The sequence below is a fragment of the Streptomyces sp. NPDC044033 genome, assembly GCF_056434425.1.
Window position 1 is genome coordinate 186,792 of sequence record NZ_JBWKFF010000009.1, and the last position, 55,647, is coordinate 242,438.

Annotated in this window: 54 protein-coding genes (2 of these 54 running past the window's edge); 26 read left to right on the forward strand and 28 right to left on the reverse strand. The window is 71.8% G+C overall.

All coding sequences use genetic code 11. The features are described from left to right. The 6 genes from iolC to AC07AB_RS18385 all read left to right on the forward strand — a co-directional run. On the forward strand, positions 1–108 hold the 3' end of the coding sequence (iolC, locus tag AC07AB_RS18360; RefSeq protein WP_478567567.1) for a 5-dehydro-2-deoxygluconokinase. It extends 894 nt beyond the left edge of the window; 108 of the gene's 1,002 nt are visible here — the last part of the coding sequence; its start codon lies beyond the left edge, outside the window; the stop codon is at positions 106–108. Positions 109–308: 200 nt separating this feature from the next. Continuing rightward, on the forward strand, positions 309–1,196 hold the full coding sequence (locus tag AC07AB_RS18365; protein ID WP_478567570.1) for a Cgl0159 family (beta/alpha)8-fold protein: 888 nt from the start codon (positions 309–311) through the stop codon (positions 1,194–1,196). A 112-nt stretch (positions 1,197–1,308) separates the two neighbouring features. Then, on the forward strand, positions 1,309–2,280 hold the full coding sequence (gene iolB, locus AC07AB_RS18370; protein WP_478567573.1) for a 5-deoxy-glucuronate isomerase: 972 nt from the start codon (positions 1,309–1,311) through the stop codon (positions 2,278–2,280). Beyond that, positions 2,277–4,160, forward strand: a complete 1,884-nt coding sequence (gene iolD, locus AC07AB_RS18375) for a 3D-(3,5/4)-trihydroxycyclohexane-1,2-dione acylhydrolase (decyclizing) (RefSeq protein ID WP_478567576.1) — start codon at positions 2,277–2,279, stop codon at positions 4,158–4,160. Before iolB ends, iolD begins: the two co-directional genes overlap by 4 nt. A gap of 28 nt (positions 4,161–4,188) precedes the next feature. Continuing rightward, positions 4,189–5,682: a CoA-acylating methylmalonate-semialdehyde dehydrogenase gene (locus AC07AB_RS18380; protein WP_478567579.1), complete on the forward strand. Its 1,494-nt coding sequence runs from the start codon at positions 4,189–4,191 to the stop codon at positions 5,680–5,682. Positions 5,683–5,813: 131 nt separating this feature from the next. Continuing rightward, positions 5,814–7,076: a GNAT family N-acetyltransferase gene (locus AC07AB_RS18385; RefSeq protein WP_478567582.1), complete on the forward strand. Its 1,263-nt coding sequence runs from the start codon at positions 5,814–5,816 to the stop codon at positions 7,074–7,076. 43 nt (positions 7,077–7,119) lie between these two features. On the opposite strand, the gene AC07AB_RS18390 is transcribed toward AC07AB_RS18385, so the two are convergent. Next, the gene (locus tag AC07AB_RS18390; RefSeq protein WP_478567584.1) at positions 7,120–8,124 is read right to left on the reverse strand and encodes a hypothetical protein; all 1,005 of its coding nucleotides are present in this window, start codon (positions 8,122–8,124) and stop codon (positions 7,120–7,122) included. A 25-nt stretch (positions 8,125–8,149) separates the two neighbouring features. After that, entirely contained in the window at positions 8,150–8,632 is a 483-nt protein-coding gene (locus AC07AB_RS18395; protein WP_478567587.1) for a MarR family winged helix-turn-helix transcriptional regulator, read from the reverse strand. A gap of 105 nt (positions 8,633–8,737) precedes the next feature. Between AC07AB_RS18395 and AC07AB_RS18400 the strand changes: the two genes are divergently transcribed. Together AC07AB_RS18400 and AC07AB_RS18405 are read left to right on the forward strand one after the other, a co-directional pair. Further along, positions 8,738–9,094 (forward strand): antibiotic biosynthesis monooxygenase family protein, encoded by a 357-nt coding sequence (locus AC07AB_RS18400; RefSeq protein ID WP_478567590.1) that lies wholly within the window; start codon positions 8,738–8,740, stop codon positions 9,092–9,094. 129 nt (positions 9,095–9,223) lie between these two features. After that, positions 9,224–10,207 (forward strand): hypothetical protein, encoded by a 984-nt coding sequence (locus AC07AB_RS18405; RefSeq protein WP_478567593.1) that lies wholly within the window; start codon positions 9,224–9,226, stop codon positions 10,205–10,207. Positions 10,208–10,280: 73 nt separating this feature from the next. Here AC07AB_RS18405 and AC07AB_RS18410 read toward each other — a convergent pair whose 3' ends face one another. Continuing rightward, positions 10,281–10,685 carry an ATP-binding protein gene (locus AC07AB_RS18410; RefSeq protein WP_478567596.1) on the reverse strand — a complete coding sequence of 135 codons (405 nt, stop codon included), beginning with the start codon at positions 10,683–10,685 and terminating at the stop codon, positions 10,281–10,283. Positions 10,686–10,837: 152 nt separating this feature from the next. Between AC07AB_RS18410 and AC07AB_RS18415 the strand changes: the two genes are divergently transcribed. Both AC07AB_RS18415 and AC07AB_RS18420 read left to right on the forward strand, forming a co-directional pair. Further along, positions 10,838–11,380, forward strand: coding sequence for a GntR family transcriptional regulator (locus AC07AB_RS18415; protein ID WP_478567599.1), 543 nt, complete (start codon positions 10,838–10,840; stop codon positions 11,378–11,380). After that, on the forward strand, positions 11,377–12,156 hold the full coding sequence (locus AC07AB_RS18420; RefSeq protein WP_478567602.1) for a GntR family transcriptional regulator: 780 nt from the start codon (positions 11,377–11,379) through the stop codon (positions 12,154–12,156). Before AC07AB_RS18415 ends, AC07AB_RS18420 begins: the two co-directional genes overlap by 4 nt. Positions 12,157–12,262: 106 nt before the next feature. On the opposite strand, the gene AC07AB_RS18425 is transcribed toward AC07AB_RS18420, so the two are convergent. Continuing rightward, a complete protein-coding gene (locus AC07AB_RS18425; RefSeq protein WP_478567879.1) occupies positions 12,263–13,435 on the reverse strand; it encodes a S53 family peptidase in 1,173 nt (390 codons plus the stop codon). Positions 13,436–13,769: 334 nt separating this feature from the next. Between AC07AB_RS18425 and AC07AB_RS18430 the strand changes: the two genes are divergently transcribed. The 3 genes from AC07AB_RS18430 (at position 13,770) to AC07AB_RS18440 (ending at position 17,466) form a co-directional block, all read left to right on the forward strand. After that, positions 13,770–14,618 carry a TrmB family transcriptional regulator gene (locus AC07AB_RS18430; protein WP_478567605.1) on the forward strand — a complete coding sequence of 283 codons (849 nt, stop codon included), beginning with the start codon at positions 13,770–13,772 and terminating at the stop codon, positions 14,616–14,618. A gap of 389 nt (positions 14,619–15,007) precedes the next feature. After that, complete coding sequence (locus AC07AB_RS18435; RefSeq protein ID WP_478567608.1) at positions 15,008–17,107, forward strand: FUSC family protein; 2,100 nt, start codon at positions 15,008–15,010, stop codon at positions 17,105–17,107. A 38-nt stretch (positions 17,108–17,145) separates the two neighbouring features. Then, the gene (locus AC07AB_RS18440) at positions 17,146–17,466 is read left to right on the forward strand and encodes a DUF4288 domain-containing protein (RefSeq protein ID WP_478567611.1); all 321 of its coding nucleotides are present in this window, start codon (positions 17,146–17,148) and stop codon (positions 17,464–17,466) included. Here the strand turns inward: AC07AB_RS18440 and AC07AB_RS18445 are convergent. Continuing rightward, positions 17,424–18,059, reverse strand: coding sequence for a TetR/AcrR family transcriptional regulator (locus tag AC07AB_RS18445; protein WP_478567614.1), 636 nt, complete (start codon positions 18,057–18,059; stop codon positions 17,424–17,426). The two genes, AC07AB_RS18440 and AC07AB_RS18445, sit on opposite strands and share 43 nt — an antisense overlap. Before the next feature lie 102 nt (positions 18,060–18,161). Between AC07AB_RS18445 and AC07AB_RS18450 the strand changes: the two genes are divergently transcribed. Together AC07AB_RS18450 and AC07AB_RS18455 are read left to right on the forward strand one after the other, a co-directional pair. Beyond that, entirely contained in the window at positions 18,162–18,698 is a 537-nt protein-coding gene (locus tag AC07AB_RS18450) for a PH domain-containing protein (protein ID WP_478567617.1), read from the forward strand. Then, positions 18,695–20,236 carry a PH domain-containing protein gene (locus tag AC07AB_RS18455; RefSeq protein ID WP_478567620.1) on the forward strand — a complete coding sequence of 514 codons (1,542 nt, stop codon included), beginning with the start codon at positions 18,695–18,697 and terminating at the stop codon, positions 20,234–20,236. The genes AC07AB_RS18450 and AC07AB_RS18455 overlap by 4 nt, the downstream gene beginning before the upstream one ends. A 188-nt stretch (positions 20,237–20,424) precedes the next feature. Here AC07AB_RS18455 and AC07AB_RS18460 read toward each other — a convergent pair whose 3' ends face one another. Genes AC07AB_RS18460 through AC07AB_RS18470 form a run of 3 tightly spaced genes read right to left on the reverse strand, consistent with a single transcriptional unit; the run spans position 20,425 to position 23,949 of the window. Next, positions 20,425–21,168, reverse strand: a complete 744-nt coding sequence (locus AC07AB_RS18460) for a succinate dehydrogenase/fumarate reductase iron-sulfur subunit (protein WP_478567623.1) — start codon at positions 21,166–21,168, stop codon at positions 20,425–20,427. Next, complete coding sequence (locus tag AC07AB_RS18465; protein WP_478567626.1) at positions 21,165–23,186, reverse strand: fumarate reductase/succinate dehydrogenase flavoprotein subunit; 2,022 nt, start codon at positions 23,184–23,186, stop codon at positions 21,165–21,167. Before AC07AB_RS18465 ends, AC07AB_RS18460 begins: the two co-directional genes overlap by 4 nt. 1 nt (position 23,187) lies before the next feature. Then, the gene (locus AC07AB_RS18470) at positions 23,188–23,949 is read right to left on the reverse strand and encodes a succinate dehydrogenase cytochrome b subunit (RefSeq protein WP_478567629.1); all 762 of its coding nucleotides are present in this window, start codon (positions 23,947–23,949) and stop codon (positions 23,188–23,190) included. A gap of 94 nt (positions 23,950–24,043) precedes the next feature. Between AC07AB_RS18470 and AC07AB_RS18475 the strand changes: the two genes are divergently transcribed. Beyond that, on the forward strand, positions 24,044–24,931 hold the full coding sequence (locus AC07AB_RS18475; protein ID WP_478567632.1) for a LysR family transcriptional regulator: 888 nt from the start codon (positions 24,044–24,046) through the stop codon (positions 24,929–24,931). A gap of 38 nt (positions 24,932–24,969) precedes the next feature. Here AC07AB_RS18475 and AC07AB_RS18480 read toward each other — a convergent pair whose 3' ends face one another. The 5 genes from AC07AB_RS18480 to AC07AB_RS18500 form a co-directional block, all read right to left on the reverse strand. Next, the gene (locus tag AC07AB_RS18480; protein ID WP_478567635.1) at positions 24,970–25,482 is read right to left on the reverse strand and encodes a PH domain-containing protein; all 513 of its coding nucleotides are present in this window, start codon (positions 25,480–25,482) and stop codon (positions 24,970–24,972) included. Between the two features lie 110 nt (positions 25,483–25,592). Continuing rightward, positions 25,593–27,422: an asparagine synthase (glutamine-hydrolyzing) gene (asnB, locus tag AC07AB_RS18485; RefSeq protein ID WP_478567638.1), complete on the reverse strand. Its 1,830-nt coding sequence runs from the start codon at positions 27,420–27,422 to the stop codon at positions 25,593–25,595. A gap of 219 nt (positions 27,423–27,641) precedes the next feature. Beyond that, entirely contained in the window at positions 27,642–28,016 is a 375-nt protein-coding gene (crcB, locus tag AC07AB_RS18490; RefSeq protein WP_478567641.1) for a fluoride efflux transporter CrcB, read from the reverse strand. 52 nt (positions 28,017–28,068) lie between these two features. Then, complete coding sequence (crcB, locus tag AC07AB_RS18495) at positions 28,069–28,554, reverse strand: fluoride efflux transporter CrcB (RefSeq protein ID WP_478567644.1); 486 nt, start codon at positions 28,552–28,554, stop codon at positions 28,069–28,071. A gap of 193 nt (positions 28,555–28,747) precedes the next feature. Continuing rightward, entirely contained in the window at positions 28,748–29,986 is a 1,239-nt protein-coding gene (locus AC07AB_RS18500) for a styrene monooxygenase/indole monooxygenase family protein (RefSeq protein ID WP_478567647.1), read from the reverse strand. A 245-nt stretch (positions 29,987–30,231) separates the two neighbouring features. Between AC07AB_RS18500 and AC07AB_RS18505 the strand changes: the two genes are divergently transcribed. Beyond that, complete coding sequence (locus tag AC07AB_RS18505) at positions 30,232–31,053, forward strand: metallophosphoesterase family protein (RefSeq protein WP_478567882.1); 822 nt, start codon at positions 30,232–30,234, stop codon at positions 31,051–31,053. A gap of 108 nt (positions 31,054–31,161) precedes the next feature. Here AC07AB_RS18505 and AC07AB_RS18510 read toward each other — a convergent pair whose 3' ends face one another. The 3 genes from AC07AB_RS18510 to AC07AB_RS18520 all read right to left on the reverse strand — a co-directional run bounded on the left by AC07AB_RS18510 (position 31,162) and on the right by AC07AB_RS18520 (position 35,274). Beyond that, the gene (locus AC07AB_RS18510; RefSeq protein WP_478567650.1) at positions 31,162–31,566 is read right to left on the reverse strand and encodes a hypothetical protein; all 405 of its coding nucleotides are present in this window, start codon (positions 31,564–31,566) and stop codon (positions 31,162–31,164) included. A gap of 230 nt (positions 31,567–31,796) precedes the next feature. After that, complete coding sequence (locus AC07AB_RS18515) at positions 31,797–34,154, reverse strand: MFS transporter (protein WP_478567653.1); 2,358 nt, start codon at positions 34,152–34,154, stop codon at positions 31,797–31,799. 211 nt (positions 34,155–34,365) lie between these two features. Beyond that, the gene (locus tag AC07AB_RS18520; protein ID WP_478567656.1) at positions 34,366–35,274 is read right to left on the reverse strand and encodes an AraC family transcriptional regulator; all 909 of its coding nucleotides are present in this window, start codon (positions 35,272–35,274) and stop codon (positions 34,366–34,368) included. Positions 35,275–35,600: 326 nt separating this feature from the next. Between AC07AB_RS18520 and AC07AB_RS18525 the strand changes: the two genes are divergently transcribed. Continuing rightward, positions 35,601–36,869 (forward strand): MFS transporter, encoded by a 1,269-nt coding sequence (locus AC07AB_RS18525; RefSeq protein ID WP_478567659.1) that lies wholly within the window; start codon positions 35,601–35,603, stop codon positions 36,867–36,869. A 17-nt stretch (positions 36,870–36,886) separates the two neighbouring features. Then, positions 36,887–37,222 (forward strand): hypothetical protein, encoded by a 336-nt coding sequence (locus AC07AB_RS18530; protein ID WP_478567662.1) that lies wholly within the window; start codon positions 36,887–36,889, stop codon positions 37,220–37,222. 503 nt (positions 37,223–37,725) lie between these two features. Here the strand turns inward: AC07AB_RS18530 and AC07AB_RS18535 are convergent. The 3 genes from AC07AB_RS18535 to AC07AB_RS18545 all read right to left on the reverse strand — a co-directional run bounded on the left by AC07AB_RS18535 (position 37,726) and on the right by AC07AB_RS18545 (position 40,683). Further along, positions 37,726–38,142 carry an SseB family protein gene (locus AC07AB_RS18535; RefSeq protein WP_478567885.1) on the reverse strand — a complete coding sequence of 139 codons (417 nt, stop codon included), beginning with the start codon at positions 38,140–38,142 and terminating at the stop codon, positions 37,726–37,728. Positions 38,143–38,496: 354 nt separating this feature from the next. Continuing rightward, entirely contained in the window at positions 38,497–39,117 is a 621-nt protein-coding gene (locus AC07AB_RS18540; protein ID WP_478567665.1) for an HhH-GDP family DNA glycosylase, read from the reverse strand. Positions 39,118–39,309: 192 nt separating this feature from the next. Further along, complete coding sequence (locus AC07AB_RS18545; protein ID WP_478567668.1) at positions 39,310–40,683, reverse strand: ankyrin repeat domain-containing protein; 1,374 nt, start codon at positions 40,681–40,683, stop codon at positions 39,310–39,312. A gap of 500 nt (positions 40,684–41,183) precedes the next feature. Here AC07AB_RS18545 and AC07AB_RS18550 point away from each other — a divergent pair, with 500 nt between their 5' ends. The 6 genes from AC07AB_RS18550 to AC07AB_RS18575 all read left to right on the forward strand — a co-directional run bounded on the left by AC07AB_RS18550 (position 41,184) and on the right by AC07AB_RS18575 (position 47,964). After that, positions 41,184–41,882, forward strand: a complete 699-nt coding sequence (locus AC07AB_RS18550) for a class I SAM-dependent methyltransferase (protein WP_478567671.1) — start codon at positions 41,184–41,186, stop codon at positions 41,880–41,882. Then, complete coding sequence (locus AC07AB_RS18555) at positions 41,882–42,160, forward strand: DUF6087 family protein (RefSeq protein ID WP_478567674.1); 279 nt, start codon at positions 41,882–41,884, stop codon at positions 42,158–42,160. The genes AC07AB_RS18550 and AC07AB_RS18555 overlap by 1 nt, the downstream gene beginning before the upstream one ends. 1,800 nt (positions 42,161–43,960) lie before the next feature. After that, positions 43,961–45,787 carry a hypothetical protein gene (locus tag AC07AB_RS18560; RefSeq protein WP_478567677.1) on the forward strand — a complete coding sequence of 609 codons (1,827 nt, stop codon included), beginning with the start codon at positions 43,961–43,963 and terminating at the stop codon, positions 45,785–45,787. Continuing rightward, positions 45,787–46,182, forward strand: a complete 396-nt coding sequence (locus AC07AB_RS18565; RefSeq protein WP_478567680.1) for a hypothetical protein — start codon at positions 45,787–45,789, stop codon at positions 46,180–46,182. Before AC07AB_RS18560 ends, AC07AB_RS18565 begins: the two co-directional genes overlap by 1 nt. Before the next feature lie 131 nt (positions 46,183–46,313). Further along, a complete protein-coding gene (locus AC07AB_RS18570) occupies positions 46,314–46,478 on the forward strand; it encodes a hypothetical protein (protein WP_478567683.1) in 165 nt (54 codons plus the stop codon). 181 nt (positions 46,479–46,659) lie between these two features. After that, positions 46,660–47,964 (forward strand): MFS transporter, encoded by a 1,305-nt coding sequence (locus AC07AB_RS18575; protein ID WP_478567686.1) that lies wholly within the window; start codon positions 46,660–46,662, stop codon positions 47,962–47,964. Here AC07AB_RS18575 and AC07AB_RS18580 read toward each other — a convergent pair. The 9 genes from AC07AB_RS18580 to AC07AB_RS18620 all read right to left on the reverse strand — a co-directional run bounded on the left by AC07AB_RS18580 (position 47,883) and on the right by AC07AB_RS18620 (position 55,043). Then, on the reverse strand, positions 47,883–49,250 hold the full coding sequence (locus AC07AB_RS18580) for a TfuA-like protein (RefSeq protein ID WP_478567689.1): 1,368 nt from the start codon (positions 49,248–49,250) through the stop codon (positions 47,883–47,885). The two genes, AC07AB_RS18575 and AC07AB_RS18580, sit on opposite strands and share 82 nt — an antisense overlap. Then, positions 49,247–50,188 (reverse strand): YcaO-like family protein, encoded by a 942-nt coding sequence (locus AC07AB_RS18585; RefSeq protein ID WP_478567692.1) that lies wholly within the window; start codon positions 50,186–50,188, stop codon positions 49,247–49,249. Before AC07AB_RS18585 ends, AC07AB_RS18580 begins: the two co-directional genes overlap by 4 nt. Further along, complete coding sequence (locus AC07AB_RS18590; protein WP_478567695.1) at positions 50,095–50,415, reverse strand: hypothetical protein; 321 nt, start codon at positions 50,413–50,415, stop codon at positions 50,095–50,097. Before AC07AB_RS18590 ends, AC07AB_RS18585 begins: the two co-directional genes overlap by 94 nt. Positions 50,416–50,496: 81 nt before the next feature. Then, a complete protein-coding gene (locus AC07AB_RS18595) occupies positions 50,497–50,661 on the reverse strand; it encodes a hypothetical protein (protein WP_478567698.1) in 165 nt (54 codons plus the stop codon). A 26-nt stretch (positions 50,662–50,687) separates the two neighbouring features. Continuing rightward, on the reverse strand, positions 50,688–51,299 hold the full coding sequence (locus AC07AB_RS18600) for a hypothetical protein (protein WP_478567701.1): 612 nt from the start codon (positions 51,297–51,299) through the stop codon (positions 50,688–50,690). 6 nt (positions 51,300–51,305) lie between these two features. Beyond that, complete coding sequence (locus tag AC07AB_RS18605; RefSeq protein WP_478567704.1) at positions 51,306–51,944, reverse strand: hypothetical protein; 639 nt, start codon at positions 51,942–51,944, stop codon at positions 51,306–51,308. A 212-nt stretch (positions 51,945–52,156) separates the two neighbouring features. Further along, on the reverse strand, positions 52,157–52,786 hold the full coding sequence (locus tag AC07AB_RS18610; protein WP_478567707.1) for an HAD family hydrolase: 630 nt from the start codon (positions 52,784–52,786) through the stop codon (positions 52,157–52,159). Next, entirely contained in the window at positions 52,759–54,066 is a 1,308-nt protein-coding gene (locus tag AC07AB_RS18615) for a helix-turn-helix domain-containing protein (RefSeq protein ID WP_478567710.1), read from the reverse strand. The genes AC07AB_RS18610 and AC07AB_RS18615 overlap by 28 nt, the downstream gene beginning before the upstream one ends. Before the next feature lie 632 nt (positions 54,067–54,698). Further along, the gene (locus AC07AB_RS18620; protein ID WP_478567713.1) at positions 54,699–55,043 is read right to left on the reverse strand and encodes a helix-turn-helix domain-containing protein; all 345 of its coding nucleotides are present in this window, start codon (positions 55,041–55,043) and stop codon (positions 54,699–54,701) included. 238 nt (positions 55,044–55,281) lie between these two features. Here AC07AB_RS18620 and AC07AB_RS18625 point away from each other — a divergent pair, with 238 nt between their 5' ends. Then, positions 55,282–55,647: the 5' portion of a type 1 periplasmic-binding domain-containing protein gene (locus tag AC07AB_RS18625; protein WP_478567715.1), read on the forward strand. 2,367 nt of this gene lie beyond the right edge of the window; 366 of the gene's 2,733 nt are visible here — the first part of the coding sequence; the start codon lies at positions 55,282–55,284; its stop codon lies beyond the right edge, outside the window.

Sequence of the window (55,647 nt, forward strand, 5' to 3'; positions counted from 1 at the left end):
ATGCGTTACGCCAACGCCGCCGGCGCCATCGTCGCCTCCCGGCTGGCCTGCTCCTCCGCCATGCCGACCGCTGCCGAGGTCGACGACTTCCTCGCCGGGCGGCGCTGACCGGCCCCGCCGCCCGTGACCGCGCCGCGTGACCGCGCCCCGCCCCGCCCCAGCCGACGGACCGCCTCACACTCGCGGCCCCACCCCCTCTCCGCCCGCGGGATACGGCCCCCAAGCCCGTACACCGGGGTCCCCAGCCCGTACGCCGAGACCCGCCCCCAAGCCCGTACGCGCCCCCGCACAAGGAAGTGAGAACCCCCTTGACCACTCGCATCTCCGACATCGTGGCGACGCGGGCGCGCCATCCCGAGGCCATCGCCGAGGCCGCCGCCGAGCGCCCCCGCCGCCCCCTCGTCGGCGGCAGCGGCCGGCTGATGATCATCGCCGCCGACCACCCCGCCCGCGGCGCACTCGCCGTCGGCGACCGCAGACTCGCCATGGCCAACCGCGTCGACCTGCTGGAACGCATGTGCCTGGCGCTGGCCCGGCCCGGCGTCGACGGGGTCCTCGCCACCGCCGACATCCTGGAGGACCTGCTCCTCCTCGGAGCGCTCGACGGCAAGGTCGCCATGGGCTCCATGAACCGCGGCGGACTCGCCGGCGCCGCCTTCGAGATGGACGACCGGTTCACCGGCCACCGCCCCGAGGACCTCGCCCGGCTCCGCTTCGACGCCGGCAAACTCCTGCTGCGCATCGACTACGACGACCCCGGCTCGCTCTCCACCATGGAGGCCGCCGCCCGCGTCATCGACGCCATGGCCGCCCGCCGACTGCCCGTCTTCGTCGAGCCGTTCATCTCCCGCCGCGTCGACGGCAAGGCCAGGAACGACCTCGGCGCCGAGGCCGTCACCACGTCCGTGGCCATCGCCGCCGGGCTCGGCGGCACCTCCGCGTACACCTGGCTCAAACTCCCCGTCACCCGCGACCCCGACGACATGGCCCAGGTCTGCGAGACCTCCACACTGCCCGTCGTGCTGCTCGGCGGCGAGGTCGGCGCCTCGCCCGAGAGCCAGGCCGGGGCGTACGAGAAGTGGCGCAAGGCGCTGCGCCTGCCCACCGTCCAGGGGCTGGTCGTCGGCCGCTCCCTGCTCTACCCCGCGGACGGGGACGTGGCGGCGGCCGTGGACACCGCCGTCGGACTCCTGTGAGACCGCCCGCCGCGCCCCGACGCCCGCCGCGCCCCGACGCCCGCCGCGCCCCGCGCCCGCCGTGCCCCGACGCCCGCTGTATCCCGCCGCCCCCTCGCAGGAGACTGAGCGCATGACCGCCACCCGCACCTTCCACCTCCCGGCGGGAACCGCCGCCGACGGCCCGTACACCCTCGACATCGACCCGAAGCGGGCCGGCTGGACCCACGCCGGCCTCCGCGTCCTCGACCTCCCGCCCGGCGGCTCGCACACCCTCGCCGCCGGCGACAGCGAATGGATCGTGCTGCCGCTGGCCGGGGCCTGCGCCGTCACCGCCGAGACCCTGACCTTCGAACTGCACGGCCGCGACAGCGTGTTCAGCGGTATCAGCGACTTCGCCTACGTGCCGCGCGACGCCGAGGCGCGGATCACCAGCGCCCGCGGCGGCCGCTTCGCCCTGACCGGCGCGCGCTGCGAGCGGCGGCTGCCGTTCCGCTATGGCCCCGCCTCCGGCGTCCCCATCGAGCTGCGCGGGGCCGGGAACTGCTCGCGCCAGGTCAACAACTTCGGCGCGGCGGACGTCTTCGACTGCGACCGGCTCATCGCCGTCGAGGTGTTCACGCCCGGCGGCAACTGGTCCTCCTACCCGCCGCACAAGCACGACGAGCACCGCCCCGGCGAGGAGTCCGAACTGGAGGAGATCTACTACTTCGAGATCGCCGAGGCGCACGGCGCCCAAGGCGTCGGCTACCAGCGCGTGACCCCCTCGGGCCCCGGCCGCACCACCGACGTGCTCGCCGAGGTCCGGAGCGGCGACGCCGTCGTCATCCCCGACGGCTGGCACGGCCCGTCCATCGCGGCCCCGGGCCACACGATGTACTACCTCAACGTCATGGCGGGCCCCGGCGACGAGCGCGCCTGGCTGATCCGCGACCACCCCGACCACGCGTGGCTCCGCGCCACCTGGCCCGAACAGCCCATGGACCCCCGGCTGCCGCTGTACGCCGCTCCGTCCGGAGCCGATTCGCCCGAGGCCGCGCCGCCCGGAACCGATCCCTCCGGAACTGACCTCTCCGGAACCGACCCCTCCGGAGCCGCCCGATGACCGGGCCCACGACACGGCGGCTCACCGTAGCCCAGGCCCTGGTGGAGTTCCTCGCCCACCAGTACACCGAGCGGGACGGCCGGCGCCACCGCCTCGTCAACGCCTGCTGGGGCATCTTCGGCCACGGCAACGTCGCGGGCCTCGGCCAGGCGCTCCTGGAGTCCGAGGGCGCCCTGCCCTACCTCCAGGGCCGCAACGAACAGGCCATGGTGCACGCCGCCGTCGGCTACGCCCGGCAGTGCGACCGGCTCTCCGCGCACGCCGTCACCACCTCCATCGGCCCCGGCGCCACCAACCTCGTCACCGGCGCGGCGCTCGCCACCGTCAACCGCCTCCCGGTGCTCCTGCTCCCCGGCGACGCCTTCGCCACCCGCCCCGCCGACCCCGTGCTCCAGCAGCTCGAAGTCCCCGGCGCCGGGGACGTATCGGTCAACGACGCGCTGCGGCCCGTCTCCCGCTACTTCGACCGCGTGCACCGCCCCGAGGCGCTGATCCCCGCCGCCCTCCAGGCCATGCGGGTGCTCGCCGACCCCGTCGAGACCGGCGCGGTCACCCTCGCCCTGCCGCAGGACGTACAGGCCGAGGCGTACGAGTGGCCCGAGGAGTTCTTCGCCGACCGGACCTGGTACGTGCCGCGCCCCGCCCCGGACGCCGGGGCGCTCGCCGAGGCCGCGCGCCTCGTACGGGCCTGCGAACGCCCCCTGATCGTCGCGGGCGGCGGCGTCCACCACAGCGAGGCCGAGGACGCGCTGCGCGCGCTCGCCGACGCCACCGGCATCCCCGTCGCCTCCACCCAGGCGGGCAAGGGCTCGCTTCGCCACGACCATCCCGCCGACATCGGCGGCATCGGCCACACCGGCACGGCCGTCGCCGACGAACTGGCCCGCACCGCCGACCTGGTGATCGGCGTCGGCACCCGCTACACCGACTTCACCACCGCCTCCGCGACGCTCTTCGCCGCCCCCGGCGTCCGCTTCGCCAACCTCAACATCGCCTCCTTCGACGCCCACAAGCTCGCCGCCCACTCGGTGGTCGCCGACGCCCGGACCGGCCTGGAAGCGCTCACGGCGGCGCTGGCGGGACACCGGGTGGCCGGCGCGTACGAGGCCGAGTACGCGGCGGGCAAGGCGCGGTGGGAGGGGCTGGTCGACCGCGCCTACGCCGCCCCCGACCCGGCGGCCCGACCCTCCCAGAGCCAGGTCATCGGCGCGCTCGACGCCGTCGTCGGCGACGAGGACATCGTGATCAACGCTGCGGGCTCGCTCCCCGGCGACCTCCACAAGCTGTGGCGCGCCCGCTCCCGCCGCCAGTACCACCTCGAATACGGCTACTCCTGCATGGGCTACGAGATCCCGGCCGCCATCGGCGTCCGCCTCGCCGCGCCCGACCGGCCCGTGTGGGCGCTGGTCGGCGACGGCACGTACCTGATGATGCCCACCGAGATCGTCACGGCCGTGCAGGAGAGCATCGCCATCAAGGTGGTGCTGATCCAGAACCACGGCTACGCCTCCATCGGCGGCCTCTCCGAGAGCGTCGGCGGCGAACGCTTCGGCACCGCCTACCGCTTCCGGGCCGCCGACGGTACGTACACCGGGGCGCCGCTGCCCGTCGACCTCGCCGCCAACGCGGCCTCGCTGGGCATGGACGTCATCCGCGTGAGCACCGTCGGCGAACTGCGCGAGGCCCTTACCGTCGCGCGCGCGGCGAAACACCCCACTTGTGTCTATGTGGAGACCGAAACGGCCGACACTGTGCCGGGCGCGCCCGGGGCACAGGCATGGTGGGATGTGCCCGTTGCCGAGACCGCGACCCGCCCGGCGGCCGTACAGGCCCGCGAGGTCTACGACCGGCAGGCCGCCGCCCGCCGTCGTCAGCTGTGATCCACCTCCGTAGGAAAGGTTCCGCCCCATGAAGACCGTCAACCACTGGATCGGCGGCAAGCCCGCCGAGGGCGTGTCAGGCAACTACGGCCCGGTCTACAACCCCGCGACCGGCGCACAGGGCACCCGGGTCGCGCTCGCCTCCGCCGACGAGGTCGACGCCGCCGTCGCGGCCGCCAAGGAGGCGTACCGGACCTGGGGCACCAGCTCGCTCGCCACGCGCACCGCGATCCTCTTCACGTTCCGCGAGCTGGTCGCCGCCCACCGCGACGAGATCGCCGAGCTGATCACCGCCGAGCACGGCAAGGTGCACGCGGACGCGCTCGGCGAGGTCGCCCGCGGCCTGGAGGTCATCGAGCTGGCCTGCGCCCTGCCGCTCCAGCTCAAGGGCGAGCTGTCCACGCAGGTCTCCACCCGCGTGGACGTCGCGGCCATCCGCCAGTCGCTGGGCGTCGTGGCGGGCATCACGCCGTTCAACTTCCCGTCCATGGTGCCGATGTGGATGTTCCCCATCGCCATCGCCTGCGGCAACACCTTCGTGCTCAAGCCGAGCGAGAAGGTGCCCTCCTCGGCGTACAAGCTCGCCGAGCTGGCCGCCGAGGCCGGGCTCCCGGACGGCGTGCTGAACATCGTCAACGGCGACAAGGTGGCCGTCGACCGGCTGCTGGAGCACCCCGACATCGCCGCCGTCAGCTTCGTGGGCTCCACCCCCATCGCCCGCCACATCCACACCACCGGAACCGCCAACGGCAAGCGCGTCCAGGCGCTCGGCGGCGCCAAGAACCACATGCTGGTGCTCCCCGACGCCGACCTCGAACTGGCCGCGGACGCCGCGATCAACGCCGCCTACGGCTCGGCCGGCGAGCGCTGCATGGCCGTCTCCGTGGTCGTCGCCGTCGGCGGCACCGGAGACCCGCTGATCGAGAAGATCACCGCGCGCGCCGCCGGCCTGACCATCGGCCCCGGCGACGACCCCGCCTCCGAGATGGGCCCGCTGATCACCAAGGCCCACCGCGACAAGGTCGCCTCCTACGTCACGGGCGCCGCCGCCCAGGGCGCGGAGGTCGTCCTCGACGGCACCGGCTTCACCGTCGAGGGCTACGAGGACGGCCACTGGATCGGGGTCTCCCTGCTCGACAAGGTCACCGCGGAGATGGACGCCTACCGCGACGAGATCTTCGGCCCGGTGCTGTGCGTGGTCCGCACGGACACGTACGAGGAGGCCATCGAGCTGATCAACTCCTCCCGCTGGGGCAACGGAACGGCCATCTTCACCCGCGACGGCGGCGCGGCCCGGCGCTTCCAGCTGGAGGTCGAGGCGGGCATGGTCGGCGTCAACGTGCCGATCCCGGTGCCGGTGGGCTACCACTCCTTCGGCGGCTGGAAGGAGTCGCTCTTCGGCGACCACCACATCTACGGCAACGACGGCGTGCACTTCTACACCCGCGGCAAGGTCGTCACCACCCGCTGGCCGGACCCCGCCGACGGCGGCATCAACCTGGGCTTCCCCAGCAACCACTGACCCGGGCGACCACCCGCGCCCGGCACGAGGCCCCCGTCGGTCGTCGCCGACGGGGGCCTCGCCCCCTCCGTACGCTCGTGCGCCGACAAAATGCCTTGCCACCCCGGTCGCGGCCGAGCACGATCGGTCATGTGCGCCCTGTTTACGCCAGTCCGCCCGTCGCCCCCACCGCCCTGCGGTACGGCGAGATCCCCGAAGCCCACCTCGACCGGGCACTCGACCACGTCGCCCTGGTCTTCCACGAAACCTACGACGAGGACGAGCGCGCCCGCCACCGCACCTTCCTGGCGCGCTGCGAGCGCGTCGGCGCGTACGACGGCGACCAGCTCGTGGGGCTGCTCGCCGCCCACCCCCTCCAGCTCTCCATACCCGGTGGTCAACTCCCGTGCGCGGGGCTGACGTTCGTCTCCGTCGCGCCGACCCACCGTCGGCGCGGCGTGCTCACCGGCCTGATCGAGGAGGTGTGGCGGCGGTGCGCCGCGGCCGGTTGGCCGCTCGCCTCGCTGTGGGCCTCCGAGGCCGCGATCTACGGCCGCTTCGGCTTCGGCCCCGGCACGCAGCTCCAGACGGTCGAGATCGACTCGGCCCGCCCGCTCGACCTCCGCGTCGCCCCCGACCCGCGCCCGCTGCGGATCGTCCCCACCGCCGACGCGCCCGCCCTCATCGGCCCCCTCTACGAGGCCAACCGCGCCGAGCGCGCGGGCCGCCTCGCCCGCGACGCGTACTGGTGGCGCGAGATCGTCCTCGTCGAGGAGGACGAGGACGACGAGGCGATCGGCCCGCCGCGGGTCGTCGTACTCGGCGAGGGCCGCCCCGCCGGCTACGCCGTCTACCGCGTCCGCGACAGCGGCGGCGGCGCGCCCGACGTCGTCCAGCTCGCCGAACTGGAGGCGGAGACGGCCGCCGTGGCGGCCGCGCTGTGGAAGTACCTCGCCGACATCGACCTGACCTGCAAGGTACGGGCCGGGGGCCGCCCCGCCGACGACCTGCTGCCGCTGATCTCCGGCGACCGCGACCAGGTCCGCGTCGTCGGGGAGTCCCCAGGGTTCTGGATCCGGCTCGTGGACGTACGGGCCGCCCTGACCGCCCGCTCCTGGGCCGCCCCCGCCGACCTCGTACTCGACGTGCGCGACGCGGCGCTCCCCGCCAACGAGGGCCGCTTCCGGCTGACGACGGACGCCAAGACCTGCACGTACGAGCCGGTCACCGATCCCGCCGTGCGGGCCGACCTCTCCCTGGACGTCCGGGAACTCTCCGCCTGTTACCTGGGCGGCGCCCAGCTCGTCCATCTGCTGCGCGCCGGCCTGGTTACGGAGCACACACCGGGCGCGGCGCGCGTGCTGGACGACGCGTTGCGGACGGAGTATCTGCCGTTCACCACTGATGGGTTCTGAGCCCGTGAACGACGCAACCGCACCGAGCCGTTCTTGAGTCTCTTCAGCCGGAGAAATCGAACGCGGTGCCCAGCCCCCGCTCGTCCGCCCACGCGCGTATCCACGCCAGGATCGGAACGTCCCACTGGTAGGGCGAGGCGAGTTCGAACACGATGGTCTCCGTGTCGGAGCCGCGGGCGGGGGCTTCGCCGGTGATCACGTCCGCCAGTTCCAGCGCGCCGGCGGGGGCCGGCGGGGGCGGGTCGCTGATGAACCCGCTGGCGAAGCCGAAGCCGACCAGTTCGGGGCGGTGCGCCGTGGGCACGGCGAGGCGGGCGCCGCGTTCGAGCAGGTTGCCGCCGGCGCCGGTCATGCTGACCAGCAGCGCGCCCGGCCGCACGGACTCGGGGTCCGGCACCGCGGCCTCGCCGTAGGAGTAGCGGCCCGCCGCCGCGATGACATCGGCTCCGGCCACCGCCTCGTCGATGTCGGCCGACACCGACACGCGGACGTCGCCGCCGAGCCGGGCGCGCAGGTCCGCGCCGAACGCCGCCCGGCTCTCGGGCGTCGGGCTCCATACCCTGAGGTGCCGCAGGCCCGGCAGCACGCGGCGGATGGTGCGTACGTGGCTTCGGGCCTGTGCCCCGCTGCCGAGCACCGTCAGTGTGGTGGCGTCGGCGGGAGCGAGGTGGCGTACGCCGACAGCGGCGGGGACCGAGGTGCGCAACACGTTGAAGTCGTCCAGCGCGATCATGCTGTCGACGGCGCCGGTGGTGCCGTCCACCTGGATTCCGAGCCATGCGTTGGGGCGCTCCCCCTTCACTCTGTTGGGGAAGAGCCGCAGGGTCGCGGGGCCGCTCGCCAGCGAGACGAACTGCGCGGCCAGTTCGTCGCCGTTGGCCAGGTCCAGGCCCGTGAAGATGGTCTGGGCACGGCCCTCGGAAGCGGATTGGGCGGTCGTTTCCTCGACGGCGGCGATAGCGCCGTCGAGCGCGTCATCGTCGGCGGTGAGCGGGCTCAGGTCTGAACGGCTCAGCAGCAGCGGCATGGTGGTGCCTTTCTCGGCCATATGGATATGCGGAGGTGCGGTGTGCTCACCGTCGAGGCTCCGGGGCCGGTGCGGCCCCCGGCTGGGACGCGGTGGGGGTCCCCGTCAGCAGGTCGGTGCAGGTGCGCAGCCATGCGCCGATGGCGGGTGCGTCCGCTCCCGCCGCGTCGCGCAGGAGGCTCTCGAACTCCTCCACCGTCGCCGCCGCCCGGTCGAGCCGGCTGCGGCCGCTGTCGGTCAGCGTCGTGCCGCGGGTCCGCGACTGCGGGGTGCGGTCCGCGCGCTCGATGTAACCGGCCCTGGCGAGCGTGTCGAGGATCTTGAGCATGGTGGGCGCGGCGACGGCCGAGCGGCGGGCGAGTTCGGAGTTGGAGACGCCGGGGTGACTCTCCAGGAGGCCGAGCACCAGGTACTGCGGCGTCGTCAGGCCGGTCTGGGCGAGGGCCGCGTCCATCCGGGATCGGATGGTCTGCTGCAACGTCTTGAGGGCGAAGCCCAGGGATTCTTCCGGGTCTACGTGGGAGGCCATGGTGATTAGTGTACTAACTTTGATTCGCTTACTAAGTCAGGTTAGTGTGCTAACTAAGTGCGGGCCCCCCGCGTCCAGCACCAAGAACTCAGGAGAGCGAACCTCATGACCAGCCCCGCAACGACCATCTCTGTCACCACCGGTACGCCCCAGATCACCCTGGTGAACGTGTTCACCGTCGCTCCCGAAAGCCAGGAGGCCGTGGCGGAGGCGCTCGGCGAGGCCACGCGAGCGATCTTCTCGACGGTCCCCGGCTTCGTCTCGGCCAACCTGCACGTCAGCCTGGACGGCACCCGCGTCGTCAACTACGCCCAGTGGGCCGACGAAGCGAGCTACGCGGCGGCTCTCCAGCGCCCGGACGTCCGCGAGCACGTGCAGCACGCGGCGGGTCTCGCGCTGGGGTTCGACCAGACCGTGGCGAAGGTCCGGTCCGTGCATCACGCCGGTACGGCCGGTTCCTGAACGACGCCGTCGACCACGTCGGGCGGCCGCCCGCGAAGTCACCCGTCCCCGACGGACCCCGATGGAACCTGACGGAACTCGGTGGACCCCGATGGAACTCGCTGGAACCCGATGGAACAAGGACACCTCATGGGCACCGTTACCGAAAACATCGCGGTCGTCTGCTCCGACGGCCCCTCCCGCACGGTCGAGCGCGACGAACACCTGCTCCTCTCGCCGCCGCACCCCAGCCCCTTGCCGATGAAGCTCTGGCGGGACCACGCGCCCCTCAGCGTGGTCCACTTCCCGGTGGAGTACGAGGAGATGCCGTTCGCCCCGCCGCGAGGCATCTACGAGAGCGAACAGATCCGCGTCGAGTGGCAGACGATGGACAACCGGCAGCCCTTCTACCACCGCAACTGCGATGTCGACGAGCTCTCCTACCAGATCGCGGGCGAACGCACCCTGATGACCGAACTGGGCGTCGTCGAGCACCGGGCGGGGGAGTTCTCCCGGCTGCCGCGCGGCGTCGCCCACGACAACTACGGGCGCCGGGAGAGCCACTTGCTCTTCTACGTGCCCGCTCCCGTCCAGGAGGCACGCCCCGCCGACCGGCTGTCCGAAGCCGTCTTCCCGCCCTTCCCCGGCTGGCGGGCGGGAAAGGTCAACGAGGCGGTCACCCAGTGCATGGGCGCCCCCGGCCATGACATCGCCGTCGCACCCGTGGACGAACTACTGCTGCTGCGACAGGTGCACAGGAGCGAAGAACGCCTCCAAGTCCTCACCGGCACCCCCGAGCCCGGCCCGACCTGGCTCTACCGCTCCGCCGGTTTCCGCCTGGGTACCGTACGGACGCGGCCCGGGCGCACGCGGACGTACCAGCGCACGCTCGACGCCGACGAGATCCAGTACCAGATCAGCGGCCGCCGAACCCTGATCAGCCAGCGAGGCATCATCGAACTCGGCCCGGGCGACTGCGTCCGCATCCCGCTCGGCATCGCCCACGCCAGTGTCTGCGACGAGGAGAGCCGGCACATCACCCTCTTCTCCGACCGCGAACTCCCACAAATTGCCGAGACAACCCGCACGGCCGATCCGTACACCCCGGAGCGCCTGGCCGCGCTCGAAGCTTGAGGTGATCGACGGGCGCGAAGCGCGGCGAACCTGCCGAAGCGGGCGTCGCGCTGCGCGCGTTCGAAGGCCCCATTCAATGAGCCTCACTTTCGGTGGGGCCGATCTTGAAGACCAGCCAAACGGACTTGCCAGGTGCGTGCGGCGTGACGCCGAATCCGTCGCTCAGGGCCTGCATCAGACGAATCCCCCTGCCTCCGCACTCATCGGCTCCACCGCGCCTCATCTCCACACGTCCGCCCCCGCTGTCACGCACCTCGATGCGCAGCAGTGAATCGTCGATGACAAGTTGCAGACTGAACTCGCGCCCGGGCGGAACGCCATGCAGCAGGGCGTTGGTGGCGAGTTCGGAGACGCAGAGCCGCACTTCCTCCCGCCGGTCGGAGATGCCCCACTCGGTGAGTGTTTCGAGGGCGAAGTCGCGTGCGGCACCTACCGAGACGCGTGATCGAGGGAAACGTCGTTGCCGTGACAGGGGCACGGTGAACCACCGCCTTGATCCTGGGCTGTACGATCCCCGGCAACGTATCGCTATTCGCGAAAAGCGGCAAGGTTTGGTCAGGGCGGTCACTGTAAGCGAGTCGCTTATCGTGTAAAGCAGCAAGGCCGAAGCCAACCCCGCAGGAGGACGCCGTGAGCGACAGCGTGTGGGTCAGCACCTCGATGCCGTACGTGACGCCACGGCGGCAGGGGCAGCCCGACGCCTGGGGCGAGGAGGCCGCCGCCCGAGGAGGCAAGGGCGGCCAGCGCATCACGCACGCCGGTGAAGTGCCGGCGTCGGAGGAAGTGGCCGACCTCCTCGGCGTGGCTGCCGGAGAGGCGGTTGTCGAACGCCGCCGCGTCATTCAAATCGACGGAGCGCCCTGTGAGCTGACGGACACCTACTATCCGGCGGGCGTCGCTCGCGGTACGCGGCTCGCCGAGAAAGGGAAGATCCCCGGCGGGGCCGTGACCCTTCTCGCCGAGCTCGGGCACACCGGTGTACGAGTCCGCGAGGATGTCACCGCGCGCATGCCCACCTCGGCGGAGCGCGAAGCCCTGCGTCTGGGTCCGGACGAGCCGGTGCTCCGGCTGAGCAGGGTCACGCTGGACAGCGACGACCGGCCGATCCAGGCCGACTTGATGGTGATGCCGGCTCACCGGCAACGGCTGCGCTACGAGATGGGGATCGGATGACCATGCCCACCGACACCGGCTTTCCCGACCGGCGCTCGCTGCACGAGCGGATCGCTTCCGATCTCCGGGACGAGATCATGTGCGGCGACCTGCCTCCTGGAGCGAAGCTGCCCTCCACGACCCAGCTCAAGGCGAGGTTCGACGCGTCCAACGCCACCATCCAGAAGGCGTTGCAGCTTCTGAAGGACGAGCAGCTCGTCATCGGGCGCGCCGGAGCGGCCGTCACCGTCCGCGAACACCGGCAACGGACCATGCGTCCCGCCTCCTATATGGCTCCAGCGGGTGCGGGGGAGGCATACCGCTGGCTCACCGAGGCCGCGAAACACGGTGCGCGGGCGGCGCGCAGCACGCTGCTGGATGTGACGGAGATCCAGCCTCCCGCCGATGTCGCGGACGTCCTGAATCTCGCCGATGGCGAGACAGCTCTGCTGCGGCACCAGCTCCTCTCCATCGACGACGAACCGGTCGAACTGGTCAACTGCTACTACCCGTTGGGCTTGGCCCGGGGCACGGCCATCATGGAGAAGCGCCGGATCAAGGGTGGCACGCCGGTACTGCTCGCCGGGCTCGGTTTCCCGCCGCGTCTGAGCGTGGACCGGGTCTCCGCGAGGATTCCCACCCAAGAGCAGTACCGGGCCCTCAAACTTCCGGGCGGGCTGCCTGTGCTCCGTACCCTGCGTGTCGTCTACAGCGACGAGGATCGGCCCATCGAAGCCACGGTCATGGTGAAAGCCGGCCACCTCTACGAGCTGCAATACGAGTTCACGGCGGATTGACCGCCCGTACGCGCCCGTAGGGCGTCGGCATACGGAGACGGGCCCGGACCGATCGGCATCGGTCCGGGCCCGTCGGCGTGCTCAGGAGGCTATTTCCTGAAGAAGGTCACTTCTTGAAGGCCGCCGTGCCGTTCGGGGTGCCGAGGCCGGTCGGGCCGTCGTAGCCGGCGCCCGCCTTGCACAGGTAGGCGGGCTTGCAGCTGCCGTTGGCGCCGCTGGTCACGTCGTTGAGCGACTTGGCGTGGGCGTAGGCGTACGAGGCCGGGGTGTCGCCCGAGCCCGGGGCGCCCGCGAGGGCGTAGACCGAGGCGATGATCGGGGCGGAGGCGCTGGTGCCGCCGAAGACGTTCCAGCCGCTGGCCTGGTAGCTGTTGTAGACGGCGACGCCGGTGGCCGGGTCGGCGACCGCGGAGACGTCGGCGACGGCCCGCTTGGCGCAGCCGTCGTCCTTCTGCCACGACGGCTTCGTGTCGTACTTCGAGCAGCCGGAGCCCGCGCCCTGACCGCCGGCCGAGGAGCCCCAGGCGGACTCGGACCAGCCGCGCGAGCCGCCGCCGCTGTGCTTGAGCGAGGTGCCGCCGACGGCGGTCACGTACTGCGAGGACGCCGGGTACTCGACGCCGTAGCCGCTGTCACCGGAGCTGACGGTGATGGCGACGCCGGGGTGCTTGAAGTACTTGGTGTCGGAGGCCGGGTCGGTCGAGTCCTCGCCGCCGCCGTAGCTGTTGGAGACGTACTTGGCGCCCATCTTGACCGCCTGGTTCACCGCCGTGCCCAGGTCGTCCATGCTCGCGCTCTTGGCCTCGACCAGCAGGATGTGGCAGGAGGGGCAGGTGGCGCTGACCATGTCGACGTCGAGGGATATCTCGCCGGCCCAGCCGGCGTCGGGGGCCGGGTACTTCTTGCCGCCGTCCTGGTCGACCTTCTTGAAGCAGCCGTTGGCGGTGGTGCAGGCGGGCAGCCCGTACTGCTTGCGGTACGTGGCCAGGTCGGACTCGGCCCTGGGGTCGTCCTGGGCGTCGATGATCGCCACCGTCGCGCCGGAACCGCCCGACTTGGGCAGGTTGTACGCGCCGCGCAGGTCGCTCGGTCCGAAGCCGGACGGGGCGGCGTGCTTGCCGAGGGCGCGGGGCTCCTTGACGTCGGTGCGGGCGACGGCGTTGCACGCCATGTCGCCGGGGTGCGCGGGCTCCGCGCAGAGCCGGTGCGTGTGCACGGTGGAGGCCGCGTCCTGCGGCGCGCTCGCGGGCGCGGCGGTGGACGGGGTGGCGGCGACCATGCCGCCGGTGATCAGGGCCGCTGCCGACAGCAGGGCCGGCGCACCGCGGCGCACCAGTGCTCTCACGCGGTTGTCTCGCTTCGCTTGCAATGAACTGCCCTCCGTGGGGGTGGGGGTGTCCGATGGGCAGCCATGGCGCGGAATGTCAAGAGCATGACAACCCGAAATCCTTCGCCGCCCTGCGGATCCTTGGTTGGCGCACGTTCACTGGGGGTGCCACCCCGGTCAGTGGTGGCTCCCGTCGAAAATAGTGAAAACTTGTCCCAAGGGGCTACCGGACTATGGCAAAGCCTTTCCCTCCCGAGGCAACGTTCGGCATATACCTTTTCCTCTCATGGAGTTGGACGAGGGATCGGTCGGCGACCTGGTCGCGCTCGGGCTGGCACGGTACGAGGCGCGGGTCTACCTCGCCCTGGTCGCGCGCGAGTCGTACACCGCGGCGGAGGTCGCCCGCGAGGCGGACGTACCGCGCCAGCGGGTCTACGACGTGCTGGACGCGCTGGTCCGGCGGCGGCTCGCCAGTACGCGTCCGGGGCGGGTGGCGACGTTCTCGGCCGTCACGCCGGAGCTGGCCCTGACCCGGCTGATGGCGGTTCAGCGCGAGTCCCTGGACCGGCTGGAGCGGGTCTCGGAGGGGCTGGCCGCGGCGCTGCAGCCGATCTGGTCGGACGGGCGCACCCGCACCGACCCGCTCGACTACATCGAGGTGCTCCGCGACCCGAAGGCCATAGCCGAACGGTTCGCGGACATCCAGCGCCAGGCCCGCCGCGAACTCCTCAGCTTCTGCCGCCCGCCGCTCCTCGCCTCCGCCGAGAACGCCGAGGGCGTCAAGGCGGTCCGGCGGCTGCGCCGGGCGGGCGGCACCGTGCGCGCCGTCTACACCACCGGCGCCCTGGCCGACGCCGCCGTGCTGGCGAACGTCCGGAGCTTCGCCGAGGCCGGGGAGGAGGCGCGGTTCGCCGCCGAGCTGCCGCTGAAGCTGATCGTCGCCGACGGCTCGCTGGTGCTCTGCGACATGCCCGACCCGGTGGCTGGTGCCGCCTCCTCCACCACGCTCTACATCGAGCACCCGGCGCTGGCGGGGTGTCTGCGCCTCGCCTTCCAGGCGGTGTGGGAGTCGGCCGCGACGGCGAGCGACGCCGGTGTCCGGGAAGGCGGCCCGGCCGGCTCGGCCTCTGTGTGACGGAGACGCAGGTGACGAGGGCACAGGTGACGGGGGCCCAGATGACGGGACCCAGGCGGCGGTGGCACAGGTGGCGGGACCCAGATGCCGGGGGCCCAGGCTCCGGGACCCAGATGCCGGAGACGCAGGCGCCGGAGACGCGGGGGGCGATGCGCGTAACCGGGACGCGAAGCCACGCGCGTACGCGTAGTCGATACGCGAAGCGACGCGCGCAATTTGGACGTGAGGCGGCCTGTCGCAATCGACGCACGAAGCGGCGCGCGTAACCGAGATGCGAAGTGACGCACGCGACCGAGACGCGAAGTGCCCCGCATAAGTGAGACGTGAGCGACCCGTGAGACGGACGTGATAATTCCGTTTGCCCTGGACCGGGGCCGTATTCTCGGATCATGACCTGGTCCAGCGCACTGAAGGAGACGGCCCGCAGCGGGCTCACCATCGAACGGACCAGGCTGGAGCCCCTCGTCGCCATCCGCGGCGCCTGCGGCGTCGCGATCGTCATCGGGGGCGCCCTGTGGTTCGCCTCCCCGACGCTCGCCGTCTCCTCCGCCTTCGGCGCGTTCTCGGCCGGCATCGCCACCTTCCAGCGCAGTTGGCGACCGCGCCCCGTGCTGGCCCTCGCGGTCGCGGCCGGGCTCGCGATCAGCACCTTCCTCGGCTATCTGGTCGCCGCGCACCCCGTGGCGTTCGCCGTGCTGCTCGCCGTGTGGACGCTGCTGGCCGGCATGGCGTGGGCGGTCGGCCCGGTGTCCGGGCTGGTCGCCTCCCAGATGGTCGCGGTCATGTTGGTCACCGTCACGCTGCCGACCTCGCTGCTCGGCGCACTCCAGCACGCGGCCGTGATCGCCTGCGGCGGCCTGGTCCAGGCGGCGCTCATCGTGCTGTTCCCGATAAGACCCTGGGGCATCCAGCGCGACGCGCTCGCCGACGCGCTGGCCGCCGAGGCCGACTACGCGCGTCGGCTCCGCCACGACCCGATCGCCCCCTTCGACCCGCAGCCGCTGATGGACGCGCGCAGCGCCGCGGCCGTGACACCGCGTCAGGCCAAGCGGCGACCCCATCAGTTGAGCGGCTACCGCGGGCTGGCCGAGCGCGTCCGGCCGGTGCTGGCCTCGCTCGCCGACCCGGTGGTGGGCGCGCCCTCCGAGGGGCCCGAACGCGACCGGGCCCGCGATCTGCTGGGCGCCGCCGGGACCGTACTGGACGCGGTCGCGCACGCGATCCGCTGGGGCAAGCCGCTGCGGCTGCCGGCCGAGGCGATGGCCGTCCTGGAGGTGCCCGAGTCCGGGCCGGTGCTGCACGGCGCGGCCCGCCGCAGCGCGCTGCGGCTCATCGCCCTCCTCGGCGACGTGGTGGACTCCACCGACGGCCCGGTCGAGGTCGCCGCCCCCGCGGGCGCGGAAGGCGGGCGGCGGCATCTGCGGCGCACGACGATGACCGGGTTCGTGCCGGTCGCGCTGCGGGCGCTGCGCCGCGAGGCCCGCTGGACCTCGCCCGTCGCCCGGCACGCGGTACGGGTCTCGGCCGTCGCCTCCGTCGGCTATGTCGTGGGCCACAGCCTGCCCCTGGGGCACGGCTACTGGGCGCCGATGGCCTCCGTCATGGTGATGCGACCCGACTTCGCCCAGACCTACTCGCGGGGCGTCTCGCGCTTCATGGGCACGCTGGTGGGCGTGCTGCTCGGCGGCGCGGTGATGGCGCTCGTCCACCCCGGCATGTACGTGTGCGCGGTGTTCGCCGTGCTCTGCGTGACCCTCCAGTACCTGCTGCTGCGCACCGGCTACATCGTGCTGTCGGCGTGCATCAGCGCCTACGTCGTCTTCCTGCTCGGCATCGCGGGCACCGAGTGGTCGCAGACCGTCCTCTCGCGCGTGGCGCTGACCCTGCTCGGGGGCGTGCTCGCGCTGATCGCGTACGCGCTCTTCCCGGCCTGGGAGACGCCGAAGCTGCGCGACCGGCTCGCCGAGTGGCTGGAGTCGAGCGGCCGTTACAGCGTCGCCGTGCTCAGCCTCTTCGCCGAGCCCGCCGCCCGCCCGCCGCGCCGCGTGCGGGAGGCGCTGCTCGACACCCGGGCGGCGCGCTCCGCCTGGGAGCAGGCCGCGGGCCGGGCCCAGAAGGAGCCCGTACGGCACCGGGGGCTCTCGCGCTCCGCCGAGCGCTCGGCGGAGACCGCGCTGACCACCATGGGCCGGGTGACGATGCTGATGGAGGCGCACCTCCCGGACAAGGACGCCGAACCGAACGAGGACGCGGCGGAGTTCGTCGAGGCGCTGCACGGCGCGCTGCCGGACGCCGTCGCGGCCGTACGGGAGCGCCGGGAACTGGACTGGTCGCAGCCGCACGACGTGCTCGCCAAGTGGCGGGCGCGGGTGGGCGACGAGGGCGTCGCCGTGCGCGGCGCCGAGCTTTTGATGGACGCGCTGGACGAACTGGCGCGGGCCCTGACCCGCGGTCCGGGCGGCCGTAATCGTGCGGCGCGCAGAACGTGAGGGGTGCTCGCGCGCCGCGTGCGTGAGACGCTCACGCCATGTACGTGGCGATCATATTGATGGAGTCGGCCGCCGAAAGCCCCGGTCGCCGGCCGCTGTACCGGGAGGACGTCGTGCTCATCCACGCCCCGGACGAGGCGACGGCGCGGCGGCGCGCCGAGGAGCGCGGGCGCGGCGCCGAGGCCGCCTTCCTCAACGAGCGCGGCGAGATGATCTGCTGGCGGCTGCGGGCGGTCGTCGATGTCAGCGCGGTGCTGGACGAGGACCTGAGCCACGACGCCGATCTGTACGCCCGGCACTTCCGGGACATCGACGCCTACGAACGCTTCGAACCGCTGCTGCGCGGCGAGGAGTTGTAGGAGAAGAGGCCCGCCAGGTGCCGGTCGACCAGCCGCAGCGCCTCGGCGGGGGAGTACACGTCCAGCAGGGCGAAGCTCGTGAGGCCGTCGGTCAGCGCGATCAGCAGCATGGCCTCGTCCTCCGGGTCGCGTTCGGGGGAGACCTCGCCGCGCTCGACGGCCTGGCGCACCTGGGCGGCGAAGAAGGCCCGTAGGGCGGGGACGCCCTCCTGGGCGTGGCGGCGCATCCGCTCGTCGTGCACGGCCCGCGCGAAGTAGGCGACCTGTACGAGGTTGCCGGCGCGGCTCTCGTCGTCCAGGGGCAGCATCTCCAGCAGGCAGTGGCGCAGGATGTCGCGCGGCGCGGGGGCGCCGGGCAGTGCCTGGACGCGCTCGCGGATGCGCTGCTCGCCGAGGCCGCTGATGTAGTCGAGTGCGAAGACGAACATCTCGTCCTTGCTGGTGAAGTAGTGCTGGAGCCGGCCCAGTGAGATGCCGGCCTCGGCGGCGATGTCGCGCAGGCTCGCGCCGTCGAGCCCGCGTGTGGCGGCGATCCGCCACAGGGCCTCGGAGATCTGCCGCCGCCGTTCGTCGTGGTCCACCCGCTTGGGCATGCGCCTGCCGTCCTCTCGCCGCACTTCACTTTCGCAAGTCGATCGTATTGCTATAGCTTGGCGGCAACACAATACGATCGACTTGAAAAGATTACGGGGACGATGATGGCAGCGACGACACCACCACACCGCCCACAGGCCGTACTCCGGTCGCCCCGCCACCGCGTCGACCCGCGCGCCCGCCGCTGGTGGACCGTACAGGCGCTGCTCACCATCAGCGGGCCGCTGCTGCTCGTGGCCGCCGCCCTGCTCGTCCTGGCGCTGCTCTTCTTCCCCGGCGCGCTGCCCTGGCTCGGCCCCCTCCTGCTGATCGCCCTCGTCGCGCCCGCCCTCGGCTATCTGTGGGCCATGCCGCGGTGGCGCTACCGGGTGCACGCCTGGGAGCTGGGGGAACTGGCCGTGTACGCGTCCGCCGGCTGGTACTGGCGTAAGCGGCGCATTGCCCCGCTCTCGCGCGTACAGACCGTCGACACCGTACGCGGCCCCCTCCAGCAGCTGTTCGGGCTCGCCACGGTCACCGTGACCACCGCCTCCACGGCGGGCGACGTGCGGATAGCCGGGCTACGGGCCTCCGACGCCGAAGCGCTGGCGGACCGCATCAGCGACGCCGCCCAGCTCGTACCGGGGGACGCGGCGTGAACGCGGACCGCGCCCCCTGGCGCACCCTCGACCCCCGTACCCTCGCCGTGCACTGCTCCTGGCTCGGCGCGCCGCTCGGCTCCCTCGCCCTCACCGCGCTGGCCACCGGCGGCCGCCTCGATGTCCGCGCCTGGATCACGCTCGGCGCCATCGCGGCCGTCTTCACCGTCGTCACCGCGGCCGGCCTCGTCACCTACCGCCGCACCCGCTACCGCGTCACCGCCGACTCCCTCGAACTGCGCACCGGCCTGTTCACCCGGCGGCAGCGCGCCATCCCGCTGCACCGCGTCCGCAACGTCGACCTCACGGCCAACCCCGTGCAGCGGCTCTTCGGCGTGACCGTGCTGCGGGCCGGCACCGCCGGGTCGGGCGGCGGCCGCGGTGAACTGCGCCTGGAGGCGCTCTCCCGCCCCGCCGCCGAGCGGCTGCGCGCCGAACTGCTGGCCCGCGCCGGTACGGACCGCCACGCCGACCCCGTGCTGGCCACCTTCGACCCGCGCCGCCTGCGGTTCGCACCGCTGACCTTCTGGGTGTTCGGCGGGGTCTTCGCCGCGGCCGGCGCCGCCTACCGGGTGCTGCACCAAGTGGGTCTGGAACCCTGGAAGTTCGGCTTCGTGCGCCGTGCCTTCGAGGACTTCGGCAACAGCGCCCTGTGGCTCACCGTCCCGCTCGCACTGCTCGCCGTCGCGGCGGTGGGCAGCGTGGGCGCCGTCGTGCTCTGCGTCGAGAACTGGTGGAACTACCGCCTGGAATGGACCGACTCCGCCACCCTCGGCGTCCGCCGCGGCCTGCTGACCACCCGCGCCGTCTCCATCGAACGCGCCCGGCTGCGCGGCGTCGTGCTCCGCGAGCCGCTGCTCCTGCGCGCGGGCGGCGGCGCGACCGTACGAGCCGTGGCGAGCGGCCTCGGCGACCGCGACGAGAACCGCGGACGCAGCGCGGTCCTCCCGCCGGCGACCCGCGCGGAGGCGCTGCGGGTGTGCGCGGGGATGCTGCCCGGGCCCGTGCCCGACATGGCGCCGGAGGGACGCGAACTGACCCCGCACCCGCGCCCGGCCCTGCGGCGGCGTACGGTCCGGGGCGCCGTCGGCGTGGTACTGCCCGTAACCCTCGCGTCGGCCGTACTGGGCGCGCTGCTCACGCCCGTACTGCTGTACTGCGCGGTGGGCTTCGCCCTGGTGGCCGTCCCGGTCGTCCGGTGGCTGGCGCGTGACGCCTATCGCGCGCTGGGGCACGCGATCAGCGGCCGATGGCTGGTCATCCGCTCCGGCACCTTCAGCCGCGACACCGTGGTCCTGGACCGGGACGCCGTCCTGGCCTGGACGTTCACCGACACCCCGTTCTCCCGCCGCGCGGGCGTCGTCACCGCGACGGCGGCCGTGGCGGCGGGCGAGGACGGCTACCGCGTCCGCGACATGTCCGCCGGGGAGGCGGCGGGGTTCGCGGACGCGGCGACGCCGGGGATTGTCGGGGAGTTCCTGGCGGCGGGGATGGTGTCCCACCGGGCTCGGCAGGGGACGCGGAGAACAGCGCTATGAGCCACGTCCGGCCGGTCCGCCCGACCAACCGGGTAAGGCCCGGCCAATTCAGCCCGTCCGGCGTTTGAGGACCGGGGTCCGGGGCGGAGCCCCGGCACAGCCCCGCACCCGGTACGGGCCCGGCCCCGGTAACAGACCCGCCCCCGACACGGACCCGGCATCGGCATAGCCCGGTCGCAGACCGACCGTCACCGCCCCCGGATCGTCGCCCGCAGATACTCCCGGTTCATCGCCGCGATGGACGGCAACGGAATCCCCTTCGGGCAGGCGGTGGCGCACTCGCCGGTGTTGGTGCAGCCGCCGAACCCCTCCGCGTCCATCGCCTCCACCATGTCCAGCACCCGCGACTCGCGCTCCGGCGCGCCCTGCGGCAGCACATTGAGATGGTTGACCTTCGCGGCGGTGAAGAGCATCGCCGACCCGTTGGGGCAGGCCGCCACACACGCCCCGCACCCGATGCACTCGGCGTGCTCGAAGGCGAAGTCGGCGTCGGCCTTCGGCACCGGTGTGGCGTGCGCCTCCGGCGCGGCGCCCGTCGGCACCGAGACATAGCCTCCGGCCTGGATCACCCGGTCGAAGGCGGAACGGTCCACGACCAGGTCCCGTACGACCGGGAAGGCGGCCGCCCGCCACGGCTCGATGTCGATGGTGTCGCCGTCCCGGAAGGACCGCATGTGCAGCTGGCAGGTCGTGGTCCGCTCCGGACCGTGGGCATCGCCGTTGATGACCAGGCTGCACGCGCCGCAGATGCCCTCGCGGCAGTCGTGGTCGAAGGCCACGGGGTCCTCGCCGCCCAGGATCAGCTCCTCGTTGAGGGTGTCGAGCATCTCCAGGAACGACATGTCGGCGGAGATGCCGTCGACCTCGTAGGTGGCCATGGCGCCGGGGGCCTCGGGGGTGCGCTGGCGCCAGACGCGCAGGGTGAGCTTCATGCGTAGCTCCGCTGAGTGGGGTGGACGTACTCGAAGACGAGGTCTTCCTTGTGCAGGACGGGGGCGGTGCCGGTGCCGCTGAACTCCCAGGCCGCCGCGTACGAGAAAGCGTCGTCCCGCCGGGCGGCCTCGCCGTCGGGGGTCTGCGACTCCTCGCGGAAGTGGCCGCCGCAGGACTCGGCGCGGTGCAGCGCGTCCAGGCACATCAGCTCGGCGAGTTCGAAGTAGTCGACGATCCGGTTGGCCTTCTCCAGCGACTGGTTGAACTCCTCGCCGGTGCCCGGCACCTTGATGCGCCGCCAGAACTCCTCCCGGAGCCGCGGGATCGCGTCGAGCGCCTTGCGCAGCCCCTCCTCCGTACGGGCCATGCCGCAGAACTCCCACATGATCTCGCCGAGTTCGCGGTGGAAGGAGTCGGGGGTGCGGTCGCCGTCGACGGCCAGCAGGAGGTTGAGCCGGTCCTCGGTGTCGGCGACCGCCTCCTGGACGGCGGGGTGCTCGGCGTTCACGGCGTCCTCGTCGGCGCGGTGCGGATTGCGGGCGAGGTAGTCGTTGATGGTGGACGGCAGCACGAAGTAGCCGTCGGCCAGGCCCTGCATCAGGGCGGAGGCGCCGAGCCGGTTGGCGCCGTGGTCGGAGAAGTTGGCCTCGCCGACCGCGAAGAGGCCGGGCACGGTGGTCTGGAGGTCGTAGTCGACCCAGAGCCCGCCCATCGTGTAGTGCACGGCGGGGTAGATCCGCATGGGTACTTCGTACGGGTTCTCGGCGGTGATCCGCTCGTACATGTCGAAGAGGTTGCCGTACTTCTCCTCGACCGCGGCCCGGCCCAGCCGCGCGATGGCGTCCGCGAAGTCGAGGTAGACGCCCTGCCCGCCGGGGCCGACGCCGCGCCCCTCGTCGCAGACGTTCTTGGCGGCCCGGGAGGCGATGTCGCGCGGCACGAGGTTGCCGAAGGCGGGGTAGATCCGCTCCAGGTAGTAGTCGCGCTCGTCCTCGGGGATCCGGGCGGCCGGGCGGGTGTCGCCCTTGGCCTTGGGCACCCAGATACGGCCGTCGTTGCGCAGCGACTCGCTCATCAACGTCAGCTTGGACTGGTGGTCGCCGGTGCGCGGGATGCAGGTGGGGTGGATCTGCGTGAAGCAGGGGTTGGCGAAGTACGCGCCGCGCCGGTGGGCCCGCCAGACGGCGGTGGCGTTGGAGTTCATGGCGTTGGTCGACAGGTAGAAGACGTTGCCGTAGCCGCCGGTCGCGAGCACCACGGCGTCCGCGAAGTAGGTGTCGATACGGCCCGTGACCAGGTCCCGGGCGACGATGCCGCGCGCCCGGCCGGCCACCACGATCAGGTCCAGCATCTCGGTGCGCGGGTGCAGCTCCACGGCGCCCGCGCCGATCTGCCGGCTGAGCGCCTGGTACGCGCCGAGCAGCAGCTGCTGCCCGGTCTGGCCGCGCGCGTAGAACGTCCGCGAGACCTGGACGCCGCCGAAGGAGCGGGTGTCGAGCAGCCCGCCGTACTCGCGGGCGAACGGCACGCCCTGCGCCACGCACTGGTCGATGATCTCGACCGAGACCTGGGCGAGGCGGCGGACGTTGGACTCGCGGGCCCGGAAGTCGCCGCCCTTGACGGTGTCGTAGAAGAGGCGGTGGATGGAGTCGCCGTCGTTGCGGTAGTTCTTGGCGGCGTTGATGCCGCCCTGGGCGGCGATGGAGTGGGCGCGGCGCGGCGAGTCCTGGTAGCAGAACTGGACGACGTGGTAGCCCTGTTCGGCCAGGGTCGCCCCGGCCGCGCCGCCGGCGAGCCCGGTGCCCACGACGATGACGGTGTGCTTGCGGCGGTTGGCGGGGTTGACGAGCTTGGCTTCGAAGCGGCGGCGGTCCCAGCGGTCGGCGATCGGCCCGTCCGGCGCCTTGGTGTCGGCTACGGGCGCGCCGAGGGCGTACTCGGTGTAGGGCGTGAAGCCGGTGCCATCGGCGATGCCTGTGCTGTCGGGGCTGTCGGGGCTGTTGGTGTTGTCGGGCATGTCAGCTCACGACTCCCGTCATGACGGCCACGGGAACGGCGATGAACCCGCAGGTGAGGAGTGCGGCCAGGCCGTTGGCCAGAACCTTGAACAGGCGGTCGCGGCGGGCGCTGCCCGCGCCGAGCGTCTGGGCGGCGCTCCAGAAGCCGTGCCGGATGTGCAGGCCGAGGGCGAGCATCGCGACGATGTAGATGACGCCGCTGTACCAGGTGCGGAAGGACGCCACGACGTTCTCGTACGGGTGGCCGGCTTCGGCGCGCGGGTTGACGGTCAGCGTCGTCAGGTCGAGCAGGTGCCAGACGATGAACAGGCCGAGGATGACGCCGCCCCAGCGCATCGTGCGGGTCGCGTAACTGGCGCGCCGCCGCTTGCGCTCGTACTTCGCGGGGCGGGCGGCGAGGTCGCGGCGGCTGAGCTGGTACGCGGCCACGGCGTGCAGCACGACGGCCGCCACCAGGGCGACGCGGGCGACCCACAGGAACCACTCGTAGTGCAGGGCGGGTTCGCCCAGGGTGCGCAGCCAGTGCGCGTACCCGTTGAAGTCCCCGGAGCCGAAGAAGATCTTGAGGTTGCCCAGCATGTGGGCGACCAGGTACAGCAGCATGACCAAGCCGGAGACCGCCATCACGGCCTTCTTGCCGATGGTCGAGCGCCATACGGAGCCGACGAGGGACGCCTTTCGGGGCCCCCGTTTCTTGAGGGGCCCCCGCTTCTTGAGGGGCGGCCGTTGATCACTTCGATCCGGCCGAGTCGCCAGTGCCATGGAAGCCGACGCTACGGAGCTGTCTCCGATCCGTCCAAGACATGCTGATGCTCGTTTCCATAGCCATTGCCTATCGTCGCCTTATGCTGGGCCCATGCAGCTCCACCAGCTCCGCTACTTCGCCGCCGTGGCCGAGACGCGCCACTTCACCCACGCGGCGGAACGGCTGCACGTGGCCCAGCCGTCGCTGTCGCAGCAGATCCGCGCGCTGGAGCGGGAGCTGGGCGCGGATCTCTTCCACCGCGCCCGCGGCAACATCACCCTCACCGACGCGGGCGAGGCGCTGCTGCCGCTGGCCCGCCAGATCCTCGCCGACGCCGAGACCGCCCACCGCGAGGTGCAGGAGGTCGCCCAGCTGCGGCGCGGCCGGGTGCGCCTCGGCGCCCCGCCGAGCCTGTGCGCGAGCCTGGTGCCGGACGTGCTGCGCGCGTACCACGCCCGCTACCCCGGCATCGAACTCCTCGTCGACGAGGGCGGTTCGCAGGACCTCGTACGCACCCTGGCCGCCGGCGAACTCGATCTCGCCCTCATCATCACGCCGCTCGCGGGCAGCGCCCCCGCCCTGGCCACCACCGAGCTGCTCCGCGAGGACCTGGTGGTCGTCTCCTCCTACGTGTCCCCGGTCCCGGCCCCTTCCCCGCTGCGCGTGGCGGATCTCCAGGGTCGCCCCATGGTCATCTTCCGCCGCGGCTACGACCTGCGCGAATTCACCATCGCGGCGTGCCGCGCCGCGGGCTTCGAGCCGGCGTTCACCGTGGAGGGCGGCGAGATGGACGCGGTACTCGGCTTCGTACGCGCCGGGCTCGGACTCGCCGTGGTCCCCGGCATGGTGGCCGCCCGCTCGGGCCTGCGCATCACCCCCTTCGACGCCGACCAGGACATGCGCCGCACCATCGCGGTGGCCCACCGCAAGGACGTCGCGCCACCGCGCTCGGCCCGTGAGCTGCGGCACGTACTGCTGGAGCACCTGCGAGGGGAGTGACGGGGCGCGACCGCCGCGCGCCACGGCTGCCCGGTCCGCTACGGGCGGGCCGCCGTCGCCGCCTTCCAGTGGCGGATGAGCTCGCCCTTGGCCGACTCCAGGGCGGAGTCGAACTCGGCGCCCACGGGCGCGGGCAGGCAGAAGGTCTCGCCGCCCCTCAGCGTCAGCCGGATGCGGTACAGGGGGATGCCGCGGCGCCAGGGGACTCCGTCGTTCTGCACGTCGGCGGAGATGTTCTCGATGTCGTGCCAGGCGACGAACCGGCGCCGCAGCGGGGTGCTGGTCCGGATGCCGTCGGCCCGCAGGCGGGTCCGCCCGGCGGCGAAGTTGTAGCCCATGAGTGCGGGGACCGTGATGATCAGTCCGATGAGGAGCAGCACGGCGACCTGGTTCCGTCCGCTGCCGAGCGGCCGCTCGGCGACGTGCTCGCCGAGGGCGTCCCAGCCGAGGACGAAGGTGACCCAGCAGAAGGAGAACACGCCCGCGGCGGAGGCGACGGCGGCGCACCACTGCCACCAGCGGGAGATGGGACGGTATTCGATCGTTTGCACGCTTTTACCTTACGTGCATCGGCGTCCGCTTCCCGTGCCCGGAGCGCGGGCGGCCCGGCCCCCGGCGCGTACGCCGGGGAGCCGGACCGCCAACCGCCGTCAGGCGTAGCTCAGTTCAGCTTGATCTGCGGCTTGTGCAGGTCGAACCAGGTGGCCACGTCCAGTGCGCGCTCCATGCGGGTGCGCTCCTGGGAGGTGATCGTCGCCTTGTCGGTGGTCGCCGCCGCGCGGACCTGGCCCTGATCGAACAGGTCCAGGGCCGGGTGGCGGGAGGCGAGGAGGTCCATGGTCTGGGACTGGATGGCGGCGACGTAGCGGGGGTCGAAGCTGCCGGGGTAGCCGCTCTTCTTGCGCTGGACGACGGACTCCGGCAGCAGATCGCGGGTGGCCTCGCGCAGGATGCTCTTCTCGCGGCCGTCGAACGTCTTCAGCGACCACGGGGTGTTGAAGACGTACTGGACGAGGCGGTGGTCGCAGAACGGCACCCGGACCTCCAGCCCGACCGCCATGCTCATCCGGTCCTTGCGGTCCAGCAGCGTCTGCACCATGCGCGTCAGGTGCAGATAGCAGACCTGTCGCATCCGCTTCTCGTGGCCGCTCTCGCCGTCCTTGAGCGGGGCCTCGGCGACCGCCGAGGAGTAGCTGTCGCTCAGGTAGGTCTGCAGGCCGAGACTGCCGGTGAGTTCGCCGGAGAGCGCGCCCGAGAGGTCGAGTACCGAGCCCTTGGCCATCCACGGGAAGGCGTCCGCCTTCGCGCGCTCGTCGTGGAACCACGGGTAGCCGCCGAACACCTCGTCCGCCGACTCGCCCGACAGCGCCACCGTGGACTGCTCGCGGATCGCCGCGAACAGCAGGTAGAGGGAGTTGTCGCGGTCGCCGAGCCCGACCGGCAGGTCGCGGGCGCCGACGGCGGCCCGCCGTACGGCGGGGTCGGCCAGCGCCATGCCGTCCAGCACGATGTCGCTGTGGTCGCAGTCGATGTGCTCCTTGACGGCGTGCACGAACGGGGTGTCCTGCGTCGGCGCGATGTCCTCGGCGCGGAAGTGCTCGGCCTGGTCGGGGAAGTCGACGGCGAAGCTGCGTACGGTCTCGCCCTGCGCGCCGAGCTGCTGGGCGGCCAGCGCGGTCATCGCGGAGGAGTCGAGGCCGCCGGAGAGCAGGGAGCAGCGCGGCACGTCGGCCACCAGCTGCCGGGCGATGATGTCCTCCAGCAGCTCGCGCACGTGCGCGACGGTGGCCTCCTGGCTGTCGGTGTGCTCGGTGGCCTCCAGCTTCCAGTAGGCGCGCTCCCGCAGCCCGTTGCGGTCGAGTACGGCCAGGTGGCCGGGGCGCAGTTCGCGCATCCCGTCCCAGATGGCGAAGCCGGGGGTCTTGGTGAAGGAGAAGATCTCCCGCAGCCCGTCCGCGCCGACCACGGGGGCGGCCAGCGGGTTGGCGAGGATGGCCTTGGGCTCGGAGCCGAACAGGACGCCGTCATCGGTCTCGTAGAAGTAGAAGGGCTTGATGCCCATCCGGTCGCGGATCATGACGAGCTTCTCGGTCCGCGGGTCCCAGATGGCGAAGGCGTACATGCCGTTGAGCTTGTCGGCCAGCTCTTCGCCCCACTCCAGGTAGCCGCGGAGCACGACCTCGGTGTCGGAGTCGGTCTCGAACCGGTGGCCGCGCCGGCGCAACTCCTCGCGCAGCTCGACGTAGTTGTACGCCTCGCCGGAGTACACCATCGCGACCGTGCCGTTCTCGGTTCGCGCTTCCATGGGCTGCGCGCCGCCCGGGAGGTCGATGACGGCGAGCCGGCGGTGGCCGAGAGCGGCGCGCGGGGTGACCCAGGAGCCCTGGGCGTCGGGTCCCCGGCAGGACATCGTCTCGGTCATGGCGTCTACGGACTCCTGATGGGCCGTCAGATCACGTCGGTAGGAGATCCAGCCAGTGATGCCACACACAACGATCAACTTCTTTCACCACGGGGGTAGTGGAGGTTGCCTGTAGCTACCATCTACCTGTCGGTGGTGACTCCACTACCCACCGCTGCGCACCGGATCTGTGGCGTTTCTCACCGGTAAATTCCTGTTAACGGGACGTTTCGCGAAGGGTGTTGGGGGGCTGCGCCCCGGTGGGCGGACCGGCTTCGGGGGCCGTCGCACGCGGGGCCGTCCGTGCGTTCAGCCCCACAGCGCCTGCGCGCACGCGGCCCCCGTGAAGGCCGCCCCGAGCCCGGCGACGACACTGCCGATCGCGTTCGCCGCCGCGAAGAACCGCGCCCCGCTCTCGGCCAGCCGCAGCGTCTCGTACGAGAACGTCGAGTACGTCGTCAGCGCCCCGCACAGCCCCGTGCCGAGCAGCGACTGCGCCCCGGACGGGGCTGCCCCGGCCGCCACCGCCCCCGTGACCAGCCCCAGCACCAGGCACCCCGCCACGTTGACCGTGAAGGTGCCCCAGGGGAAGACCGAATCGTGGCGGCGCCGCACGCCCCGGTCGGTGAGATAGCGCAGCGGGGCTCCGGCCATGGCCCCGACGACGACCAGCAGCCAGTTCACGCCCGGCCCCCCTTCGTACGGCCGCCGCGGCGGGCGGCCATGCCCTCGCCGGTCACCGCGGCCTCCTGCCGATCGCGATCGCGCGGCGGGTCAGCCGCGCCGCCGCCCAGACCGCCGCCAGCGCGGCGAGCAGGGTGGCCGCCAGATAGGCCAGACCGGTCGCGGCCCGGCCGCCGTCCACCAGGTGCTGGATGTCCACGGCGTAGGTGGAGAAGGTGGTGAAGCCGCCGAGGACGCCGGTCCCGAAGAAGGGCCGTACGAGCCGGTGGGCGTCCCACGCCTCGGTGACCACCACCAGGAAGACGCCGATCACCGCGCAGCCCACGACGTTGACGGAGAACGTCGTCCAGGGGAACGCGCCCGCCTCCGTGGGCCACAGCAGGGACGCGCCGTACCGGGCCGCCGCCCCCGCGCCGCCGCCCGCGGACACCGCGCAGACCACCGGCAGCTGCCCGCGGGCGCCCTGGGTACGCCGCGCGGGCGCAGAGAGATCGGGATCGACGGGCTCGTCCACCGCTCGGGGCCGTGACTGGCCCATGGGCATGCCTCCTACTCGCCGGGCGTCCGGCCGGGCCGTGGCTCCGGCTCCGGACGCGCTCCATCGCAAGTAGGGACCGTTGGCGGCGTCCGTGCCGCGGTTCGGTACGGCGGGCCCCACCGCCGTGGCGGCGGCCACCGAGCGGATGCGGACGGTGGAGATCGCTGCCGCTGCCCAGATTACCCCGCGCCCCTCAGGGCTGCCCGACCGCCGCCAGGTAGGCCGCCGTGCGGTCCGCGTCCGTGATCCACTCGGGGGCGTCGAAGGGGTCGGCGTAGACGTTGGCGAAGCGGTGGGCGACCTCCGGATGCCGGGACGCCGCGTCCAGGGTCTGCGCCACGTGCTCGGGCGGTCCGAGCAGCAGATTGCTGAACGCCGTCGCGTGCCGCGCCCGCTCCCAGAACGCCGCGAAGGCCCGCTGCATCCAGGGCCGGTCGAAGGGGCGCTCGCCGTGGTCGAGGACCGAGCGCAGATAACTCGCCGCGCAGTGCGCCGCGTTGTTGGCGCCCTGCCCCGCGATCGGGTCGTTGGCGACGACCGTGTCGGCCATGCCCAGGACGTACGCGCCGGGCCCGACCTCGGCGACCGGGTGGCGGACGGTCGGGATGACGGAGCCGAACAGCGTGGCCTGCGCGTCGGTCGGCTTCGCGTTCGCGAACCGCTCGTACTCCCAGGGCACGTACGTGCGCAGCAGCTCCAGCGACCGCTCGATGAGCGCCTCCGCGCCGGGGCGGTCCTGCCAGCAGTCGTACGGCCCGCCGGGCACCGCCTCCCAGAGCAGGATGTCGCACGGGCCGCTCGTGGTGAGCGCGGGCATCAGGATGCTCTCGCCCGCCGCGGGCGAGGCGAGCACCCGCAGCCGCGAGCCGACGGAGTTCGGGCGGCCGTCGGGGGCCGCGACGCCGTGCAGATAGACGCAGGCCAGCGTGCGCTGCGGCGTGTCGAACGGGCTGTGCCGCTCGTCCCGCGTGAACACTTCCGAGAGGTTGCCCCGGCCGGCGGCGACGAGCGTGAGGTCGTACTCGGCGGCCAGGGACCCGAGGTCCTCGGGCGAGACCTCGCGGTGCTCGACGCGCCCGCCCCGCTCCTCGAAGAGCTCCAGCCAGCCCGCCATCTTCACCCGCTGGTCCACCGATTGGGCGGCCCCCTCGAACGACGCCGAGAAGGAGAGGGACGGCGGGCCGGGCTCCTCGGCGAAGGAGAGGTCCAATCCGCTGATCCAGGGCGTCTGTTCCTCCCACAGATGGAGCCCGGCCGCGCGCTCCAGAGCGAGGGCCGGCCCGAACATCACCTGGGTGGACAGGACCCGCCCGGCGCGGATCTCCTCGGCCGTACGGGCCGACACCACCGTCACCTCGTAGCCCTCGGCCCGCAGCCCCAGGGCCAGTTGCAGCCCGGCCTGCCCGGCGCCGACGATCGCGATCCTGCGCATCGCTGCCTCCGCGGGCCCGGAGGTCGCTGGCGGATTGGGTCGTCGGTGCTGCCGGGCCCCTCACCCGTTGTAGCGGGGGGCGTGGGCCCTGTACAGGGCGTGCGGGCCCGTCGCGCTTGTTCGGCTTCGATGGCCCGATCTGCGGCGGTGCGGGCCCGCCGCGCGGAGCGGGCGCGGTCCGGAGATCGGGGCTACTGCTCGGAGCGCCGCCGACGTACCCTCGGCTGATGCGTCAAGGAAAGCTCATGGGCATCAGCGATCTGCACATCGCCTACCAGGACAACCGGCGCATCGTCGAGGAGCTGCGCCCCGACGACCCCGCCGACTGGCTGATCGTCGCAGGCGACGTCGGCGAGCAGGTCGCCGACGTCGAATGGTCGCTGAAGACGCTCAGCGAGCGGTACGCCCAGGTCGTCTGGGCGCCCGGCAACCACGAACTGTGGACCACGCCCAAGGACCCCGTCCAACTGCGCGGCGAGGCCCGCTACCACCACCTCGTGGAAATCTGCCGCGGCCTCGGGGTGCACACCCCGGAGGACCCCTACCCGGTGTGGTCCGGGCCCGACGGGCCCGTCGTCGTCGCCCCGCTCTTCGTGCTCTACGACTACACGTTCCGCACCCCCACGGCCGCCACCAAGGAGCAGTCCCTGGCGCAGGCGTACGACGCCGGGGTGGTGTGCACCGACGAGATGCTGCTGCACCCCGACCCGTACCCCACCCGGGACGCCTGGTGCCGCGCCCGCGTCGCCGAGACCGAGCGGCGGCTCGCCGCCGTCGACCCGGAGCTGCCGACCGTCCTGGTCAACCACTTCCCGCTGGTACGGCAGCCCACCGACATCCTGCGCTACCCCGAGTTCGCGCAGTGGTGCGGCACGGAGCGCACCGCCGACTGGCACACCCGCTACCGGGCCGCGGCCGTCGTGTACGGGCATCTGCACATCCCGCGCACCACCTACTACAACGGGGTCCGCTTCGTGGAGGTCTCGATCGGCTACCCGCGCGAGTGGCGCAACAACCCGCGCCACCCGGGGACGGCGGCGCGGCAGATCCTGCCGGCGCCGGGCTGAGGGGGAGTGAGGTCCGGGGACGGGTTGTGGGGGAGGCGAGGTTCGGCGCCGGGCTGAGGGGGCGGCGAGGCGCGGGTCGCCGACCGGGCCCCGCTGCGGGACCGGCCGCTATTCGGCGATCTCCACGACGACCCCCGCCGACTCCAACTCGGCCATGGTGCGCGGCCAGTCCTCCCATGTGTCCCGCATCCGGTCGCGGATGCCCGCGCCGGGGATGACCAGCACGCGGATGCCCTCGCTCCGCAGGAACGCCGCGATCCGGCCGGACGGCCGCAGCACGGACCACATGTCGTACCCGGGCCGGGCGTACCCGTTCCGCTCCGCCCACCGGTGGATCAGCGCGAGCTGCGCGTCCCAGTCCTTCTCGAAGTCGGTGTAGAGCGCCGGCCCGTGCTCCGGCTCGTCCACCTCCCGCGCTCCGAACACCCATCCCCAGGCACGGGGCTCGGCCCCCCGCGCCGCGTCGGGCTCCTCGGGGGATGGGTCCGCAACGGACCGGTGTGCGTCAGCCATGCCCCGACGCTACTGCCCCGGCGCGACGCCGTGAATGGGGCTGGTGGGGGGCGGGGTGGGGGAGACGGGCGGACGGCCGGTGGCGGGCCGTCGCACCATGGCGTCAGGTGCGCCCCTCCGAGTGGCCCCGCAGGGGGGTGCTGCTCTCTTCCCGCGTGCCGATGGGGGCCTTCCGGCGCCGACGGGCGGCAGCCGGGAAGTCCGGCCGCCGCCCGTGGGTTACCTGCGGGTCATCCGTGGGTCAGCAGGAAGTCCACCTGGCGGACGGCGGCCGGGGCCGGGCCCGTGGGGAGGGCGATCGGGGTGGCGGCCGGGGCGTAGCCGGCGGTCAGCACCGTGTACTGGCCGTCGGCGAGGTCGCCGAAGGCGAAGGCGCCGCGTTCGTCCGTCACGCACTGCGCGACGACGTCGCCCGCCGCGTCGAGCAGGGACACCCGGGCGTCCTCCAGGGGACGCCCGCCCCGGTCCCGTACGGTGCCGCACACCGTGACCGCGGAGCGCAGCTCGACATCGATCCGCTGCGCCGCGCCGCCGGCGATCTCTACCTGGACGGCGTACGGGCGGTGCCCGGCGGCGGAGACCGTCAGCGCGTACGGGCCGGGCGCCAGCTGCGGCAGGGCGAAGGCGCCGTCGGCGCCGGTCACCGCCGAGGCCGCCACCTCGCCACGGGCGTCGGTCGCGGTGACCACCGCGGCGGCCAGCACCGGCCCGCCCTCGGTCCGTACGGTCCCGGTCGTGCCGGCCCCGCCGTCCAGCAGCAGCTCGCACTCCACGGGGCCGTCGGCCACCGGCACGGTGGTGGCCCGGGGCTGATGGCCCGCGGCCGAGCCGATGACCACGAAGGAACCGGCCTCGGGCGCGTGCACGGAGTACCGGCCGTCGCGGTCGCTGAGCGTACGGCCGAGCTGGTGGCCCGCCGTGTCGATCAACGTGACCGCCGCGCCCGGCACCGGGGCCGCGGCGAGGCCGAGGACCCGGCCGTGGATCACACGCCCGGCCGGGGGCGGGGTGTCGGCCATCGCGTCCGCGGCGGCCACCACCGGGGCGGGGGCGTCCTCGGCGGCCTCCGCCGGTACCGCCGCCTCGATGGGATCGGCCGCGGCCGCCACCGCGGCCGCCCGTCGCGCCGGGAGGAAGAAGGCGATCAGCAGCCCCACGACCGCGGCGGCGCAAGCGACCCCGAAAGCCATCCGGAACCCCGTCATGTTCGGCAGGTCGACCGGACCCAACCGCGTCGTCTGGCGCGCCAGGATCACGCCCACCACCGCACTGGACGTGGACGTTCCGATCGACCGCATCAGGGTGTTGAGGCCGTTGGCCGCGCCGGTCTCCCCGGCCGGCACGGCGCTGATGATCAGCGTCGGCATCGCCGAGTACGCGATCCCCACGCCGGTGCCGATGACGGCGGAGATGATGGCGATCTGCCAGACGGAGTGCAGCATCGCCATGCCGCCGCCGTACCCCGCGCCGATCACGACGAGCCCCGCCATCAGCGAGACCTTCGGCCCCCGGGTCGTGTTGATGCGGGCGGACAGCGGGGACACGAGCATCATCGCCGCGCCCATCGGGGCGACGCACAGACCGGCGACGACCATCGACTGGCCGAGGCCGTAACCGGTGGCCTTGGGCAGTTCGAGCAGCTGGGGGAGGACCAGCGACATCGCGTAGTAGGAGAAACCGACCAGGATCGAGGAGAGGTTGGTCAGCAGCACCTGGCGGCGCGCGGTGGTGCGCAGGTCCACCAGCGGCTCGGCCGTGCGCAGTTCGAGGAAGCCCCAGCCGACCAGGATCAGGACGGCCGCGCCGAGCAGCCCGAGCGTGGTGGGGCTGCCCCAGCCCCAGTCGCTGCCCTTGGTGATGGGCAGCAGCAGGGCGACCAGCCCGGCCGACAGGCCGATGGCGCCGATGACGTCGAAGCGGCCGGGGGCGCGCACCGCCGATTCGGGCACGGCCAGCAGGACCAGGACGATCGCGATCAGGCCGAGCCCGGCGGAGCCGAAGAACAGCGCGTGCCAGTCGCTGTGCTGGGCGACGAACGCGGCGGCCGGCATCCCCAGCGCGCCGCCGATGCCGAGCGAGGAGCTCATCAGCGCCATCGCGGAGCCGAGCCGCTTCGGCGGCAGTTCGTCGCGCATGACGCTGATGCCCAGCGGGATCGCGCCCATCGCGCCGCCCTGGATGGCCCGGCCGATGACCATGATGACCAGTTCGGAGGTGAGCGCGCAGACCAGCGAGCCGACGACGAGCAGCCCCAGGGCGACGATGAGGATGCGGCGCTTGCCGAACATGTCGCCGAGCCGCCCCATCACGGGGGTGGCGACGGCGCCGGCGAGGAGGGTGGCGGTGATCACCCACGACGCGTTGGACGTCGTGGTGTGCAGCAGCTTCGGCAGGTCGGCGATGAGCGGGACGACGAGCGTCTGCATGACCGAGACGACGATGCCGCAGAACGCGAGCACCGTCACGAAGCCGCGGCCCACCTCGGGCTGCTCGCCGGGCTGCCCACCGGGTTGCCCGCCGGGCGGTGCGGCACCGGCGGCGCCCCGGGCGTGAGCGGCCCTGGCGTGGGCCGGGGATATCTGGGGCATGCTGGCGCGGCCTCCAAAGGGTTCGGGTGCCGGCTACAGGTCCAGCGCACAAGGCGGTGACGGCACGGACGCTGTGCATCTTACGCACAGCGTGTATCGTGCAAGTTTCGCTTTCGGGGGCCTACGGGGCCTTATACGGGGACGAGTTGGGTTGCATGGGGCCAGACCGGGGCAGGTCAGGTCGGATCGGATCGGACCCGGCGGTACGTGCCTACGGCCGCGTCTCCCGCGCCCCGGACGCCTGGCTCTCCGGTTGCCCGGTCGGCCGCCCCTCGCGCTGTTCGGCCGTCCACGCTCCCCGCTGATCGACCGGGTCGACCGGGTCGACCGGGTCGGCCTGATTGGTCTGATCGGCGAAGTACGCGGTGGGCGAGGTGCCGAGCGCGCGGCGGAACATGGCCGTGAACGCGCTGGGGGTGGCATAGCCGAGCTCCGTGGCGATGGCCGTCACGGCGACGCCTCGGGCCAGCAGGATCACGGCGTGGATGAGCCGCGCCTGCTGCACCCAGTGGGTCAGCGACATCCCCGTGGCGGCGGCGAACCGGCGCTGGAGGCTGCGCGGGCTCAGATGCGCCTGGGCGGCGGCGGTGGCGGTCGTCCAGTGACCGCCGGGGTCGCGCTGGATCGCCGCGCAGACCCCGTCGAGCTCGGGGTCGTCGGGGGCGGGCAGGTGCAGCGCCGCCACGGGGCGCGGCGCGAGTTCGGTGAGCAGGAGGGCCACGACCTGGCCGTCGCGCCCGTCCGGGGCGTACTCGACGGGGAGGCGGGTGGCCTCGTCGATGAGCTCGCGCAGCAGCGGCGAGACGGAGACGACGGTCGGCTCGGTGGGCAGGGCGGCGGCCGCTGACGGCTCGATGTAGAGGGTGCGCATCCGCACCGCGCCCGTACAGCTCATCGTGTGGGTGACGCCGGGCGGCACCCACACGCCGCGGGTGGCGGGCACCACCCACGTGCCGTGGTCGGTGACGACGGTGATCGCGCCGGTCGTGCCGTAGATCAACTGGGCGCGGGTGTGCCGGTGCGCGGGGATGTGGTGGCCGTCGGGGAGGTCGCGGGCCATGGCCGCCAGCGGTCGGGGGACCCGCTGGTAGTCGTCCCGGTCCTCGCTCTTCCCGTACATTGGCGCACTCTCGATAGGTGATGGCGTAGGAGCGAAAGCATGTCAGGCGGGGCCTTCCATAGCGTGGACCCACGTGATGGAGACCTTGAACGAGAGCCGGCCGGCCTCGGCGCCCCCCGCACCGCCGCGTGCGACCGCCGCCGACTCGGCCCGTACCAGCCCAGCCCGTAACCTCGCGGCTCGTAACGTCTCGGGCCGTATGGCCGCGTACGCGCCTGCCGCCGACGTACGCCCCGCACCTCCCGTGCCTGCCGCGCCTTCCCCATGCCCCGTGTCCCCCGTGCCTTGCGCCTACGGATCCACCGCATACGGGCGGGTGACCCGTCATGGCTGACAAGAGGGGCACGACGGACGCGACGGGCACGGCTGACCTGCCCGACCTGCCCGACCTGGCCGAGTCCCCCGGCCGACTGACCCGCCCGCTCACCGTGCTGCTGGCCGTCACCAGCGCGGTCACCGCCGCCAACGTCTACCTCAACCAGCCGTTGCTGGGGGCGGCCGCGGCGGACCTGCACGTGAGCCCCGAAGCGCTCGGGGCCGTCCCCACGGCCACCCAGTTCGGCTACGCCGCCGGAATCCTGCTGATGGTCCCGGCCGGCGACAGCCACGACCGGCGCCGCCTGATCCTCGGCCTCGGCGCCGCATCCACCATCGCCCTGGCCGCGTCCGCCGTGGCGCCCACGGCGTGGTGGCTGATCATCGCGAGTTTCGCGGTCGGCCTGCTCTCCCCGATTCCGCAACTGGTGGCGCCGCTGGCCGTCGCCCTCGCCGGCGACCAGCGGCGGGGCCGGGTCGTGGGCACCATCCAGGGCGGGCTGCTGATCGGCGTGCTGGCGTCGCGTGCGTACTCCGGATCGTTCGCCGAACTGGCCGGGTGGCGCGCCGTCTACTGGTGCTCGTGCGCGCTGACCCTGCTGCTCACCTGCGTGCTCTGGCGCGTCCTGCCGGCCGCCCCGGCCATCGGCACCGCCCGCTACCGCACGACATTGGCGTCGCTGCCCCGGCTGTTCGCGTCCAACCAGCTGATCCGGCGGGTCACCATCTCCGGGGGGCTGGTGGGGATCGCGTTCGGCGCGTTCTGGACCGCCCTGACCTTCCTGCTCGAACAGGACTACCACTACGGCTCCACGGAGGTCGGCCTCTTCGGCCTGGTCGCCGCCGCCAGCGCGCTCGCCTCACCGGCCGCCGGCCGGCTCGCCGACCGCATGGGAGCGCGCCTGGGACTTGCGGCCCTCATCGCCACCGTCATCGCGGGCTGGGTGCTGCTGCTGCCCGGCGGTACGCACCTGAGCTGGCTGATCGCCGGGGTCGTCGTCCTCGACATCGGCGTGTGGGGCAGTCAGGTCGTCTGCCAGACCACGCTGTTCACTCTGGACAAGGCTGCCCACAACCGCCTCAACACCATCTACTTCACCCTCCGCTTCCTGGGCATCGCCATCGGCTCGCTGGCGGGCTCGCTGGCGTGGGGGAGCGGCGGCTGGCCCGCCGTGGCCGCCGTGGGGGTCGTCGCCGCCCTGGCGGGCCTCATCGTGGGTGTTCTCCCCCATTCGAAGGGGCGCGCCAAGAGTAATCAAGTGACTACCCTTGGTGCATGACTGGGTGCGGTGGACCTGTGTGGCGATCCGCCACGCGGGCTGCCGCCGCCGCGCTGATCGCCGCACTGCTCGCGCTGTGCGGCGCGGAGCCCATGGCGGCGCGCGCCGCCACCGGCCCGGCGCAGTCCGCCGCCGCGGTGGTGGAGGACGAGCGGTCCGCCGACGAGAGCGCCGCGTGCGCGGACGGGCAGCGGCGTGCCGCGTGCCCCGGCCGGGCCGGCCGCCGGGCTGAGCCGCGCCCGGGATGCCGGTGCGGCCGTGCGTCCGTGCCACGGCGATCTGGCGTGGCCCGCCGCCCCGACCGGGCCGTCATCGCCGCCGCCCACGTCCGCTGCGTCGTCCTGCGCTGCTGAGGGGGCCGCGGTCCCGCCCGTCCGGGCGGGGAAGCCGCCTGCCCCTCGGTTCGACAGGTACGAGAGCAGAAGAGGCACCATGCCCACCGATCCCGGGCACGGACTGGACGGCTATCTGCGCGCCCAGTCCTACCTGGCCCACCGCCCTGCTTCCACCCCTCTTTCCACCCCTCCTATCCCTCCTCCCCCTCTGCCGAGTTCTTCCCCTTCTGAGACCGCTTCCGAGTCTGAGACCGTTTCGGAGGCGGAGGCGGAGGCGGAGCCCGAAGGGGGCCCCGTACACGGGTCTGAACGGGAAGCGCCCGTCCCGGCCGCACGCCGACCGGGAGCCATGGCACGGCTCCTGGCCCTCCTCACCCCGAGCCGCGCCCGACCGGCCCCGGAGACGGCCGCCGGGCCCGACCGGTAACGGAACGCGAGACGGGGCCGGGGTCTCGCCCCGGCCCCGCCACGTCGTCGCTCGGCCGTACGGGCTCCCGCCGCGCCCGACCGTGTGCGCGGGTTCAGCCGTGCGGGCGGGCCAGCAGCGTCCGTACGCCCTGGGCGTCGAGGGTCAGACCGCCGGGCGAACTCGCGTCGATGGCCAGCGACAGCTCTTCGGCGGGCCACTGCGAGGCGAGGGTGCCGAGCGGCACCATCCGGTAGCGGGAGATGGACGGCAGCAGCTCGGCCATGCGCAGCTCCGAGGTGAATACGGGCACCAACTGCGCCCCGCCCGGCTGCTCCATGATCGGCAGCACCACGTCCCCGGAATCGGGCTCCTGCGCGTCGCTCAGCTCATCGGGAACGGGGATCAGTACGTCGCTCCCGGCCAGCGTGTCCAGCGCCGCCGTGTCCTGGGTGTTCTCGGAGAGGGCGTTCAGCGCCTGCTGGGCGGGGGAGAGGCCGTTGCCGGAGGGAAGGTCCATGGGCGTGTTCATGGGAAATCCTGTCATCGCGTAGGGGATCGGGCAGCGGTCCTGGACGTCCGCCGCCCAGGACGGGAAGCCACCCGCGTACCCGCCTTCGGCGCGGCCATGCATCATCGCCGCACCTCGTCCTCGGCGGCTGCCCGGATCTCCGGCGGCGGCTCCGTGATCTCGGCGGCCGCGTGCCCGGCATTGCCGTCGGCCGCCTGCCCGGCATCCAGGGCGGTTGCCCCGCCTCTTCGGTGGCTGCCCCGCAACCGCGGCGAATCCGCCCCGCCGCGACCCCGGCGGATTCTCCGTGCCTCCGGCGGGCTCCCCGTGCCCCTGGCGGGCTCCCCGTGCCCCTGGCGGGCTCCCGCCGCGAGGTCACTTCTCCAGGGCTACGCGCACCAGCGCGGCGGCGAAGACGGCCGGGTCGCCGTCGCCCACCAGCCGCGCGAGGGCCTTCGCGCCGTCCGGCAGCCTGAGGCGGCGTGCGCCCTGTAGGGCCTTGGCGTCCAGGTAGGGCGCGACTTCGGGCCAGACGCCCTGGGCCTCGCGCAGAAAGATGTCCGCGCCGACGGGCCCGAGACCCGGCACCTTGCGCAGCAGCCGGCGCAACTCGGGGAGGTCGCCGTCCGCGGCGTCCCGCATCCGGCGCAGGTCCCCCTTGTACTCGTCCCTCAGCATCTCGGCGCCGTCCCCGAGCTGCGTCGCGGTGCTCTCGTCATAACGCCGATAACCGCCGCGCCCCAGGGCGTCCACCCGCTCCTGCCAGCTCGCCTCGGCCATCCGCCGGGGGTCGCGCAGCCCCGCTTCGTGGAGCGCCCGAGCGGTGTCGATGGCGATGCTGTGGCGGATACGGGCGCTGAGCAGCACGGAGAGCACGAGCAGCCGGTAGAGCGGCTGCGGAGTGTTCCGGAGCCGGATGCCCGCTTCGTGTGCGTACGTACGCCCGTGCTCGTCGAGCAGCTCGCGGACGGTCTCGCGTTGGGTGGCTTGCGCCATGGTGGGAACTCCTCTCCTTCGTCCCCTCCTTGGTACCCGCCACGCGGAACATCACCGGCAAACCGCCCATCTGCTGACGGGGCGCCCCGGGACGGGGGCAGACGGGTGGCGGAGAGGGGGCAGGGCGAGGGCTTGCCCACCGTTTCTGCGACGACCTTCGGGCTGGGGCCCTTTCCCGCCGTCGTCGCACAGTCAGCCCTGAAGCCGCGGAGGCAGTGCCACCCGTCGGCGCGGAGTACGGAGATCCACTGCCTGCATGCCGTCGCTGATGCTCAGGCCGGCAGCCGCACAGGAGTAGGCAAAGACGTTGGCACCGTAGGGAAGCCCGGGTCGGTCCTGCCAGAATCGAAAATGCCAGTAGGCGCTCGGGTCCGACTCCTCCGGCGGGAGGCCGATCTCTTCGCTCATGACGACTTCGCCGTCGCGGGCCAACGTGCCGAACGTCCCGCCCTTGGGGTTGAAGTACACCCCGTAGGCAGTGGTCGCCGTCGACACCGCCCGCAGTAGGGCGTCATGGCGGGGCAGATACCCCTCCTGTGTGATCACGCAGCCGCCGGGATCCCCGGGCACACTCGTCACGCCGACATGGCGGAGGGAGTCCTCGTAGTCCATCTCACCGTCGGGCGCGTGCTCGAAGTCTGTTTTCGGGCACTGCGCGGGGTCGGCGCCGAGCCGCCGGATCAGCTCGTCCTCAGACAGGCCCCGCACGAAGGTGATGCCGAGCCCTTCGGTCCGCAGCTCCTCCCCGCTGAAGGCCGCGATGAGCGCGTCCGCGGACCGGAAGGCGGCGACATCCTGGGCGGGAAGACCTACCGCCCCCGGCAGGCCCGCGACGAGCGGCGCGAGCGGCGTGGTCAGCAGCAACCGCCCCGGTGACCAGGGCCCTTCCTGTGGCGTCCACACATCGGCCCCGGCGTCGATCAGCACACGGACGCTCGCCTCGTCCACACATCGGGCCGCGAACCACAGCGGCGTGTACCCGTCGTCGTCGCGTGCGTCGACCTCCCCGCTGTGCGAAAGGAGCGCGGCCGCCGCCTCCGCCGCCCCCTGCTCCGCTGCCAGATGCAGCGGGGTGGCGCCGGCCCACCCGACGGCGCCCCCGGGATGTGCGCCTCCGTCGAGTCGGGCTCGGACCAGAGCCGTGTCCCCCCAGTCCCGGGAGCCCATCTGCCCCCAGTCGGCCCGCGGCACGTAGCGCTGCCTGGCCTCCTCCTCACGTTGCCGCTCATCGACCTGGCGCTGGGTCAGGGGAGGTGCCAGGAACGCCGGCGGACCGCTGGCCTCCATGTACACGAAAGTATCCGGCTGCCCCGAAGAATCTGGCGGCTCCAGTCCCGGCCAGACCTCCAGCGCCCGCCCTGACGCGCTACGGAGCGCCGACACATCGATCGGGGTACGCGTCTCGGCTATCCCCTCGTCCGGCCACTCGATGACCAACTGCGCCTCGCCAGGCGGTGGGAGCTCTGCCAGATACAGGTCGACGTCGGTCTTGAACAGAGACCGGCGGGGCTGGTGCAAGCCGGAATCCAACGGGATCAGCCCGATCGCTTGCGTCGTCGACCTCATGACGTACCGCACCTGCCGTATCGCTGTGTCGTCCAGGGAGGTCACCCGACGGCCGTCGGAGAACAGCAGACCCACCCGGAGCCCGGACTGCCGCCGGGTGGCTACGCTCTCCCGGAGAGCCTTTCGGAAGACCGCCAGATGCAACGTGGCCGACTGCGGCCACAGAGACCACCCCGTCACCAGCACCCGGGTATCCGGACTGGTGCCAACCACCTCAAGCTGCGGTAACAGTGCGGGTGCAAACCGATCGACGGGCGGTGCGTATCGCTCGTCCTCCTCGCCTGGCGGTCCCAGCTGAATCACCACCGGCCGCTCGACGGCCGGTTCCTCGGGAAGCACAAGATCGTCGAAGAATCCCATGCGCCGAGCTTGGCACGAGGGTCTGACACCGCCCCAGAACCTCCGGTACACAGGTCGGGGCCCGACCGACGGCCGGGCCCACGGGCACGCCTGGGTGAGACTGCTCCGAATCGGCTCGCCGCCTCGCCGGCCCCGCCAGGATGGGGCGGGTGACAGCTCTCACCGCAGATCTCTGGCATCACTACGGACGCGTCCGCCACACCACCGACCGGGCTGTACCCGACACATTCCGCTGGAGCTGGGATCAGAGCAGCGGGCCCGGCCCGAGCGTTCTCGGTGATCTGACGGGTCTGTGCCTTGGCGACCTCGGTGCAGGGAGCGCCCGACACGCTGCCCACCTGGCCGTCCACTACCGGCCCGCCCGGATTGTCGCCGTTGACGCCTCACCCGCCCAGTGCGCGATGGCCACAGACCTGTACCAGCACCTCGCGCCGCGCCTTCGCATCGAGCAGGCCGATGTGGTCAGTCACCTGCGCGCGGCGGCGGACGTGTACGACGTGCTGTACAGCGTCTTCGGCGCGGTCGACTTCACCGAGCCGCGCGAGTTGTTGCCGGCGGCCTCCGCCGCGCTGCGGCCCGGTGGGCGGCTGGTGTTCTCCACCCTCGCCCGCTACCTCAACGGCGAAGCTGCCCAGCCCAACGTTCAGCACGCCGATATCTCGGCCAAGACACCGAACGGGGAAGCGACCACGATGCGACGCTGGGTGCTTCAGGAACATGTGTGGACCAAGGCGCTGAGCGAATCCGGCTTCACGCGGATCAGCGTCGACATACTGCCCGGCGAGGTTGGGCCGCGGACCGCCGGCACGCAGCTGGTGACCGCGTACCGCGAGGCGTGATGGGCAGGCATTCCCGCCCCGGGCCCCCGAACCAGCCGTCCCGTGCCATCCCACTCACAGACGCGCACTCGCCACTCGCCCCGTATGAACGGCGTCGGCAAGCTCCCATGGACGTGCGGCGTCGCCACCGGCCGCTGACCGGCGGCGGAAGCCATCTGAACCCCGGGGCGCCGCGGAGCCTGGAGGAATGGGACGGTTTCGCCTACGTCCCAGTCGGTACCGCCCCCGATCTCTCGGCCGCGCAGGCTTGGGTCAACGACCTGGCGCCGGGGGCGTGAGGCGGGAGGAGACGAGGCCCGCCCCCGCCCGGCTGCGCGACGATCTCCGGCCGGTCAGGCGTAGGTGCTATTGCGGTAGATGATCCGCAGGTTCTCGGCCGTGCTCTCGGTGGCCCGGTCACCCGAACGGCGGGTTTCAGCTCTCCGTCCGCATCGTGGTGTGGCGTCCTGGACAGGAAGGCTCGGGAGGCCGGCGCTGCTGCGGGCCACGCCGTGCAGGAGGCGAAAGGAACAGGCATGTCTGATCCGGAAGAGCCGAAGACATCCACGGCAGGTGGCTAGGGAGCAGCCTCTACGCAGGGTGGGTGGACTCCGCACTCGGCGCAGGATGAGCCTGCTGTGGGTGATTCGAAGACGGCTTCACCGCAGGGCGGGTGGGTTCCGCATGCGGCGGAGGACGAAGCCGCGGCGGCCGCTCGGGACGGCGATGAGGAGTCGAGCGAGGACTCCGCGGGCAGCGAGGGAATGGCCGCTACGCAGGGCACTTGGGGTCCGCACTCGGCGGAGGGCGATTCCGCTTCGGCTGACCGGGATGGCGGCGAAGAGCCTCGCCCCGCTTCCGAGAGCGGCCCGAAGAAGTCTTCAACGAAGGGTAATTGGGGCCCGAACTGACTGAGGCGGCGTAGACAGCGCGGTACCGGCACGGGCAGGACCCTCGGCCAGGAGCGACCCCTTGGCCTCGGGCTGTCCCATGAGGTCGCCGTCGCCGCGCATCTGAATCCATCGGGTACACCAGCGGCGAGCTCCCCGGCGCCGCTCCCGCGATCGTGCTGCGCACCCTCGGCGCTGGGCCGGAGCCGGGCGAGAAGGCGCGCACTGTCGGTGTCCGATGGGAAGCGGAGGAATTCGCGCACTTCGGGGGACAACCGCGCAGACGGTAGCCGTTCCGCTCGTCGAGCGGGAAGCGGGTGGCTCGCCGGGCGGCGTGGCCGTGGCCGTAGGCGCGGATCGTGTTCTCGGAGTTGTTCCGCGGCCTAAGGGCCCGCAGCGGCGGCACGGCCACGACGTAGCCAGGACGGGCGTGAGGTCGTACCGGACGGTCGTGAGGTCGTACCGGATGGGTGTGTCGTCCGTCACGGGGTCGCGGCGCGCCCGCGATCGTAGACAGGCGAGGCGCTTGGCCTATAAGCGATGTGCTTACGGGGCTCACACACCCTCACCGGTATTTTCCCAGGTGAGGGGGTGGTTGCGCCCCCGGCAGGACTCGAACCTGCGGCCAAGCGCTTAGAAGGCGCTTGGTGAGGGCGGGGTGGGTGAGGCTTTGACCTGTAGGTACGGAGTGACGTGACGAGCCGTCGGTAAAATTTCCCGCGTTTTCGGGAAGCGGGGGTCGGAGACTGACTTCGCGGTCCCGAACTCTCTTGTCGCTATTACAGGCTTACGGAAAAAATCCGGGCCCTCGTGGTGACTGTCGTTCGTGGGTGGGGAGGGAGCCGTGCCCGGTATGAAGCTGGTAGACGTGGGTGGGGCAGCGCTTAGAGGGGCCATAGCGGCTCCATGCCGCGAGAGCTGTGCCGCTGCGCAGAGGACGTTGACCTCGCTCCGAAGCTCGAGTCCTGGAGCAGCCGGCTGCTGTCAAAGCAGGCGTTTTGCGCCACTCGCTAACAGCAAGTTCCAGTCGTGGGAGCGGATGGCTTGGGCGGAATGCCCCGGCAGTTAAGCCTCTGGGTGGTCGCCGTAGCCGAGATCGCGCCAAACTGCTGATCGCTGGAGCGCTGTGCGGGATGTCGATTTTGCGATCTGGCGGTTCCTGCTGTTATTCGTGAAGATGCCCGCCGTACCGATGAACGGGGGAGCAGTGTGGGTGTCGCCTGGGGGACCAAAGCCCGGCAGAAGAAGACCGACAGCTGGGCGACCATCGGGTTCCCTGGGGTGCCGGTGCAACGCGCCCAGCCTCTGGTGGACACGCCGAGGCCGGCGGAGGTCGATCCGACCACCACGGAAGTGACGAAGTTTCTGTGCCAATCGGTCTACGCGCGGCCGGATCGTGTGCGGGCTCTGAAGGCATGGTGGCGCAAGGTGCGCGGCAAGAAGTCCGCCGTGGGCAAGCCGCGTCGCAGCACCCGGAGACCTATCTACCTTGACGGCAGCGACGACTGCCCACCGCTCGGCGAGGCGACGGCGCAGTGGATCATCGATCACATTTTCAACGGTCCTCCGGTGCCTGTGCCTTCCTATGGGTTCGACCTTGTCCCGGTAGTGGTGCACAGCCTTCGTGCCCGTCGCCGCCGCCGACTGCGGCGAGCGCTGTTCGTGCTGCTCCTCGGTGTGGCTGCTTACCTGTCACCGTGGGCGACGGCCTTGTGGATGGCATGCGTCATCATGGCTTTTGCCATGAGGTGGGCGGCATTCCGTGCGCAGCGCAAATCGAAAGTGACCCGCCTGTCGCGTCGTCCGTACCTGTCTTACGTTCCGCTGCTTATCCCGTGGGCATTGGCTGTGGTGCCGTTCGAATCGTCATGGATTGCCCTGCTGTCCGTGCGGCTGGACTTGGTCGTCGTGCCCCTCGGCTACCTCGCGGGTATGGCGGTGATCTACGTCGTAGACCGCCTTGTGGCGAGAGGGGCGCTCTCTGTGCTGAACCGCACGCAGGTCTCCCGGAACGCGCTGCCCTGGGTGGGGGTCAAGGGCAGAGGCAAGATGGACACGATCGGGAAGAGCCAGGAGGACAGACTGCTCCCCTACGACACCGCACAGCACTTTGTCGGTGCTGGGCGTGATCACTGGGGTGCCGCCCATATCAATATCCCGCTCAAGCCCAAGGACCCGGATGAGCCGGTCAAGTCCTTCGGGGAAGCCGAACTCCTCCGGCGCGTGGGCAAGGCCCTCGATGAACTGGGCCGTGGCGTTCGGGAGATCACCGACCCGCTTCCCGGATTCTCCATGGAGCGCGTCCTGGGCCTACCGTCCCACCTCTGGCTTCAGCGCACGCGCGAGGCCGATCCGGAAGCACCTGACCTGAGCGGCCGGGGACGCAAGTCGCCGTCCAGTGAGCCGACCCGGCTCTACCTGCGCGCACAGTGCATCACTTGGGGCGGACAGGTCGTGGTCAGCGTGTTCGTCCATGCCGCCCTTGAGGCAGGCGAGTTGCGTCTCACTGTGCGGCCGCATGTGAATACCCCGCTCTACAACGAACTGCGAGGGACGACGAATCCTCTCGCCCGGAGCGGGCTGCACCTGGTGGGGTGGCTGGCCGTGCAGTCCCTTCTTGACGCCGCCGTGGGCCCGGTGACCCTCTGGCGCCTGGTGACCCAGATCGCACGAGGGGAAGGTATCCCAGGCCGCACCGAGGAAGAGGATCCGGTGAGTCTCCGCGACCGGTATTCGACGGAGGAGGTCACCGACATGCACCAGAGCGACGACGCCAAACGCCATGTCGTTCTCATGGAGACCCGCGTCTTCCGCACCGTTGCCACTTACTTGCAGGAGCGGGGGATCGACACGACCGCCTATGAGCAGCAGGTGGCCGCGGTCACCAACAACATCCAGATCTACGGCGACAACAACGCACCCGTCCAGAACGTCGTAGGGAACGGCAACAGCAACATCGGGCAGAGCTCCACCAGCCAGAACAGCCAGAACAGCCAGAACAGCCAGAACAGCCAGAACAGCCAGGGAGGCAAATGATGGCCATCGGACGACGGCGCCAGGAACCCGAGCCGGGTCACGGAGCGGGCATCAGCATCGGCGGCAACAACATTGGCCCGCTTCAGAACGTCGTCGGTCAGAACATCTCTCACGTGCGCCAGCATGCGACGGTGGAGGGTGCCGCTGACGTCGACTCTGTACGCGAGCTGCTGGCCGCATTCCGCCTGGACCTGGAGCGGAACGAGCCACAGCTGGAACATGCAGACGCCCTACGGGCAATGGCGACCAGCGTCGACAATTCCCTTTCCGAACCTGCCGAACGATTGGGCACCCTACGAGGAATTGCGCAGGCACTGCCTGCCCTCGTTGTAGGAAGTGTGGTCCAACAGAGTGGCGAGGCGCTCGCTCATGCCATCGGCGGGCTACTGCCCTGACCTGCTGATGCGACCGAGCGGTCTACCGTGCGAGTTGAGCAGCGCCCGTCGTTGTCGACATCTTCGACCGTGCAGCGATCCAGTTTCGAGGGCTGGATCTTGAACGGGGAGTGGGTGCTGTAGATGACCTGGTGCTGTGGAACCAGGCGTTCCTCGATGTAGCGCAGAAGGTCGTTCTGGGCCTTGGCGTGGAGGGTCAGGCCACCCTTCACTACAGGCGATCTATCCAGGACGTCGAAGTCATCACCTTCGATGAGCTCTACGAACGAGCTTGCTTCGTCGCGGAGGACCGCTGAGGCCCAGACGGTCGCATCTGGGCGGGATACGACGCGGAAGTGTGTGTCGGCGTTCGTTTGGCGCGGTTAGTTGGGAGTAGGGAGCGGCGGGTCTGCGCTTGGTGGAGGATGGGGCGCTTCGGCTTGCCGGAGCGTCTGCGCCAGGCGTTGAGAGAGGACCGGTCCGCTGAACAGGTTGCCTATGACTCCCAGTCCTGGACCGGCCCGTCTTTCCTGGTCAGAGCGTGTGCGTGACGCTGGTGCTCCGTTGCGGGTCCGTTCCTTCCGGTCCCATTTCGCGGCGCGGCTGTTGTCGTGGACAGGGTCGGCGGTGGCGCCGATCGGGTTGGCGTTCGCGGTGCTGGATATCGGCGGTGGGGCCGGTGGGCTGGGGTTGGTGCTCGCGGCTGGGACGGTGCCGCAGGTTCTGCTCCTGCTGGTCGGTGGGGTGGTTGCCGATCGGTGGTCGCGGGCGCGGGTGATGGTGTGGTCCAACGTCGTGTGCGCGGTCGCCGAGGGGCTGGCCGCGCTGTTGTTGTGGTTCGGCTCGGCGCAGTTGTGGCATCTGGTGGTGATGTCGGCGGTGTGCGGGGCGGCGTCGGCGTTCTTCACTCCGGCGGCCGGCGGGGTCGTGGTGGAGGTCGTGCCGGGTCCGGTGCGGCATGCCGCGAACGCGTTGTTGAAGATCGGCCAGAACGTGGTGAAGGTGAGCGGTCCGGCGTTGGGCGGCGGGCTGGTGGCCGCGGTGGGGCCGGGGTGGGCGATCGGCTGGGATGCGCTGACGTTCGCCGCCGCGGCGGTGCTCTGCGCGCGGATCGGGCTGGGGGGCGGCCGAGTGAGTGTGCGGTCGGGCTTCACGGCGGATCTGCGGGAGGGCTGGCGGGACTTCTGGTCGCGGCGCTGGCTGTGGGTGATGGTGCTCCAGGGCGCTTTCGTCGTGCCGGTGTGGCTGGTGGGGTACCAGCTGCTGGGGCCGGTGTTCGGGCTGCGGTTCCTGGGAGGGGCGGGGCCGTGGGGGGTGGTCGTCGCCGGGTTTACGGCCGGTCTGGTGGGCGGGTCCGCCATCGTCCTGTTGTGGAAGCCGGGGCTGGTCGGTTGGGTGGTGTGTGCGGGGATGGGCTCGCTGGCCGTTCCGCTGGCCGCGATGGCGGTGAAGGCTCCGGTGCCCGTACTCGCGTCGGCCACCGTCGTGGCGGGCATGGGGCTGGCGGTCAGCATGACCACCTGGTCCAGTCTGGTGCAGGAGCGTATTCCGGTGGAGTTGATGAGCCGGACGATGGCGTACTCGTCGCTGGGGCAGCTTCTCCCGGTGCCGGTGGCCTACCTCATCGCGGGGCCGGTCTCCCACGCGTTCGGCGTGCGGGCGACGCTCGCAGCGGGGGCCGTCGTGATCACCGCAATGGCTGCGGCCCCGCTGGTGCTGGCTCAGGTACGGGGGCTCTCCCTCACGGACGGTACGGCGGAGGAGGCCGAGGTTCTGGCTTCGGCGGAGCGGGCGCCGAGGTAGAAGGCCCGTGCGACCTCGACGGAACCCGAGAAGTCGCGAAACGCGCGGTCCCGGGCGGCGGCGTCGCGGGCCGCTCGGTCGGCGTCGAGGGGCAGGTGCCAGCGGCCGAGGAGGTGTCGGCCGATCCGCTCGGCGCGCAGGTGCTCGATCGTGCGCTGGGGGCCGCCGGCCGCGATTGCCGTGTTGAGGCGGTAGGCGGCGGCAACGTCCTCTGGGGTCGGCAAGGTGGCGTCGAGCAGGGTCCCGGCTTCGGCTCGGGTGGACGGCCAGACGCTCCAGGCTCCGTCGAGGCGGGCCGAGCGCACCATGACCCGCAGCAGCACTTCCGCGGCGGGCAGCGAGCGGACTTCGTCGGCGGTGAGCCAGAACGCGAGCTGCTCTGCGGAGAGGGCGTCGGCGTCTACGCCGTGCCGCGCGGCGGCGCGCAGAGCCGCCGTCTCCGGGTCGCCCGCCTCACGGTTGGCGATGGCGGTCAGGACGCGCTGTCGCCAACGTGCGGGGAAGGTGGGGTCGTAGAGCTGTTGGTGCTGGAGAAGGGGGAGGAAGGGAAGGCCGGAAGCGGAGTCGGGCTGGTAGGTCGCAGTCCAGTAGCTGACGTAGCTGGTGCACCATCCTTCGTCGCGCCTCGCGGTGGTGTCGGGGAGGAGCAGGGGGTTCGCGGCGATGTGGCGCAGGGCGTGTTCGGCGTCTTCGCGTTTCAGGTCGTACGGGTGGGACTGCTGCCAGGTGTTGATCTCCTCGAAGGCGCGGGTCAGCCGGGCGGTACGGGCGGCGTGACCGAGCGCGGCCCATGTCCGCTGGGTGTAGGGGAGTTGGCGGGCCAGAGTGTGAAGGGCCCGTGCTTGCGCGCCGGTGATCCGGCCTGCGGCTGTGGCGCGGCGTATGGCAGTGCGGAGGTTGACCAGGGCCTCGGTCAGTGCCCGGCCACCGGGTGTGTGCAGGACGGCGACTTCGTCGTCCGCGTCCAGGATGCCGGTGCGGAAGCCCTCGTAGATGCGACCGATGCCGATCATGCCGTAGGGGGCGAGTTCGGCCGCCCGTAGTGCGCCCATGCTGGCGGTGCCGAGGACCCGGACGCCGGTGTCCAGCAAGGCGAGGATTTCCTTGTGCCGTACGGGGGCGGACTGGTGCCACAACCCGTCGATGATCACGACGGTGTCGCCGGGCACGGCGGCCAGCCGCAGGAGGTCGCCGTGTTGGACCGGCGGATGACAGACGGCGCCGGGCAGCAGGTCACGCACGCGCTCGGCGGCCACGGTGGGGCCGGTGAAGACGTGGATGCTCACGTGCTCACCGCCTGGGGCCGGGGAACGGTGTGGCGGGCGCGGTAGCGCAGGTGCGGGGCCAGGACTTTGACGACGGCGAACTCCGCCCGGGCGTACGGGCCGTGGGCCAGGTCCACCAGCAGCGGAGCGGTCCCGGAGCGGGACGTGATGGCGGTGGCGAGGTGGGCGGCGTCCTCCTCGGCGGTGGCGAAGGCCGTGGTGTACCCGGCGGCAATGTGCGGCCAGCTCACCGGGGCCTGGTCCGGGGCAGCGGGCCGGCGCCGGGTGCCGGAGCGGTAGGCGGCCGCGGGGAGCTCCTCGCGGCTGCCGGTGATCTGGGTCAGCCGCGTCTGAGCCGCTTCGGTGATCGCCCGCGACAGGGCGACCTGCGGGGCAAGGTGCGCGCCCGAGCCGGACACGAGGAGCGGGCCTTGGTCCTCGCGCCACAGGTAGCAGGTCATCACGGGCACGCGGTAGCAGTTGGGCAGGTGTCGCAGTTCGAACCAGGCCCCGGCGGCGGTGAGGCGTTCGATCAGGTCGGCACAGTGCGGGTCGTCCACGCTGTTGGCGTCGATGAGCTGGTTCGCGGCGGGCTGTCCGGAGCCGTCGAGGTCGCTGAGCACGTCGCGTTCGATCACCTCGCACAGGCCGTGCGTGAGGGCTTCGGCGCGGGTGTTGCCTGAGGCGAGGCCGTTGGTCGAGGCGCTGGGCAGGTGGAGCCGCCACGTGTTGTGCATCTGGCGGCCGAGGAGTACCGATGCGGCCGGCACGGGTACGGGCATGTTGTCGAGGGCGGAGCGAGCGGTGATCCACTCCAGTTCCGTCCGGTCGGTGAACAAGCTGCCGGGGTGGGTCTCCAGCGCGGTCACCGGATAGGGCAGGTCCAGTTCCCGGGCTGGGGAGCGTACGTGAGAGGCGGGTACGGCGCGTTCGGCGTGCCACACCTCGATCCCTTCCATCGCCCGGAGACCCGGGCCGCGGCCAGGGTCGCGCCTTTGCCCTGGGCGACCGACAGGGTCCGCGCGAGCGGGCGGACGGCCATCGTCACCGGGATGCCGAGGTCGTCGAGGCCGGTGACGTCGGCGACCCGGGTGATGCCGAAGGCGGTCAGCAGGGGGCGGATCAGTTCCCACGTCTGCTCGGGGTGGCGGGTGCGGTGCGTACCGTCGAAGAACGTCTTGCGCACGGCACCTCCCAGGAGGCGGACCGGACCGGCCGCTGGAGCCCCGGCTGGGGGGCAGCGGCCGGGCACGGCGGACGGTTCTGGTCAGGCAGGGGGCTGGGGGTAGAGGTGGGTGTCGGGGAAGGCGGAGTCGGGGACGGCCGGGTCGCCGCCCGCGTTCTGCGGCATGTCGCCCGCCGCGTGCAGGTCGGTGACGAAGTCGGCCGGGTCGAAGGTCGGCGGGGTGGCGGCGGGGGCGGTTGGTTGCATCGTTCCTCCGGGGTGTGAAGGGGCTGCTATACCGACAGGTCGGCGAAGCAGATGGTGATCAGTACCTCGGGTGACGCGGAGTCGACCGGGGTACGCCAGTGGGGGATTCGGCGGCCGTCGAATCCGGTGAAGGCCCGGTGGCGGACCGCGAAGCACGCGCCGTCGAGTGGGTAGGGCGAGCCCGCGAGCCGGTCGGCGACCTGTCGGCTGGGCAGGTAGCGCAGCCGCGGCAGCCACCCCATCGGGCCCAGGGCCGGGGTGAGGGCGCACGAGAAGGTGATGTCGCACTTCCCGTCGTCGCGGTGAACGTGCATGTAGTCACCGGCCCGGTAGTACTTCAGGCCGAAGCGGATGGGAGTCATCCGAGCCCGCCCCGTGGCCTCGCCCGCCACCTCGGCCAGCACCTTCGAGCGGGCCAGCGCGTTCAGGGCCGGGCCGCCCGGGTGGACCCTGCACCGTTGGGGCGAGGTGATCGACCCGTCCCGCATCACCAGGAGCCCGGGGCGCTGATTGTGCCGCACGACCGCGAGCGCCTCGCACCGCGCGGCCTCCTCGGCGACCTCCTCCCACAGCGCCGCCCCGACCGCGTACTGCGGCACCTCGACCCGTCCTTCGGCGATCCACGCCTGGCGCAGCACCGGGCCTCACAGGTCCATGTACGAGAACGTGGCCAGCAGCCCCAGTTCGCCGGTGAACCGCGGCCGCCAGTGCGGCACGTCGTACCCGGCGAACGCCCGCACGCTGCCGGCGCCGTACGGATGGGACAGCGTCGTGAACCCCTCCCCCTTGGGGAACAACCCGCGTTCGGCGACGACCTCGGCCAGCGCGTCCGGGAGCGCCTGGCGCAGGTGCGGCGCCCAGCCCATGGGCGCAAGCCCCTCCGTGAGCGCGATGCCCACGGTGACGCTGGCCCGGACGCTGTCGAGGTGCAAGCCCTGGAAGTCCCCGGCGCGGTAGACGACCACCGCCCCGCCGCGCGGCGTGAGCCGGGAGATGCCGGTGGCCTCCCGCAGCTTCCCCCACAGCGCTTTGTCGAAGGCGAGCTGCTCCAGCACCGGGCCGGCCGGGAGGAAGCCGCAGTGGAAGGGGGCGGCGAACGAGCCGTCGCGGTGCGCGCTCGTCTCCTCGCGCACATGCGGCGTCACCAGGTCGAGCCTGCCGTGCGCCTCGGCGACCAGCGCCTCGAACCGGTCTTGCTCCAGCGCATCGTCCAGCACGACCGTTCCGAGCTGCTCCCACCCCGCCCGCGCCGACGAAGGGGTGAGTAGTCGGCCAGTGTCCATGGTCCTCCTCGTCGCTTCGGTGACGTGCGTGAAGCGGTCGGCCACCAGCGGGAAGAGAGAGGCCCGCCGTGTCCGCGGGCCGCCCGGGAGCCCCAGGAGAGCCGTACGTGACTCCGGCTCCCGGACGGTTGACAGGAGTAAAGCGCGCGGACCCCGGTTCTGGATCGCAGCGGTCCTGCGAGCCCGCAGCGGGGCTGCGGGCCGGTCTGGACCTATCCGGCCAGCGCGAGGCCGAAGAGGTCTTCGACCTGCGCGATCGCGGCGGCCGGGTCGCGGTCGAGGATGACGTCCATGCCGAGATTCTGGGCGGGCGGCAGGTTGTGGGCGGAGTCGTCCACGAACACGCACGCCTCGGGCGGGAGGCCCATCAGCTCCAGCATGACCGCGTAGATCTGTGGATCGGGTTTGCGCATCCGATAGTCACCGGAGAGCAGCACGGCGTCATACCGGGTGGGGAGGTCGTAGCCCGCGTACGGGTCACAGGGCCCCTCCCCGAGGCTGTTGGAGAGGATGCCCACCTTCACCCCCGCGCGCCGGGCAGCCTGCGCGGCGTCGATCATCGAAGGTTCAGGGTGCAGATCGCTCAGGACACGGCCGAGGAGATCGCTCCCGTCGATCCCCAGCAGGGCGCCGGTGCGCTCGTTCCATTCGACCTGGGTGATCGCGCCGCGCTCCAGGTCCGCGTACAGCTCCCGGCCCAACGGGTCCGTGGAGATCGCCGTCAGGAAGGCGTCGGGCGGCAAGCCCTCTCGCACGGAGAACGCGCGGGCGCACGCGGGGACGGAGGTGGTCAGCACTCCGCCGAAGTCGAGGATCAGGCCCTGGCGGCGGGGGTGGGGCATGTGCGGCTCCTCAAAGTGGAACGGACGTCGATCAGATGCTCGGCGAGAGCCCGTACGGCCGGGCCGCGAACCCCGCGCAAGCGCCGGTGCAGAGCGCTGATGCGCCGGAGCGTCTGATCGTGGTGGACTTCCTCCAACAGGTCCAACGACCGGTGCGCGTCCGCGACCGCGGCTTCCACGTCCCCGGCGCCGGCGTACGCGTCGGCGCGGTCCACATACGCCGTGGCGCGGTGCCGCCGCATCGTCGCCTCCAGCCCCTCCAGCGCCGCGTCCAGCAGCGGAAGCGCTTGCTCGTGACGGCCGAGCCGGACCAGGTCTCCGCCCTCGTACGCATCGATCTTCGCGAGGTCGAACCAGCCGATCCCGCCCCACCGTTCATCGTCAACAGGACCGTCGAGACACCTGCGCGCCTCATCCAACGTGCCCCGACAAGAGCGTTCGTCGCCGTCCAGCGCGTACATCTCCGAGGCCACCGCCAAGGACCACGCGCGCATCCGCACCGAGGCGCCCTCCGCACGGTCCGCTGCCGCGAGCGCGCAGTCCAGGCCGCCCGCGGGATCGCCCGCGTACGCCAGATGAAACGCCCGGCCCGCCCACAGCAACGCCGACAGCTCCGGCTCCCCCAGCGACCGCGCGACGTGTTGCGCCGCGTCGAGATACGCGTTGCCCTCGTCCCGGTTTCCCAGGTCGAGAAAGCACAGTACCGAGGCGAGCGCCGCCATCTGCCCCAACTGAAGCAGCACAAGACACCGTTGCGGATCTCGTAGCTGAGCGGGGCGCAGGGAGAGGAGCAGCTGGCACTGGGCTTGTGCGGCCGACAGCAGCGACGCGGCGGGCACCTGCCGGTACGCGTACCGGTAGGCGGCAGCCACCGCGTCCAGCTGTTCCACTGTCGCCGCGTCCACCGACGCCGTACGGACAGCGTGCTCGATACGCCCGCTCTCCACCGCCGGGGCCAGCGCAGCGAGCGGACCGGTCATCGCTCCCACCACGAACTGGCGTCGCTCCACAGAGATCCACTCTTCCACCGGCTGGACGCGCGCCCCCGCCGCTTCCGGCCAGCGCACGTCAAACGCCAGGACATACGCCACCTTTTGGCCCAGCGCGCGGGCGATCGTCTCCGCGGTGGCCATGCTGTCCAACGGCAGCACGCCTCGCTCCACCTGGGAGACCCACGACTCGGACCGGCCGATCGCCAGCCCCAAGTCCCGCTGTGTCCAGCCCCGACGACGGCGCCCCTTGGCGATCCGGTACCCCACCGTCACGTCGAGCTCGGCCATAACAGACCCCCAGGTGCGGTGTTCACGCCGCTACAGCACGCAATCACTGTAGATGCGAAAGACGTAGCGGCGGTTGTCGACTCTGACGGCCGGGCTGCTCTGCTGGCTGCGAACGTCAGTTGGGGAGTCGTTTCGCGATGAGTGCGGGTGTCGCTTTCTGTCCGACATTGCGATGTCGGGTTGTTTTGACGTCAGGCGGGGGACTTGCGGTGGGACTGTGGGGTGTGCTTCTGCCGCTGGGGGCCTGATGGGTAACTCGCAGCCGGAGGTCGAGCTGTACACGGCAGTCCGCAACGATCATCTGCTGGGGATGTCGATGCGGTCGTTGCAGCAAGTCCATAACGTCATGTGGCGGACGGTCCGGCGAGCCCTGGACGGGAAGTGGGCGGAGCCGCGGAAGAAACCGCGGTGCAAGGAATCACGGCTCGATCCGTACAAGACGCTGATCGACTCCATGCTGAAGGTAGATCTGGACGCGCCGCCCAAGCAGCGGCACACCGCTCAGCGGATCTTCGACCGGCTGGTCGAGGGGCACCAGGCCCATGACATCCCATACCGCATGGTCCGGCTCTACGTGAAAGACCGGTGCAAGGAGATCCGCCGCAAGGCTGAGGTGGGCCCGGAGGCGATGTTCATCCCGCAGAGACATCTGCTCGGACCTGGGCGGAGTCGTCCAGAGGCTGCTCGCCCAGCGCGGCTCGGCCCTCCGTTCCCAGCAGCCGCGCCGGCCTGCCCGGCCGTGGGGCATCCGGCAGCCCCGCGATCCCACCCTCCTCGAAGCGGTGGACAGCAGCTCGGACCGTGACCGGATGGCACTCCAGCACGCCCGCGACCTCAGCAACGGACCGGCCCTGGCCGAGGAGCCGGACGCACTCGGCGCGCTGCCGCGTGTACTGGGTGAGACCGCGGCGGGTCAGCAGCGCGTGCAGGCCCCGGCGTTGCTCGTCGGTCAGCGCGACTCGGAGGATGTTCGGCATGACGTCCCTCCCCAAGGACGCCTGCCCCGACGCAACCAACTTCACCAGTTCCGCTCAGGTCTGTACCCGAGCCTTCAACAATGTCAGCGCCAGTCGAGCGGAATGTGGCAGCTTCGAAGGAGTCGAAGAACTTTCATCGAAGCTCCGTGAACACCTCACCACCCTTAGTAGTCTCCTCAACTCCAGCACAGGCGGGGCGACCCGACCTTCCTTCCGAGGGAGCCTTGAGGGGATTTCCGTGACCGTACGTCACACTGCGCCGGGCGGGTTCCCGGACGACGAGGGAGCCGACGATTTCGTCCGGGAGTTCCGGCAAGCCGTGGTACCCGCCGAGCGGGAGTCGCTGGCGCACACCCCGCCGCTGATCATCCTGGACGTCCAGGGCGACGACACCGAGTACGACGGCCGGGTCCGGCGGGTGCTCGGCGCGCTGGAGGAATCCCTCAGGGGCGGCGGGGACCGGAAGCTGGTCCCCTACACCCTCGTCACTGCCGTGGACGACAGCGACCTGCTCAGCGGTACCGCCGCCCGGGGGCTCGCCCTTGGCCTGCCCAAGAACATGACACCAGATCGCCTTCCGGGCTTCTGGCCTCTGTGGGACTCC

Excerpts from the sequence above, each read along its gene's own strand:
- AC07AB_RS18550 (WP_478567671.1), top strand. The coding sequence starts at position 41,184 with ATGGGGCGGGTGACAGCTCTCACCGCAGATCTCTGGCATCACTACGGA.
- AC07AB_RS18515 (WP_478567653.1), bottom strand. The coding sequence starts at position 34,154 with ATGCCCCAGATATCCCCGGCCCACGCCAGGGCCGCTCACGCCCGGGGC.
- AC07AB_RS18380 (WP_478567579.1), top strand. The coding sequence starts at position 4,189 with ATGAAGACCGTCAACCACTGGATCGGCGGCAAGCCCGCCGAGGGCGTG.
- AC07AB_RS18450 (WP_478567617.1), top strand. The coding sequence starts at position 18,162 with ATGATGGCAGCGACGACACCACCACACCGCCCACAGGCCGTACTCCGG.
- AC07AB_RS18545 (WP_478567668.1), bottom strand. The coding sequence starts at position 40,683 with ATGAGGTCGACGACGCAAGCGATCGGGCTGATCCCGTTGGATTCCGGC.
- AC07AB_RS18500 (WP_478567647.1), bottom strand. The coding sequence starts at position 29,986 with ATGCGCAGGATCGCGATCGTCGGCGCCGGGCAGGCCGGGCTGCAACTG.
- AC07AB_RS18390 (WP_478567584.1), bottom strand. The coding sequence starts at position 8,124 with ATGGCCGAGAAAGGCACCACCATGCCGCTGCTGCTGAGCCGTTCAGAC.
- AC07AB_RS18520 (WP_478567656.1), bottom strand. The coding sequence starts at position 35,274 with ATGTACGGGAAGAGCGAGGACCGGGACGACTACCAGCGGGTCCCCCGA.
- AC07AB_RS18405 (WP_478567593.1), top strand. The coding sequence starts at position 9,224 with ATGGGCACCGTTACCGAAAACATCGCGGTCGTCTGCTCCGACGGCCCC.
- AC07AB_RS18620 (WP_478567713.1), bottom strand. The coding sequence starts at position 55,043 with ATGCCGAACATCCTCCGAGTCGCGCTGACCGACGAGCAACGCCGGGGC.
- AC07AB_RS18540 (WP_478567665.1), bottom strand. The coding sequence starts at position 39,117 with ATGGCGCAAGCCACCCAACGCGAGACCGTCCGCGAGCTGCTCGACGAG.
- crcB (WP_478567644.1), bottom strand. The coding sequence starts at position 28,554 with ATGGGCCAGTCACGGCCCCGAGCGGTGGACGAGCCCGTCGATCCCGAT.
- AC07AB_RS18395 (WP_478567587.1), bottom strand. The coding sequence starts at position 8,632 with ATGGCCTCCCACGTAGACCCGGAAGAATCCCTGGGCTTCGCCCTCAAG.
- AC07AB_RS18585 (WP_478567692.1), bottom strand. The coding sequence starts at position 50,188 with ATGGAAGGGATCGAGGTGTGGCACGCCGAACGCGCCGTACCCGCCTCT.
- AC07AB_RS18445 (WP_478567614.1), bottom strand. The coding sequence starts at position 18,059 with ATGCCCAAGCGGGTGGACCACGACGAACGGCGGCGGCAGATCTCCGAG.
- AC07AB_RS18510 (WP_478567650.1), bottom strand. The coding sequence starts at position 31,566 with ATGGCTGACGCACACCGGTCCGTTGCGGACCCATCCCCCGAGGAGCCC.
- iolB (WP_478567573.1), top strand. The coding sequence starts at position 1,309 with ATGACCGCCACCCGCACCTTCCACCTCCCGGCGGGAACCGCCGCCGAC.
- AC07AB_RS18430 (WP_478567605.1), top strand. The coding sequence starts at position 13,770 with ATGGAGTTGGACGAGGGATCGGTCGGCGACCTGGTCGCGCTCGGGCTG.
- iolD (WP_478567576.1), top strand. The coding sequence starts at position 2,277 with ATGACCGGGCCCACGACACGGCGGCTCACCGTAGCCCAGGCCCTGGTG.
- AC07AB_RS18575 (WP_478567686.1), top strand. The coding sequence starts at position 46,660 with ATGACTCCCAGTCCTGGACCGGCCCGTCTTTCCTGGTCAGAGCGTGTG.
- AC07AB_RS18420 (WP_478567602.1), top strand. The coding sequence starts at position 11,377 with ATGACCATGCCCACCGACACCGGCTTTCCCGACCGGCGCTCGCTGCAC.
- AC07AB_RS18470 (WP_478567629.1), bottom strand. The coding sequence starts at position 23,949 with ATGGCACTGGCGACTCGGCCGGATCGAAGTGATCAACGGCCGCCCCTC.
- AC07AB_RS18440 (WP_478567611.1), top strand. The coding sequence starts at position 17,146 with ATGTACGTGGCGATCATATTGATGGAGTCGGCCGCCGAAAGCCCCGGT.
- AC07AB_RS18595 (WP_478567698.1), bottom strand. The coding sequence starts at position 50,661 with ATGCAACCAACCGCCCCCGCCGCCACCCCGCCGACCTTCGACCCGGCC.
- AC07AB_RS18425 (WP_478567879.1), bottom strand. The coding sequence starts at position 13,435 with ATGGTCGCCGCCACCCCGTCCACCGCCGCGCCCGCGAGCGCGCCGCAG.
- AC07AB_RS18400 (WP_478567590.1), top strand. The coding sequence starts at position 8,738 with ATGACCAGCCCCGCAACGACCATCTCTGTCACCACCGGTACGCCCCAG.
- AC07AB_RS18525 (WP_478567659.1), top strand. The coding sequence starts at position 35,601 with ATGGCTGACAAGAGGGGCACGACGGACGCGACGGGCACGGCTGACCTG.
- AC07AB_RS18435 (WP_478567608.1), top strand. The coding sequence starts at position 15,008 with ATGACCTGGTCCAGCGCACTGAAGGAGACGGCCCGCAGCGGGCTCACC.
- AC07AB_RS18475 (WP_478567632.1), top strand. The coding sequence starts at position 24,044 with ATGCAGCTCCACCAGCTCCGCTACTTCGCCGCCGTGGCCGAGACGCGC.
- AC07AB_RS18565 (WP_478567680.1), top strand. The coding sequence starts at position 45,787 with ATGGCCATCGGACGACGGCGCCAGGAACCCGAGCCGGGTCACGGAGCG.
- AC07AB_RS18615 (WP_478567710.1), bottom strand. The coding sequence starts at position 54,066 with ATGGCCGAGCTCGACGTGACGGTGGGGTACCGGATCGCCAAGGGGCGC.
- AC07AB_RS18505 (WP_478567882.1), top strand. The coding sequence starts at position 30,232 with ATGGGCATCAGCGATCTGCACATCGCCTACCAGGACAACCGGCGCATC.
- AC07AB_RS18555 (WP_478567674.1), top strand. The coding sequence starts at position 41,882 with ATGGGCAGGCATTCCCGCCCCGGGCCCCCGAACCAGCCGTCCCGTGCC.
- AC07AB_RS18535 (WP_478567885.1), bottom strand. The coding sequence starts at position 38,142 with ATGAACACGCCCATGGACCTTCCCTCCGGCAACGGCCTCTCCCCCGCC.
- AC07AB_RS18465 (WP_478567626.1), bottom strand. The coding sequence starts at position 23,186 with ATGCCCGACAACACCAACAGCCCCGACAGCCCCGACAGCACAGGCATC.
- AC07AB_RS18460 (WP_478567623.1), bottom strand. The coding sequence starts at position 21,168 with ATGAAGCTCACCCTGCGCGTCTGGCGCCAGCGCACCCCCGAGGCCCCC.
- AC07AB_RS18610 (WP_478567707.1), bottom strand. The coding sequence starts at position 52,786 with ATGCCCCACCCCCGCCGCCAGGGCCTGATCCTCGACTTCGGCGGAGTG.
- AC07AB_RS18605 (WP_478567704.1), bottom strand. The coding sequence starts at position 51,944 with ATGGACACTGGCCGACTACTCACCCCTTCGTCGGCGCGGGCGGGGTGG.